Genomic DNA, 57671 nt, shown 5'->3' on the forward strand with positions numbered 1-57671 from the left:
CCCGGCCAGCAGGGCGCGGGCGGTCCAGGCCGCGAGCTCCTCCGCCTCGGGCGGCGTGCCCGCGCGGGCATAGCCGGCCAGCAGCGCAGCTCCCAGCTCCGGGGTGTCCGCGCTCAGGCACGCCGCCAGCCAGCTTCCGAGGTCGGCGCCGAGCGGCCCGTGGCCGGAGCGGTCCAGGTCGATGACGCGGATCTGCGGGAGGGAACCCGTGTCCTGGAGGTCCAGGAGCACCTGGTCGGGGCTGAGGTCGCCGTGGATCAGCCCGGTGCGGGGGTGTTCGGGCAGCCGGTCCCGCAGCAGCCGCCCGAGACGGTGCACGGCAGGCGCCTGCTCGGGGAGCAGGGCCGCGATCTCCGGCAGGGTCGCGGGGATCCGCTCGCCGAGGCGTGCCTCAGGCAGCTCGTCGGCCGCGACCGCGGCGTCATGCAGCTGCGACAGCGCCGCACCGGCAGCCTCGGCGGCGCGAAGAGCCCGCCGATGCTGGGCATGGTGCGCCAGATCGCCCGTCCCCCAGTGCTCACTGACCAGCACGGATGAGCGTCGACGCCATGGCCGCTGCGCGATGGTGGGCACGCCCAGCGCGGTCCAGCAGCGGGTGACGTACAGCAGGTCGTCCAGAGGGCGGGTGGCGATGCGCACGACCTGCCCCGTCTGCGGGAGATGCAGCACCAGGTGGCGGGCGGGGTTGTAGCTGAGGACCCGCGGCGTCTGCCGGAGCGAGCGCAGCACGCGGTGCACCAGCCGTCCCAGCCGAGGGTCCGCCTCGAGACCGCCGCTGAGCAGGAACGGTCCCTCGGCGGGGCCGGTGTGCTCGTGCACCTCGGCCCCGGAGCGGGCGGCGCGACGCAGCACGCCGTCCCGCTTGTGCGGGGAGGCGATCAGGAGAGTCCAGCCGATGCCCTCGGGCGACGGCCCGCGCGCGGCGTCGGCCTCGTCAGCGGCGTCGGCCCCGCCAGCGGCTCCGGCTCTGGCATCGGCATCAGCGGCGGCGGCGGCGACCTGACAGTGTGCGACCAGCGCGCTCGCGCCGGGCTTGAGGCGGCCCCTGAGGAGCGAGAGGTCCTCCCCGTGCAGCGCGGAGAGCGCACCGGGCTCCAGGATCTGCTCGACACCGGGCAGATCGGCGTGCGCGGCGAGACGGGCGGTGCTCATGAGCGTGCCTCCTTCGGAAAGGCCGGGGCCTCCAAATGCCAGGCGTCCAGTTCCGCGTCGGACCAGGCGTCCGCCGCTGTGTCGTGCCCGATGTCGCCCGCATCGTCGTGCCGGGTGTCCGCCGCCGCGTCGTCGGGGGCATCCTCGTCGGCCCGCTGCTCGAGCATCCAGCGCGCGTACCGTGAGTTCGGATCGGCGGCGAGGGCACGGGGGCTGCCGTCCTCGAGGATGGCGCCGTCCTCGAGCCACAGCACGCGATCCAGGCCCTCGACCGCCGCGACGTCGTGAGTGATCGAGATGGTGGTGCGATCCCGGGAGAGCTCCCGGAGCGACTCGCCCACCTGTGCCTTCGAAGCAGGGTCGAGGCCGGTGGTGGGCTCGTCGAGCACCACGACGGGCGAATGGCGGATCAGCGCGCGGGCGATCGCGATGCGCTGGCGCTGCCCGCCGGAGAGGGTGTCCCCGCGGTTGCCGAGCACGGTGTCGTACCCGTCGGGCAGACCGCTCACGAAGTCGTGAGCGCCCGCCCGGCGGGCCGCCTCCTCGATCTCGGCGTCGCTCGCGTCCTCACGGCCGTAGCGGATGTTCTCCCTCACCGAGACGGAGAACAGCACGGATTCCTGCGGGAGCACCGAGAGGTGCCGGCGCAGGTCCTCGAGCGCCACCGACCGCACGTCGTGACCGCCCACGCGGAGCACGCCGTCCTCGGGTTCGGCGAGCCGGATCAGGTAGGAGACCAGCGTGGACTTGCCGCCGCCGGACGGGCCCAGGATGCCCAGATGCTGGCCCTCGGGAATGGTGAGGTCGAGCCCGTCGAACAGCGGGCGGCCGTGGCCGTCCCGGGAGCGCAGGCCCCGGATCTCGACCGTGCCGGGGGCGCCGGCCAGGGATTCCGGGTGCGGCGGATCGGTGATCTCGATCTGCTCGTCCAGCAGGTCCGCGATGCGCTCCCCGGAGGCGGTGGCGCGGGCGATACGGCCGGTGTACTTGGCCATGTCCCGCAGGGGCTTCATCGCGATCTTCAGGTACATCATGAACAGCACCAGGTCGCCCGGGGTCATGGACCCGCGCAGCACCTGCAGCGAGCCGGCGATCAGCACCGCGGCCTGCGCGATGCCCACCAGCACGTCCGTGGAGCGCTCGAGCCCGGCGGCCAGGCGCTTGGCCCGCACGCCGGCCTTCATGGCCTTCTCGTTGCCGCCGGCGAACTCGTGGGCAACGGTCTTCTCCAGCCCGTAGGACTGCACCACGCGGATCGCGCCGAGCGCCTCGGCGGCGGCGCCCACCAGGGAGCCCTCGCCCTTGCGGGTGCTGCGGGAGGCGGTGACGATCTCCGGCGAGGAGGTGCGCGAGAGCAGCAGGTACCCGATCGCGGCGACCACCACGATCAGGGCCAGCCGCGGCTCGAGAAGGGTCATCACCACCAGCAGCACGCCGAGGGTGATCACGTTGCCCACCAGCGGCAGGCCGGCGGTGACCGCGACGTCCTGCAGGCGCCCCATGTCCCCCACCAGGCGCTGGGAGGTGTCCCCGATCGACGCCTTCTGGTGGTAGCGCAGCGAGAGGGCCTGCACATGGTCGAACACGCGGGTGCGCAGCTCGGTGGCGATCCGCGCCCCGACCTTCGCGAAGGAGACGGTGGCGAGGTAGTTGGCGGCGGCGCGGCCGCCGACGATGATCACGAGACCGATCGCGGCGGCCACCACCGTCCCGGTGAGATCCAGGCCGAACGGCGTGGAATCCGGCATCGAGGCGCCGAGCGACGAGGTCACCGCGTCGACCGCGTACTTCAGCGGCCAGGGCTCGAGCACCCGGAACACGACGTCGGCGAGCAGGGCGAGCATGCCCAGGCCGCACAGCAGCAGGTGGCGCGGGAGGTGGGGGCGGATGATCCGCAGAGTGCGGCGCAGGGCCGACGGGTCGATCCGGTCCTTCTTCGAACGAGCGGAGCTGCTCATCGGACGGTCACCTCCATCCGCGCCAGCAGGCCCCGGCAACGGCTGCGCCAGTCGTGCTCGGCGAGCGCGGCCTCGCGGGCGGCGCGCCCCAGCCGGTCCCGACGCGCCGGATCCGCGGCCAGGGTGTCGAGGGCGGCGGCGAGGGCGTCGATGTCCCCGGGCTCGACGAGCATGCCCAGCTCGCCGTCGCGCAGCACCTCGGGGATGGTGCCGATCGCGGAGGCGACCACGGGCAGGCCCGCGGCGAGGTACTCGTAGACCTTCAGCGGCGAGAAGTAGTGCTCGCCGGCCGGGTAGGGCGCCACGGCGATGTCGAGGCCGTGCAGCACCGCGGGCACCAGCTCGGGGGCCACGGCGCCGCGCAGCAGCACCCGGTCGGCGATGCCCAGCTCGGCGGCGAGCTGCTCGAGCTCCTCCTGCTGGGGGCCGGTGCCGCAGATGTCCAGGCGCAGGTCGCCGTGGGTGCGGGCGAGGGCCCGCAGCAGCAGGTCGGTGCCGTGCCAGGGCTTGAGGGTGCCCACGAAGCCGACGGTCACGGGTGCGTCGCCCTCATCGGCAGTTCCGGCAATATCGGCAGTGCGGGCAGTGCCGGCGGTGCCGAGGTCAGCCCCGCGGTGCGGACGCGGGGTGATGCGGGCGGTGTTCACCCCATTGGGGGTGACGACCACGCGATCAGGCTCCGCGCCCTGGCCGCGGCTCCAAGCGGCGACGGCCGGGGAGACGCAGGAGACCACCTGGGCGGCCTGCAGCTGGGCGCGGGTGGCGCCGAGCGCGGCGGATTCGTCGTGCAGGTGACGGTGGCGGCGCTGCTCCTCGATCAGCGGGGCGTTGACCTCGAGGATCCCGGGCACCGGCGGGCCGGCGGCGGGATCCGCGAGACGGGCGAGGGCGTCGGAGAACAGGGAGTAGCGCTCGTAGGCGAGGTCGAAGCCGCCTGCGGTGATCGCCGCGGCGATCTCGCCGGCAGCGGTGGCGACGGCCTGTTCGCGCTCGGCGCCGGTGCCCTTGGGCAGGCGGTGGCGGCGCACCTCGAGATCGGCGAGGTCGGCGGGCACGTGCTCATCGACGCGCGTGCAGAACACGGTGACCTCGTGGCCGTCGGCGCGCAGGGCTCGGATCACCTCCTGGACGTGCACGGAGGCGCCCTTGGTGCCGAACACCCCGATACCGGGGTCGAGCAGGATGTAGGCGATGCGCATGGTCAGCTCCTCGGGGTGGTGACGGCGGCGTCGGCGGCGAGCACCGGCGCGGGCGTCGGATCAGTGGAGGACGGGGCAGTGGACGCGACGGCCCGGGCATCGTCCGACCCGTCGGCCGCGTCTCCGGACGGGGCGTCCGTCGGGGCGTCCGTCGGGGCGTCGACCAGGGTGCGCAGGCGAGCGGCCTGCCCGGCGGAGGCGTACTCGGCCTCGATGAGCGCGCGGGCCGCGTCGGTCAGGCGCCGCAGATCGGGGCCGGCGCCGACCGCACTGCGGAGCGCGGCGACGAGCTCGTCGATGTCCCCGCTGCGGATCAGCCAGCCGGTCTCCCCCGTGCGCACCACCTCGCCCACGGCGGTGACGTCCGCCGCGATGCAGGGGATGCCGCTGGCCATCGCCTCGAGCAGCACGGTGGGCAGGCCGTCGGCGTTGCCGTCCTCGGCGATCACGAAGGGGGCGGCGAAGAGGTCCGCCTCCTGCAGCAGAAGGCGCACCTCCTCCTGGGTGCGGGGGCCCAGCAGGTGCACGGCCTCTCCCAGACCGTGGCGCGCGATCTGGTCCGCGAGCTCCTCGTGCAGCGGACCGTCGCCCACGATCTCGGCGGTCACGGAGACTCCCTGCTCACGCAGCGCGGCGACCGCCTCGATCAGGTGGGCGAAGCCCTTCTTCTCGACCAGCCGGCCGACGGCGAGGATCCGCGGCACCTGCCGCAGCGCGGGCCGCGGGAGATACGGGAAGCGCTCGAGCTCGAGGCCGTTGCGCACCAGGTGCAGGCGCTGCACGTCCCGGTGGTCGAAGCGCTCGCGCAGGTGGTCGAGGTTGTACCGGCTGATGGTGACCGCGTGGTGGGCGTCGCGCAGCTTGCGGGCGAGGTCCGCGTCCTCCACATCGCGATGGAAGATGTCCTTGGCGTGAGCGGTGAAGGAGTACGGCAGGCCCGAGAGGCGGCCGGCGAGGCGTGCGACGGTGGTCGCCATCGAGGCGAAGTGGGCATGCAGGTGGGTGACGCCGTGCTCGCGCGCCAGATGCGCCACGGCGATCGCCTGCTCGGCCTCGTCGGCCTCCGCCGCGACCAGGTCCTCGAGGCTCCTCGCGAGCCCGGAGGCGATCGCAGGATCCGCCATCCCCTCGCGCCAGGTCTCCCAGAGCCGACGGGGGCTCGAGGAGCGGCCGACGGGGATCACGGGGGCCTGGACCCGCGCCAGCTCGGGATGGAAGCGGGCGTCCGTGGGCGGGCGCAGCGAGAAGATGATGATCTCCTCCCCCGCCGCCTCGCGCGCCAGGATCTCGGAGACGATGAAGGTCTCGGAGAAGCGGGGGTACATCTTCAGCACGTAGCCGATGCGTCGGGGCTGGTCAGACTGCATGGATGCTCACCTCTGCAGGGGTCGATGCGGTGGCCGCGAGCAGCTCTGCGGCCAGTGGGGGAACGACGGACAGGCCGTCGAGGTCGACGCCGTCGCGCGGGGCGCGGGTGGTGACGGCGCGGTCCCACCAGGCGGTGAGGTCGGCGACGGCGAGGTCGGTGATCTCGGTGGTCTCGAGGGCTCCGACGGCGGCGAGGGCGTGTGCGCGGCGGCGCTGCTCCTGGCGGCGGCGGCTGCGCGGGACCACGAGGGCGGGGGTGTCGGTGACCAGCAGCTCGGCGATCGTGTTGTACCCGCCCATGCACAGCACGGCGGCGGCCTCGGCGGTCAGCTCGGGTGCGTCAGGTGCGGTGCGCACCACGGTGGTCCGTTCCCCGGCGAGCGCCTGCAGCTCCGTGACCTCGGCGGGCGCCATCTGGGGGCCGGTGATCAGCAGGTGCCGGTGGGCGGCGGGCGGCTCGGCGCGCACGGCGAGGCGGGCGAGCTCGGTGCCGTCGGAGCCGCCGCCGAGGACGGTCAGGACGAACGGATCGGGCGCAGCGGTGCTCGGGCGGGGGCGGCGCACGGCGGGGCGGCCGTGGCCCAGGTAGCCGGTGGTGGTGGCGAGACGGGCGAGCGCTAGTGGGAGCTCTCCGGTGCGACGGGGATCGTAGACCCGCCCGTCTCCGTACACCCAGACCGCGTCGAGGTGCCGGGCCACGTGGCCGGCGCCGCCCAGCCGCTCCCATTCGGCGGCGGCGACGCGCGGGGTGTCGAGCACCTCGCGCAGGCCCAGCACGGTGGCCCCGCCACGAGCGCGCTGGCTGCGCAGCACCGGCAGCAGCTCGCCGTCGATGCCGAAGGGGTGGCGGTCGACGATCAGGAGGTCGGGACGGAGCACGGCGAGCGCGGCGTCGATGGTGGCGCTGCGCAGGTCACGAAGGGCGTCGGCGTCCGTCCCGAGCCGTCGCGGCACATAGTCGTCGCCGCTGCGGGTGAGGCCCGGCAGCACGAGCCAGTCCCAGCCGTCCGGGAGCGGGTCGCGGCCCGCGTCGGGATGCCCGGCGATCAGCAGTCCGCGCACGGCGGTGCCGGTCAGTGCCGGGAGCTGCTCGGCCAGCGCGTAGGCGAGCGCGCGGTTGCGTCGCGCATGGCCGAGTCCCACGGAGTCGTGGGAGTACAGCGCGATCGTGGTCTCCACCATGGGGTCCGGGCCTCCTGCAGCGTCTCGAGTGAACGCCAGGAGAATCGCAAAGGGCCATGAGGTGGGGATGAGGCGCGGATGAGGACTCTCTCAGGAAGTGACCGGACCGGAGGCCACCCGTCGGATCAGACGCTCTCGTCCTGACTGCGCAGCCAGCGCGCCAGGCGGGAGTCCTCCTGGGCCGCGAGCACCGACGGAGCGCCGTCCTCGCGCACCTCGCCGCCCTCGAACCACAGCACGCGGTCGGTGGCGGCGACCGTCTCCGGATCGCGGCTGGAGACGATCGCGGTGCGTCCCTCGAGGAGGGTGACGAGCGCCGCCATCACCGGGCGTCGCTCCGCCCCGGACAGACCGGAGTCCGCCGCATCGAGCACCACGATCGGGGCGTCGCGGAGCAGCGCGCGAGCGATCGCTATCCGGCGCCGCTGGCCGTCGCTGAGCACGTTCCCGCGCCCCACCAGGACCGTGTCGAAGCCCTGGGCGAGCTGCGCGATGACGTCGTCGATCCCCGCCCTGCGGGCGGCGTCGGCCACCTCGGCGTCGGTGGCGTCGGGACGGCCGATGCGGATGTTCTCGCGCACCGTGTCGGTGAACAGCACGGGCTCCCGCTGCACCACGGCGATCTGCCGGCGCAGATCCGTCAGGGAGACCGCACGGGTGTCGAAGCGATCCAGCAGCACCCGGCCGGTGTCCGGCTGGTCGAAGCGCAGCAGGTACGAGATGAGCGCGGCGGCCTCGCGACCCTCATGGTCCAGCAGGGCGACGTGCTGACCTGCGGGGACCACCAGCGAGACGGTGTCGAACAGCTGCGCCCCGGAGTGCTCGGGGCTGCTGGGCGCGGTGCTCGAGGACGTGTCGGCGGTGCCGTCGAGGGAGCCGTCGGCCCTGGTCTCGGCCGCTGCCCCGACGGGCCTGCCGGTGCCGTCGGCCGCGCCGTCGCCGACGCCCGCCACGGCGCTGCCCTGGGTGTTGATGGCCGAGAACACGATCTCGCCGCCCACCCGGTCCACGGGCTGGGTGCGCTGGGGTTCGGTGATCCCGACCTTCCGGGCGAGCAGCGCGGCGATGCGGTCGCCCGCGGCGGTCGCGCGCTTCAGCGCTCCGCCGTGCTGGAGCAGCTCGCGCAGCACGACGACCACGATGAGCAGATCGGCCAGCAGCATCACCAGGTCGCCCGGGGTCATGGTGCCCGCTTCGACCCGCGGACCGCCCAGCAGCAGGGTGCCGGTCACGCCGACCCCGGCGACGAGCACGGTGAGCAGCTGCAGCATCGCCTGGGCGCGACGGGCCCGGGTCAGGGCACGCCCGGCCCGCCCGCCGGCCTCGGTGAGCCCGCGCTCGGAGCGGGATTCCAGGCCGTAGGACTGGATGGTGCCGGTGGCCGCGACCAGCTCGTCGGCGGTGTCGGCGAGCATCTGCGCCTCGACCGCGGCCCGGGCCTCGGCGGCGCGGCTGCGGCGCACCCCGACACCCACGGCGAGCGCGAACAGCGCCCCGGTCACCGCGAGCACGAGCGCCGTGAGCGGGTCGAGGATCACCGTGACGACCAGCAGCGAGAGCAGGGTGAGGGCGCTCGCGGCGGCCCGCGGGCCGGAGTGGGAGAGCAGGTCCCGCAGGGCGGCGATGTCGTCGATCAGCGGCCGCACCGGGTCCGCGTCCGGCCTCCCGCCGCGGCGGGAGGCACGGGCGGCCGACGCCGGATGGTCGGCGGATCCCGGGGTCAGCCGGTGCAGGTGCGCGAGCAGCCGGGAGCGCAGGGAGGTCGCGATCCGGACTCCGGCCCGGCCGAGCGCAGAGATGGCCACGAACCGGGTGATGACCTGCAGGATCAGCAGTCCGCCGAGGACGATCACGCTGGTGACGAGCGCTCGCGCGGGGTCATCGTCGAGGGCCGACAGCGCCGGGAGGTCGGCTCCGGTCGAGGCGATCGCCGCGTCGACCGCGTACTTCAGCGGGAAGGGCAGCGCGACCAGCAGCCACACGCTCAGCAGCAGCGAGATCGAGCCGGTGATGAGGACCGCGCGATGGCGGCGCAGGTACGGGCTGAGCACCTGGACGACGTTCCGGTAGGGTCCCTCGCCCTGGGGAGCCTCGGCTTCCGGCCCGCTGGTCGCAGCATTGTCGGCCGCGGAGGGCACCGACGCGGCGGTCGCGCCCCGGGGCATGGTGGCGGTCGCGCCGCGGGGTGCATTCGCGGTGGCGTTGGCGGTAGCGGTGGCGGTGACGGCCGCGGTCGGCGCTGCGGTGGCGTCGGCGCGGACGAAGCGACCGGTGCGGCGGCGGTGTCCGTTGGCGGCCGTGGTGGCGGCTTCGGGGGCACCGGACCTCGGCGTGGGGTGCTGTCGCGGACCAGCCGCGGCGGGCTCGGGCCACGTGCCGCGCGCTGGCGTCGTCGGGCTGGACGTGGAGGCCGGCTCGTGCGCCGACCGGGGCTCGTCGTGAGCCTGCTTGCGCAGACGAGGCGCCTTCCTGCCGCGGCCGGGCTTCGCGCCGGCAGGTCGCCGGGGCGCACGCTCGACGGGATCGACGGTCACCACAGGCTCCACGGGCTCCACGGACTCCACGGGCTCCACGGGCTCCACGTGCTCGTCCGACGCACCGTCCTCGGCCGAGGGTCGTGGCAGCAGCGAGTCCCGGGACCACCCGAACTTCTTGGCCTTCGGGGACATCGTGACCGGGACCGGGAAGGCGGGCGTGAAGTCCCGCCCGGCCTCGGCCCGGGGAGGGGCTCCGCTGTCGGCGCCGGAGTCAGCAGCGGAATCGGAACCAGCATGGGCGTCCACATCCGCTGGTGAAGCATCGCGGTCGGGTGCGCCGTACTCGCGGGGGCCGGGCTCAGCGGTCTCTGCCTCGGCGCCGCGGGAGTCCTCGGAAGGAGACGTCTCGGTCGGGTTCCCAGCGACCTCGCCCTGCCGCCCCTCATTGCTCGTGCGCTCGGCCTCGAGGTCGTGGTCGTGGTCGTCGGCGCTCTGCTCGACGACGGTCCAGCGATCCCCCGATTCCGCGTCCCTCATGGCCGCTGCCCTGATCGCGGCCTTCGAGGCGGGCTCGACGGCCGGCTCCGGTTCACGCTCGGGCTCGGGCTCGGGCTCGGGCTCGGGCTCGGGCTCGAGGAAAGCCTCCTGCAGCCAGGCGTCTTCCACCGATGCCGCGGCCGGAGATGGTGCCGAGAACAGCGTCGGCCCCGACGCCGGGGACGCAGCCGGCGTCGAGGTCTCCGCCGAGCGCGCGGGGGCGACGCCGCCGTGAGCGTCCGCATCGGTGTCGACGCCGCGGACGGTGGCGCCGGAGGTAGCCGTGTCGGGGTGGGCCCCGAGGTCGAGGTCGGCTTCGGCGTCGGGGGCGTCCACGCTGTGGAGCGCCGCGGCGGAGTCCGGTGCTCCGGCAGAGTCCGGGTCGTCGGTGAGGTCGGCGGACTCGACCGGCTCGTCGCCGCCCGCGCCCTCCGGCACCGCCTCCAGATCCTCGTCGGCTGCGGGGCTCACGGTGTCGGCCGACGAAGCATCCGCCGACTCGGCGGAGACCTGCGCGTTCGAGACGCCTCGCGTGTTCTTGGCGTTCCTGCCGCGATTGCGGTTCCTGCGCGAGCTCATGCGGCAGACACCTCCGGGCAGCATGCAGCCGGCTCCGCCATCACGGCATAGGCCGCAGCGGGTGCGCAGGGGAGGAACAGCGAAGACATGGCACTCCTGATCGTCATCGGAAGGCGACCTGTCTGGGCGAGGACAGGCACCCCTCAGTGTGTCACCGTCAGGGCGCTTTCTCCCAGCGCGACCGCCGCCGATGAGTGCGCTCCGACGCCGAGTGGGATCCCGTCGTCCCCTAGGGCGTGTCTCCTATTTGCGTAGCCAGGCCCTGCGTGTCAGGGTGAGTTGAGACCAGTGGTTCATAGCAAGTCCGCCTTCGCAGGGCGAGATCAGGAACGACCCCGATGAGCATCTCGACTCTCTCCACGCTGCCGTCGTCGACCCGCGATGATGGGTCCATGAGCAGTTCGCATCCCCGCGCCGATGGTCCGCGCCGTCGCCGGTTCACGCCCGAGCAGAAGCTCGCCCACCTGGCCGCCTACGAGGAGGCCTGCGAGCAGCAGCAAGGCGGTGCCTACCTGCGCCGCGAGGGCCTGTATTCCTCGTTGATCACCGAGTGGCGGCGGCTGCGCGATGCCGGCGTGCTGCAGGGCAAACAGCCCGGGCAGGCGATCGGCCGGCCCAGCAAGGAGCAGGCCGAGATCGCCCGGTTGCGGCGCGAGCTGGAGACGACCCAGCAGCGCCTGGATCGCACCGAGACCGCGCTGGAGATCATGGGAAAAGCACGCGCGCTCTTGGAGGACATCTCCGAGAGCGCGGATACCGAGACCAAGCGCAACAAGCGCTGATGAACGCCTACACCGACCTCACCGTCCAGGGGACACCCACCCGGGCCGCGTCGGTCTTGACCGGCATCTCGCGGGCGACAGCCAGTCGCCGGCAGCAGCGCCCGGGGCCACCCGTGCCGCGGGAGGTGGTGCCGGCCAACCGGCTCTCGCGCACCGAACGGGCGAGGGTGCTTGCGGTGCTGACCAGCGACGAGTTCGTCGATGCCACCCCGATACAGATCTTCGCCGAGTTGCTGGACCGTGGGATCTACCTGTGCTCGGTCTCCACGATGTATCGGGTACTGCGGGAGAACACCCTGGTCACAGAGCGTCGCAGGCAGGCCAGGCATCCGGCGAGGGCGATCCCCGAGCTGGTCGCCACGGCACCTGGGCAGGTCTATTCCTGGGACATCACCAAGCTGCCTGGCCCGGTCCGGGGCGTCTACTACGACGCCTACGTGATGATCGATATCTACTCCCGCTACCTCGTCGGCGTCCACGTCCACGCCCGCGAGTCCGGGCCCCTGGCCGAGGAGATGATGCGCGAGGTGTTCGCCATCCACGGCATCCCCGAGGTGGTCCACGCCGACCGCGGCACCTCGATGACCTCGAAGACCGTCGCGACGCTGCTCGCCGATCTGGAGGTCACCCGCTCGCACTCGCGCCCGAAGGTCTCCAACGACAACCCCTACTCCGAGGCCTGGTTCAAGACGCTGAAGTACGCCCCGGTCTTCCCCGACCGATTCGGCTCTCTCAGCGATGCCAGGGCGTTCATGGACGCGTTCCGCGACCGCTACAACCACGAGCACCACCACGGCGGTCTGGGCCTGCACACGCCGGCGGAGGTTCACTACGGCCTCGCCGCCGCGAAGGCCGCCGACCGCGCCGACGTCCTCAACACCGCCCGGAACGCCCACCCCGAACGGTTCAGCACCCCAACTGCCGTCCCGAAGATCCTCACGCTGCCCGACGCAGCCTGGATCAACAAGCCCGCCAACCACGACGACCAGCAGGCCTACCAGACCGCCGCCTGACTCCCACTGGCCTCATTCACCTTGACAAATTCCGAGGCGATGACGGCGCAGAGGACGACGCCGGCTCGGTAGGCGATGGCGTGCTTGTCATAGCGGGTGGCGATCCCGCGCCATTGCTTGGCCAGTCCGAACTGTCGTTCGACGACATTGCGGCCGGCATAGGCGACCTGGTCGAGCGCAGGCGGGCGTCCGCCGCGAGTGCCCTTCTTCTTGCGTGAGGCGATCTCGTCGGATTTCTGGGGAATCACCGTTTTGATGCCCCTGGCGGCGAGCATCCGGCGGGTCTTGCCCGAGGAGTAGGCCTTATCCGCAACGACGGCGTCGGGCCGGATCCGGGGGCGGCCAGGCCCTAGACGGGGAACGCGGATGTCGTCGAGGACCTCGAGGAGCATCGCGCCGTCGTGACGCTGTCCGCCGGTGAGCACGATCGCCAACGGCATTCCGTTGCCGTCGACGGCGGCGTGGATCTTGCTGCCCAGCCCGCCGCGCGAGCGCCCGATAGCGTGCCCATCAGGCTCTTCAGGAGACGGATTGTTGTGGTTCGCCGTCGCCCCCTGTGGGCTGGTCAGGACGCGTCGTGTTGGTGCCGTGCTGATGAGCTCGGTTGATCGTCGAGTCCACCGAGACCATCCACTCGATATCGCCCGCGGCATCGGCCTGCGCCATCAGCGCGGCATGGATCCGGTCCCAAACACCGAGGCGGGCGTAGAGGTAATGGCGCTTCCACACCGTCTGCCAGGGACCGAACTGCTCACGGGGAAGATCCCGCCACGGGATCCCGGTCCTGGCGCGGTAGATGATGCCCTCGACGATCTTGCGGTTGTCGTGGAAGGGACGCCCTTTGCGACCCGTGTTCGAGGGCAGCATCGGCTCGATTCGCTCCCACTGCTTGTCAGTGAGGACCTGGTGCCGAGGAGTCGTCGCGGTAGCCATCCCTCGACGTTCTCGCACGAAACAGCTCACACATAGGAGACACGCCCTAGGTGTACTGACCGGGGACGTTGGTCAATCGGGAGATGGGCGGCTGGTAGTCGCAGGCCGTGTGCGGCCGGTGGTGGTTGTAGTGGTGGAGCCAGTCAGCGAGTGCGTCGCGACGCTCCTGCTCGCTGGTGTAGCAGCGAGCGTAAGCCCATCCGTCGGCCATTGTGCGATGGAAGCGTTCGACCTTGCCGTTGGTTTGCGGCCGGTAGGGGCGGGTCCGCTTCGGGGTGATGGACAGCTCCTCGCAGGTGCCGCGCCACAGGTGCGAGCGGTAGGCACCGCCATTGTCTGATAAGACTCGTTCGACAGTGACGCCACGATCGGTGAACCACTCGACCGCACGGTGCAGCACAGCGACCGCAGTGGTGGCGGTCTCGTCGTCGTGGGCCTCGGAGTACGCCACTCGTGAGTGATCGTCGATCACGGTGTGGATGAAGGCGTACCCGAGCTTGGGATCGCGCCACTTGTTCTTCGGCTTGTCGGGGGTGGCGGAACGGTTCTTCTCTCCTTGGCGGCGGCCCACGTAGCGCCAGCCACCGCCATCGGGGATGTTCCCGAACTTCTTCACGTCTACATGGACGAGGGAGCCAGGGTAGCGGTGTTCGTACCGGCGAACTAGCTCGCCAGTGGCGCGGTCGAGGTAAGCAAGTCGGTTCAATCGAGCCGAGCGCAGGATGCGGTGCACGGTCGATGGAGCGACACCGACGCGCACGGCGAGCTGAACCGGTCCTTCTCGCAGCCTCATTCGCAGGCTGATACAGCGCTTCGTGACCGCGAGCGATGTCTTGGTCGGTGAGTTCTTCGGGCGCGAGGACCTGTCCTGCATGGACTCGCCGGACAGATAGCGGTCAACCCAACGCTTCACGGTGGGCCACGACACCTGGAACCGGGCTGCGATCTCGCTGATCGGCCATCCTTCGTCGACGACGAGGCGGGCGACCTTGAGTCGGTGGCGAGGTGTGAGAGCGGCGTTCGCGTGCGTCGTCATCGGACCGGCTCCCACTGGAAGCGCCACCGGCCAACGAGAGCAGCGACAGCGAGTACAACGCACAGAAGAAACACCGGCATGATCATGGCGGCTAGTGGGTCGCCGTCCCACGCGTGTTGAGCGGCTTCGACGAACCAACGGACGGGTGAATACTTAACGATCTGCTGAATCGCCGACGGCATCGCCGCCAATGGCGTAAAGGCTCCGGATGTGAGCATGAGCAGGATCATGAGCACGTTCCCTATGCCCGTAGCGGCAGTGGCGGACGGATAGAGCGCCGCAAGCGCGCAACCCACTGCGAGGAAGGTGCTGAGCCCGATGAGGCACACGGCCAGGACACCTGGGACGTGGCTAGGCATGGGCACCCCGAAAACCCCGATTCCAATCGCCAAAGCGGTGAGCATGCCCGCAATACCTACGACGAAGTGCACGGTGAGGCTCGCTGCGATGAAGGTGGAACGACGCAGCGGCGTAAGACTCAGGCGTCGGAGTGCGCCCGTGTCACGAAGGGTCAGCATCGCCACGGGCACCTGGAGGACCCCGGTCATGGCGAGAACAAGAGAGGCGAAGGCGGGCAGGGTCGCATCGAGGAATCCCCGTCCACCGAACTCCGGTCGCGGATCGTTACCGAAGATCACACCCAAGGCCAGCACCAAAACCGGCGCGAAACCGAAAGAGAAGAACAGGCCTACAGGGTCGCGGCGCTGGGAGCGCCATAGGGCTTTGAGAAGGGCTCGATATGCGTTCATGCCGCCTGCTCCTCGGTGGTGATGTGTCGACCGGTGAGGGCCAGGAAGACGTCTTCAAGGCCGGGGGTCGTCGTGCTCATGCTCGTTACGGTGATGCGGTGTGCCGCCAGTGCAGCAAGGACGCCCTGCAGCCCGTCCGCAGCGCCGCGGATGGTCAGTTCCCGTCCCTCTGTTCGAGCGCTGGTCACGCCAGGAACTCCGTTGAGGTCGAACTCTGCGCTAGGCGACGCCGACAGGATGAGCTTCGCCGTGGTTTCGCCGGCGTGTTGCTGGATGAGGGAAGCCACTGTGTCCAAAGCAACCAACCGGCCGTGGTCGATGATGGCTACACGGTCGCATAGCCGTTCGGCCTCCTCCATGTAGTGGGTTGTGAGAACGACCGTTGCACCGCTATCGCGGACGTGCTCGACGGTGTCCCACATGTTTCGACGTGACTGAGGATCGAGAGCGGTGGTGAGCTCGTCCAAGAAGGCGAGCTGGGGACGGTTGATCAAGGCGAGGGCGACGAACACTCGTTGACGCTCCCCACCCGAGAGCCTGTCAACGCGGGCGTTGGCCTTGTCCTTGATCCCCAGATCCTTCAGCAGTTCGCGCCAAGGCCGCGGACGCTCGTAGAGGGCGGAGTAGAGCTCGAGGGCGTCCTGCACAGTGAGGCGAGGTGGCAGGGCCGCGCTTTGCAGCTGGACCCCAATTTGCTGAGCCAACGAGTGCTGGTCCTTGATGGGGTCGCAGCCGAGCACCTCGACGCGCCCAGACGAGGGGCGGTCCAGTCCTTCCAGGCAGTTCAACAGGGTCGTCTTACCAGCACCATTCGGGCCCACGACCCCGAAGATCTCTCCTTCGCGGACCTTGAAGGAGACGTCTTCGAGGGCAGTGAAGCTGCCGAAGTTGCGGCTGACAGCCGCACAGCTCACGACATTCTTCATCCCTCATCACCCTCGGAGTCCACGGGGGCCTGATGGCTAGGCATCGCCTGCATGACGATCTGATCGAGCGTCTCCTGGCGCATCAAAGCGATCCCTTGGTTCGCGTCAGCGAGCAGGAGCAGGGTGTCGCCCGGGTGAATATCGAAGAGCTCCCGCGCGCCCTTGGGGATGACGACCTGTCCCTTGGGGCCGACCTTGACCGTCGCGGCGTACTTGCCCGGTGGGGGCGTTTGATCCATGTCCATGCTGACCTCCTGGTTGGTGCCACAAGTATAACAAGTGGCACCAACCAGGAGGTGACCTCACGGCATGTAGTCGATCAACGTGTCCGGTCAGTACACCTAGGGCCGCACTGCGCCGCGAGCGAACCGCTGCCCATGCCTCTCGCGCCTGCTCACTCCACGTAGTACCGTTTTCAAGCACCTGCACCTGCACCTGCACCTGCACCTGCACCTGCACCTGCACCACGATGGAGGCCGGCATGACCGACGACGACCAGACCTCGAGCATCCCGGCCCCCGCCGAGCCGCTGATCACCGTGGACGTGTGGACCGACGTGGTCTGCCCGTGGTGCTACCTCGGAGAGTCCCGCCTGCACGACGCGATCGCCGCCGAGGGCCTCGAGGACCAGGTGCAAGTGCGCGCCCACTCCTTCGAGCTCGACCCCACGGCGCCGACCGATATCGCGGGAGACAACATCGCCCATCTCGTCACGGCCAAGGCCATGCCGGAGGAGAAGGTGCGCGAGATGGAGGGGCAGGTCCAGGCGATGGCACAGGAGCTTGGTCGCGAGTACGTCATCAACCGCCCGATCGCCAACACCCGCGGCGTGCATCGCGTGATGCAGGCGATCGGCGAGGCGCAGGGCATCGACGCTGCGACCGATTTCTTCATGGACGTGCAGCGCGGTTACTTCACCGCCACCTCGAATCCGTTCGACGCCGACGCCGTGGTGGCGCGCGCGGTCGAGGCCGGTCTTCCCGAGGCTGCGGCGCGGGCCGCCCATGCCGGGGAGACGCATGACGCGCAGGTCGAGGCCGACGTGCGCGAGGCGACACAGATGGGTGCGCGCGGCGTCCCGTTCTTCCTGTTCAACGACAAATACACCGCCCCCGGCGCGCTGCCGCTGGACGCCTTTCGCCAGGCTCTGCGACAGATCATCGACGACGCTCGGGCCGAGCGGACACAGTCATGACCGATATGGCGAGCCCCGGCTCGAGCAGGCGCGACGCGAGTCCGTTCGGCGAGAGTGAGCGCGACGTCGCCGCGGACAGTACGGAGTCGCAGACCTCCCCTCCCTTGGTCTCGCTCACGTCGCTGCTCGGTGGCGACGTCGAGGGCGGCGCGTCCTGCGCGCCTGACGGCACCTGCGACTGAGGAGTCGCCGTGTCGGCCGCGCGGGCGGTGACAATAGACAGACAGGCAGGCGGACGGAAGTGGGCCGCCAGCTCCGTTCGCCCTCCGCCCACCCACCACATATGCAGAACGCGGGACTCTATGAAGCGGCCAACCCGCATATGGGTTCGGCGGGTCCATAGAGTCCCGCGTTTCCGCTCCACCCCAACCGCACGGCCGCCCAGCCGGCCACGGGGGCGCCACCCATCCGGCCAGCGGCCACAGGGGGCGCGACAGGCCAGCCGGCCGGCCCCGCGGCACGGTCAGCGAGCCAGCAGCTCCTCGGTGTCGGTGCCGGGCAGGCTGATGGTGACCGGGGTGCTCCACGGGTCCTTGACCTTCACCGAGCGGCCTTCGTCGGCGAAGGAGAGGCCGGCGGACTTCAGCCGGCCGGTCAGGGCGTCGAGGTCGTCGCGGCCGGGAACCGTGATGGCCACGTCAGCCAGGCCCAGCGAGGTGGCGCGAGGGCCGGCGCCGCGACTGTTCCAGGTGTTCATCGCGACGTGGTGGTGGTAGCCGCCGGCCGCCGCGAACAGGGCACCGGGGTGGGATCCCACGGTGGTCTCGAAGCCGAGCGAGTCGACGTAGAACGCGCGGGCCGCGTCGACGTCGCCGACCTGGAGGTGCACGTGGCCGACGATGCCGGGACGGATCCCGGGAGCGGCGGCGACGTCGTCGGTGAGGTGCCTGCTGAGGTAGGCGTTGGGGTCGAGGTACAGGGAGTCCATCGCGACCTGGCCGTTGCTCCAGGTCCACTGGTCGCGGGGACGGTCCCAGTACAGCTCGATGCCGTTGCCCTCAGGATCGGTGAAGTAGAACGCCTCGGAGACGAGGTGGTCGCTCGAGCCGACGAAGCGCGAACGAGGATCCTGGGCGGCGCGCAGCACGGTCCCGGCGAGCGCGGATTGGTCCTCGAAGAGGAAGGCGGTGTGGAAGAGGCCGGCCTGTCGGGGGTCGACGGCGGGCAGGCCAGGGGTGGCGACGAGGCGCACGAAGGGGATGCCGCCGCGGCCGAGGACGCGGTGGACCTCGCCGTTCACGCGCGCCTTCTCCTCGAGCGAGGTCAGTGCGAGGGCGTTCTCGTAGTAGGAGCTCATCAGCTCGAGGTCGCCGACGCGCAGGGTCACGGCATCCATGGCGAGATCGGCGGAGAGGTGGCGCTCGTCAACCACCCCCGTCACGGGGGCGGACGTGGCCTGGGGCGAGGTGGTCATGAGCGATGGTCCTTCCGACGGTGATCGACAGGCCCAGCATGACTCGTTTTAGCTGAAAGTTCAACGACTGGGTGACGCACACCCTTCGCGCTCCCTCACCCCCGTCCGCGCTCAGTCCCCGTAGGCCCTCAGGGCCACGATGCGCGCCGCTGTCGCGCCGTTCATGTCCTCGATCACGACGCGCAGGGCATCGGCGCGCAGCGGATGCTCGAGCGGGAAGGACCGGTGGCGTTCGCGGTTCTCCCGGATCCGGGCGACCTCCTGCCACTGCGCGTCGATGAGCACTTCGAGGCGAGCGGTACGCACCAGGGTCGGCATCGTGTCGTTCGGGGTGCGGTGATGGTGGAGGTTGATGAGGTCCTCGTTGAGGTCGTCGTCGAGCACCAGGTCGATGGCCGTGATCTCCTGGGGCGCCGACCAGCGCAGCTGCAGCCAGGGCTGCGGGTCCTCGGCCGTATCGGCGGAGACCCACAGAGCCGGACCGCCGTAGGGCCGTGCGTAGCCGCCGACCGCCTGCTCGGGGACGAAGGCACGGGTGGGCGACCCTGCACGGAAGCAGATGCCGCGCCCGTGCAGCGTCTCCTTCCAGTACCGCCACTGCTCAGGGCTCGCCTCGTCCGGCGGCAGATCACGGTGCCTCATCGTGACCGTGCCGGGCTCCACCCGATCGCCCTGATGGACCTCGACCAGCGGGTTCCGGCGCAGCACGACCACGGCGTTCTGCGCCGCCTCCGGCTCCCAGTCCAGGTCGGCCCGCACCCAGGACCGGCCCTGCCGCACCGGCACCTCGACGCTGCGCACGCGCGACGCGGGCAGGTAGTTCTGAGGCCGGCCCACGCTGTGCAGCTCGACGACGAGCTCGGTGTCCTCGATCGCGTCGACCAGGACCTCGACCGACCCCAGCATCGGGTCGACCGGCAGCACGAGGGCGAGGTCGTGATCGAGCACGACCTGTCCCGTGCTCCGCGTCGAGGCGAGCGTCCGCTTGTGGGAGGACGCCGTCACCTCGGCTCCACGTGCCAGGTTCGCCGGATCGTCGTCGGCGACGCCGAGCAGGGAGGCATCCGCGCGCACCATCGCCCGGTGCAGCGCGGGCACGTGGTCGGAGGCGAGGGAGCGCGGGCTCACCTCGAGGCGGCCGGCGACCGCGGCGCCGATTCCGGCGGCCTCACCGAGGATGCCGCAGGTGGCCATCACACGGGTGCTCCCGAAGGCGACGTGGCTGGCGCTGATGTCCCGACCTGCCATCCACAGGTTCGAGACGTTGCGCGAGTACAACGCGCGCACCGGGATGTGATAGTTCCCGTCGGGGTGCCAGTGCCGCGACCCCTTCTCGCTCGCGTACACACCGCCCACCGGATGGAGGTCGATCGACCAGCCGCCGAAGCCGATCCGGTCGTCGAACTCGGTCTGGCCGAGCACGTCGTGCTGGGTGAGGATGTGATCGCCGACGAACCGTCGGTACTCGCGCTTGCCGGGCACGGCGCCCACCCATTCGAGGCTGAGGGTGTCCGCATCGAATCGCCCGGAATTCTTGATGTGGTCCCAGAGTCCGTAGCAGACGGCCTGCAGCTCATCACGGATCCGCTCGTTGTCGCGGACGACGTCGAGGTGGCCGCCCCATTCGATCCACCAGAAGTCGCAGCCGTTCATCGTCTGCCGGATCACGCGGTTCTGCGGGATGGCGGTCGCTGCGATGTCGACCGCGAACGGCGGGGCGACGAACTTCTGCGGATGCCCGACGTCCTTGGTGTAGAAGAGGATCGTGGAGCCGAGCATGTCCTCCCCCGCGTGCTCGGGCGCCCAGGACTCCCCGAACCTCTCGCGCGGCTCGCTCCCCCGCATGGTCTCCGCGCCGGCCAGGTGGCCGACCAGGCCGTCGCCGCTGCAGTCGATGAAGGACTCACCGCTGAACCTGATCCGACGCTCGGAGCCGCTCATCCACCCGGTGACGGAGCGGATCGCCCGGGCATCGTCGGGCCCGTCGGCCTCGACCTCGGTCACATCGGTGTTGAGGAAGAGCTCGATGTTCGGCTCGGCACGCACCTTCTCCAGCAGCAGCAGGTCCCAGTAGTACGGATTCCCGTCGGGGTTGCGGAACTGGTTCTCGACATACAGCTCGCCCATGATGCCGGTCTCGCGGGCAAACAGGTGGATCCCGTGCGCGGTGGCGCCGCAGACCCAGACCCGCACCTCGCTCGACGAGTTCCCGCCGAGGACGGGCCGGTTCTGGACGAGGGCGACACGGCTGCCCTGACGGGCGGCTCCGATCGCTGCGCAGACGCCGGCGAGGCCTCCTCCCACCACGACGATGTCGGTGGTGACGGATTCGGTGAGCATGGGGATCCTTCCTGCGGGGGTGGTGATGCGTGAGGTCAGAGGTCGGTGTCGTGCCGCGAGGCGGGCGAGTTCGTCTCCAGAGTCCCGTCGTCCACGAAGCGCATGGTGGGGTCGGCGGAGCGGCGCTGGGCGACGAGCAGCCAGAGCATGCTGGTGAGCAGGGTGTCGCTCGCGCGGCCGGCGAAATGCTGGGTCCACACCGCACCGTTCCGGATGCCGGTGAACAGCGGGATGTCGGCCGCCCGATCGAGCTCGGCACCGGGCGCTCCGTGCACGGCGATCGTGGTGGCGCCGGCCCGCGCTGCGCTCCGCAGCAGCTGCAGGGCGGTCTCGTCCTTCCCGGAGCGGTTCAGCACCAGGACCACATCCCGCTCGGTGAAGGTGCGGGAGACGAGCTCGAGGGTGCGTGACCCCGCCTCGTGGCACCAGACGGCGACGCCGATCCGCTGGAGCCGCAGGTACAGCTCCCGCACGGCGATGGAGTCGCCCCACTCCCCGTGCAGGTGCACGCGCTCGGCCGCGGTGATCGCCTCGGCCGCGCGCTCGACCTGCGCCTGGTCGATCAGCGCGGCGGCGTCGCGCAGGGCACGGGCGGCGGTCCCCGCCAGGATGTCGAGGACCTCCCCGGGGGCGTCGGCGGGCGTGATGGCCGTTCCGATGTCCCGCTCCCATCCGGACTGCGCCGCTCTGCCGTTGTCGAGGGCGATCGCCGCCCGCAGGGCCGGGAACCCGGCGTATCCGAGCTTCCGCGCGAAACGGGAGACCGCGCCGGGGAAGGTCTCCGCCGAGGCCGCGAGGGCGGTGATCGAGGAGTCCCCGGCAGCAAGGGGGTCGGCGAGGATCGCCTCGGCGATCCGGCGATGCCCCGGGTTCAGCCGGGGCAGCTCCTCGTGGAGCCGGCCCAGGGCCGACGGGGACGCGGCGGGGTCGGGAGTGGTGCTCATGGATGTTCGTCCTTGTACGTTCGCGTGGGCGGGAGACGTCGGCCGTGGGCCGTGGAGGCCGCTGCGAGCGACCGCGACCAGTGTGCTCGGAGCAGACGGGCATGCGCCTACTTCAGAGCGCTCTCGGTCATCGCACGCACGAATCGGCGTTGGAAGATCAGGAACACCAGCAGGATCGGGACGATCGAGATGACCGATGCGGCCATCGACAGTCCTGCCGCCATCGCCCCGTTCTCGTCGGTGAAGCTGGTCAGCCCCATGGGGAGCGTGTAGTTCTCCGGGGTGGAGAGGAAGACCAGCGGGGTCTCGTAATCGTTCCAGGACCAGACGAACGTGAGGATCGCCAGCGCGCTGATCATCGACAGCGCGTTCGGCAGATAGATCCGGAAGAAGATCTGGAGCTCGTTCGCGCCGTCGAGCCGCGCGGCCTCCGCGAACTCGTCCGGCTGGGAGACGAAGTACTGGCGCATGAGGAAGGTCCCCAGCACGGTGAACATGCCCGGAAGGATCAGTGCCCACAGGGTGTCGTACAGGCCGAGCTTCTCGAAGTACACGAAGCGCGGGACCAGCAGCAGCTGGGCCGGGATCAGGGAGGTGGCGAGGTAAGCGATGAACACCTTGCCGCGCCCGGGGAAGCGGAGCTTGGCGAAGGCGTACCCGGCCAGGGTCGCCGTGGTCAGCTCGCCGAGCACCCGGAGCGCGGCCACGAACACCGAGTTCCCGAAGGGGATGAGGATCGAGCTCTCCCCGAACAGCACCTCCGTGTAGTTCTCCCAGCGGGGCTCGTCCGGGACCCACTGCATGGGGATCCGGAAGGCCTCCACATCCGGTTTGAGGGAGGTGGAGATCATCCAGGCGAAGGGCAGCAGGAACACCAGTGCGAGGAGCCACATCGGGATCCCCCAGGCCCAGCGGCGCACGCGCTCGCGGCGCTTGCGCAGCGCCTGCCGCGCGGCCATGCCGGTGCCGGGGCTCGGCCCTGCGCCGGCCTGCGCGCCCGTCCTCGTGCCGGGATGCGCGCCCCCGCGCGCTGCCTGTCCGCCTGGATCGGCGGTGGTCGTGTCAGTCATGGAGCGCCCTTCCTCGCTGGGCTCGCCACATCAGGAGCATGATGGCGAAGATGCCGATGAAGGTCACCAGGCCCACGGCGGAGGCGTACCCGAACCGGTAGAACTGGAAGCTGGTCTGGTACATGTAGAACGACAGCGTGGTCGTGGAGTCCCCGGGGCCGCCGTTGGTGATCAGGGCGATCATGCCGAAGGTCTGCGAGATCCCGACGAAGAGCGTGACCAGCAGGAACACGGTGGTGGGCAGCAGGGACGGCCAGGTGATGGCGCGGAACGACGCCCAGCGCCCGGCTCCGTCGATGCGGGCCGCCTCGTACAGCTGCGTGGGAGCGTCCTGCAGCGCAGAGAGGTAGATGAGGTTCGCGTAGCCGGCCTGGGACCAGATCGTCACCAGGATCAGCGCTGGCAGTGCCCAGTTCGAGGAGGCGAACCACTGCGGCAGGTCCTCCGCCCCGAAGGCTCCGAGGGCCTGGTTCACCAGTCCGGCCTCCGGGTCCAGCAGCATCTGCCAGGTCATGCCGATGGCCACGATGTTCACGATGTAGGGGACGAAGAAGGCGGCGCGCAGCAGGCCGCGGGCCGGGATGTCCCGGTTCAGCGCCAGGGCCAGCGCCAGTCCCACCACCAGGGTGAGCGGCACGGCGACCCCCGCGTACACGATCGTGATCACGAGGCTGCGCCAGAAGGTGGGGTCCTGGAACACGGCGAGGAAGTTGTCCAGGGCGACGAATTCGATGCCCGCGAAGCCCGAGACCAGGTTCCATTGGGTGAACGAGAGCAGCACCACCGAGATCAGCGGGATGAAGGTGAAGGCCAGCACCCCGAGGAGGTTCGGCGCGACGAAGAGCCATCCCACGTACGGTCTCGGCTCCGACGGCGCCCTTCCCGTGCGCCGCGGCCGTCGGGCGCCCGCAGCGCCGATTCCGGCCGACGCGCCTGCCGGGTCGTTCCTGGTGTCCACGATCGCCATCTCAGTCCTCCTCGAACCGGTCGATGAGTGCCTGGGCGTTCTTGTCGACCGTGTCGATCGCCTTCTCCGGCGAGCGCTCCAGCAGCCAGCACACGTCGCGCTGCTGCTCGTACTTCTGCGTGATCTCGGTGTAGGCGGTCAGCTCGGTGTCCAGGTGCATGCGCGGTTGGTCCTCGAACAGAGTCCGACGGAACGAGTCGACGTCGAAGAACTGCTCCGCGTCCTCGCCGAGGACACCGTCCAGCAGCTCATCGTCATCCACGTCGCCCAGCAGGGAGATGTAGCCGGCTCGGGCCATGTCCTGGGCGCTCTCCAGCAGCCAGAACCTGCAGAACTCCCAGGCCAGCTCCTGCTTGGGGCTCTTGGAATTGATCTGGATGAACGCGCCGTACTCGCCGGTGTTCCAGTCGTTGCCGTCGACGGTCGGCACCGGGGCGGCGGAAACCCTGAAGTCGTGGGGGTACTCCTCCTGATCGGTGAGGAATCTCAGGGAGTACGGGGCCGTGGTCCACAGCCCGAAGTCCTCGGCGATGAAGTTGTTCTGCTGATATGCCTCCAGCTGGCGCGCCAGGGCCTGCGACCAGGGGTACAGCACTCCGTCACGGATCAGCTGCGCCGCCAGGTCGAAGTGCTGCAGGAACGCCGGGTGGGAGAAGTTCGAGTCGCCCTGCGCGGTGAGCCGGTAGTTCGGTCCGAGCTCGATGCGGGCGAGATCGGGGAGCACATAGGTGCCGTACTTCCCGTCGTCGGCGAGCGCGCGAATGGCCTCGAGGTACTCCTCGAGTGCCCACTGCGTGGGGAGCTCGATCCCCGCGCGCTCCCGGAGGTCCTCGTTGAACAGCACCATCTGCGGAATGCGCGTCGTCGCGAGCGCCGTGATCTCGTCGCCGTCGATCATGGCCTTGGGATCCTCGGTGTCCAGGAACATCTCCAGCTCGGGAGCAGCCCGTACGAGGTCGCCGACGTCCGCCGCCAGGCCGGAGTCCACGCGCATCGCGAGGTTCGGGACGCCGTAGGTGAAGAAGACGTCGATGTCGACGCCTCCCTGCAGGGCCGTGTTCACCTTGAGATTCCCCCGGTCGTCGTTGACGTACGGGGTGTAGGTGACGTGTGTGCCCGGGTGCTCCTCCTGGAAGCGGTCGATCACGGCCTGCGGGCCGTTCTCGGCGGGGACGCCGCCCCAGACCTGCAGAGTGTCCATGTCCTTCGGCGAGGAGGCGGAGCACCCGGGGAGGGCGGTGGCGCCCGCTGCGGCGCCCAGCGTGCCGAACTGCCGACGGCTCAGGGAGCGTCCAGATGCACGGAGCATGCGACAACCTTCCAACGCGACGGTGCGTGGGTGATACGTAGGTGAGGTGCGGGCCAGAGCCCCGGAACGGTGCACAACTTTTGCACTCTGAACCAAACGCGTCAACCCTTGATGCACATTGTGTGCCCGCCTATCGTGGGGAGACCGCGGCGTTCCCGGCCCGTGAAGGCCGCGTCCCGCAGACCCCGGCCCGGGCAGGCCGGACCCTCAGACGCTGGAGGACGCCGGATGGCGACACCGATCGAGCAGACGCAGGACGACCCGGAACCTCCGGAGCGCCACCCAGGCACCGGTCGCCGCGACACCGGTGCGGGCCAGACCGGCCCTGACGACTTCGACGAGTTCTGGCGCGCGACGCTCGCCGAGCACGCCGGCCGCGGCTCCGCCGCCTACGAGGAGGTGCGCTCCCCGCTGCGCAGCATCGTCGTCCAGGACGTGCGCTTCCCCGGATTCGGCGGACATCCCGTGCGGGGATGGATGCTGGACCCCGCGCACGGCGGATCGCGCGGGACCGTGGTGCAGTTCCTCGGCAACAACACCGGCCGCGGTCTGCCCGAGCAGTGGACGTTGCTGCCGAGCGCCGGCTGGTCGACGTTCGTGATGGACAACCGCGGGCAGTCCGGTCCCGCTTCGGTGGGAGACACCGCGGATCCCGTGGGCAGCGGCCCGCAGATCGTCGGCCGCATGACCTCGGGCATCCAGCATCCGGAGACGTACTACTACCGGCGACTGTTCACCGATGCCGTGTGCGCGGTCGACGCCGTCGCCGCCCGCGGAGAGTCAGGGACCGCGCCTCTGGTGGTGTCGGGAGGGAGCCAGGGCGGCGCGACCGCGCTGGCCGCCGCGGCCCTGTGCAATGGCGTGACGGGAGCCCTCGTGGAGGTGCCGTTGCTGTGCGACATCCCCCGCTCGGTCGAGACGGCCGCCGACGGACCGTTCACTCAGGTCCGCGATTACCTGCGGACCCGGCGCGGGGACGAGGCCGCCGTGCTCAGAACGCTGTCGTACTTCGACGGGGTGCACTTCGCCTCCCGCGCACGGGCTCCCGCCCTGTTCGCAGTCGGTATGCGGGATCCCGTCTGCCCACCGGCCGGCGTCCTGGCCGCCCATGAGGCCTACGGCGGCCCCGAGAAGACCCTGTGCACCTACCGGTTCGACGGTCATGAGCACGGGCAGTGGCAGCATCGGCGCCGTCAGCTGGAGTTCCTCGAGCGGCACGCCGTCACGACGTGAGGGCAGCCGGGACGGGGATCAGGCCGACGCCGCCGAGCGCTCTCGGGGCTCGTTCGCGAGCTGGGCCGACTGCTCGAGCACGAGGGCCCGCCGAGCGGGGTCGGCGGCAACGTCCCGGACCACCCACGCCAGCGCGAGCGCGCAGTCGTCCATGAGCCGGTAGCCCTCGTCGCTCGCGGCATGCTCGGCGAACTCGCGCGTGTGCAGCGCGCCGCCGGCGCCCGTGATCCCCACGAACGGGTGCAGGCCTGGGACCCGCCGGGACACGTTGCCCATGTCGGTGGACGCGGCCATCACACCGAGGGACCCAGCGAGCGGACGCCCCAGCGTCGCCATCGCCTCGTTCCAGGCCGCGCCGAGCACCTCGTCCTGCAGCAGCGGCTCGTAGACGGGCTCGGAGGTCGCGATCTCCAGGGTGCAGCCGGTGGCGACGGCCCCGGCCTCGAAGCAGGCGACGAGCTGGGCGCGCAGCTGCTCGAACTCGGGCATCGTCAGAGCCCGGCACTCGAAGTCCACGACGGCGGTCTCGGGGACGATGTTGGTGACGCCGGTCTGCTGGGGCACGAGCGCAAGGCGCTGACCGTCCCGCATCCGCTGGCGCAGCAGTCCGGCCGCGACCTGGGCGATCACGGCGGCGTCGTTGGCGTTGATCCCGTCGGTCGGGTTCGCGGCAGCGTGGGCGCCGCGCCCGGTGTATGTCGCGCGCCAACGGCCGACGGCCTGGCTGGTCGAGCCCAGCACGTCGTAGGTGTCGGTATGCGGGGTGGGGTGAGCCATGAGCGAGAGGTGCACGCCGTCGAACACCCCGCGATCCAGGAGCAGCTGCTTGCCGCTGCCGTGCTCCTCGGCCGGCGTGCCGATGACCAGCAGCGTCAGGTCCAGCTCGTCGACCAGATCGGCGAGGGCCAGAGCGGCGCCGAGCGAGGCCCCGGCGATGAGGTTGTGCCCGCAGCCGTGACCGATCTCGGGCAGCGCGTCGTACTCCACGCACAGCGCCGCCACCAGCGAGCCGGTCCCGATCCGTGCTCGGAAGGCCGTGGGGAGCTCGGCGAGGCCGCGTTCGACGGCGAAGCCGGACCTCTCCAGCAGGTCGGCGCAGCGGTCGTGGGCCCGATGCTCCTCGAAGGCGATCTCCGGCTCGGCGTGGATCGCGCGGGCGACGGCATGGACGGCCTCCCGGCCGGCGGCAAAGGCAGCGGAGATCGAGTCTCGGCGCGGATCGGGGATCGGGGCAGGGGCGACGGAGTTCACGTGGCGATCCTGCCACGGCACGCATCGTCGGCCGGCCCCGTCGACCCCGCCGGTCCCGTCTGTCCTGAAACCGGGCCGGTCGATCAGCCGGTCGGCCCCGTCAGTCCCCGGAGCGCAGCAGCGGCGGCACCAGCGAGGTCCCGGGCCCCGCGGCGTACAGGCGGGCCGGGCGACCGCCGGTGGGTGCGGCGTGCTTCTCCAGGTCGAGCAGGAAGCCCTCGGTGCGGGTGGCCTTGCGGTGGAAGTTCCCGGCGTCCAGGGTCGTGCCCCAGACGCTCTCGTAGACACCGCGGAGCTGGGAGATCGTGAACTCCTGGGGCAGGAAGGTGACCGCGAGCGTCGTGTACTCGAGCTTGGCGCGGGCGCGCTCGATGGAGCAGGCGAGCACGTCGGCGTGGTCGAAGGCCAGATCGATGGCGGCCAGCTCGTCGATGGCCCACCAGCGGGCGTCGGCGACATCGTCCCCTCGTCGAGGGTCCGGGAGGTCCGCACCGAGGGCCATGAAGGCCACCGAGATCACGCGGCCGCGCGGGTCGCGGTGCGGGGCGCCGAAGGTGCGCACCTGCTCGAGATGGACGGCTCCGCTCCCGAGCGACGCCTCGTCGGCGAGGACGCGGTAGGCGGCCTCGTCGAGGTCTTCCTGGAGCTCCACGAATCCGCCGGGGAGCGCCCAGGCGCCACGGTGCGGCTCGTCGTCGCGCTGCACGAGCAGCACGCTCAGGGCATCCTCGCGGAGGGTCAGGACGATGAGGTCGACGGCGACGCGGATGTCTTCGGCTGGGGAGACCATGGGGTCACCCTAGGCCCCGTTCTGGTCACTTCGACTGCTACTGCAGTGCGGCTCACATGTTCTGGACATGCGTCGCCTCAGCAGGCACCAGCGGGGACGCCGCTCGTCCCCGCCCCACCAGGCGCATCACGCATACGGCCCGCCCGGCGCGGGATCGAGCGCCGGGTCTGGATCCACGACGTCTGCGTTCATCGACGAGCCCGAAGACTGACGAAGACTGACATGGTTCGCCCACCCGTGGACTGGCGAGCGACCGCTCGGCAACGGGTGGGCACCCCGGTCAGGGGCCGGGCGCCAGCCGTCAGGCCGACGTCCAGCGATCCCACTTCTCGGCGCGATGCTCGGCCTCGACGAGGCGCACGGTGCCGGACGCGGAACGCATGACGATCGACTCGGTGACGATCCGCTCCCCCGCGTAGCGCACACCCCGCAGCAGGTCGCCGTCGGTGATGCCGGTGGCCGCGAAGTAGCAGTTGTCCGAGGTGACCAGGTCATCCGTGGTCAGCACGCGCTCGAGATCGTGTCCGGCGTCGAGCGCCTTCTGCCTCTCGGCGTCGTCGATCGGGGCGAGGCGGCCCTGCAGCATGCCGCCGGTGGCCTTCACGGCGCAGGCGGCGATGATCCCCTCGGGAGTGCCACCGGTGCCCAGCAGCATGTCCACGCCGGCGCCACGGGCGGCGGCGATCGCCCCGGCCACGTCACCGTCCATGATGAACTTGACCCGTGCTCCGGCCTCACGGATCTCCTGCACCAGCGGCTCGTGCCGGGCGCGCTCCAGGACGCAGACGGTCACCTGGCTCACCGGCTTGCCGAGCGCCTTCGCCACCAGGGCGATGTTCTGCTTCACCGGCAGGCGCAGGTCCACGAAGTCGGCGGCCTCGGGGCCCACGACCATCTTCTCCATGTAGAACACGGCCGAGGGGTCGTACATACTCCCCTTCTCGGCGACCGCGAACACGGACAGGGCGTTGTTGTAGCCGAGCGCGGTGAGGCGGGTGCCGTCGATCGGATCCACCGCGACGTCCACGTCGGGACCGGAGCCGTCGCCCACGCTCTCGCCGTTGAACAGCATCGGGGCCTCGTCCTTCTCCCCCTCGCCGATCACCACGGTGCCGTTCATCCGTACGGTGTCCATGAAGGAGCGCATCGCGTCGACCGCGGCGCCGTCGGCGGTGTTCTTGTCGCCCGCGCCCACCCAGCGGGCGCCGGCGATGGCCGCAGCCTCGGTGACGCGCACCAGTTCGAGTGCGAGGTTGCGGTCCGGGGCGGTCGAGGTGTCGGCAGGCGTGGAACTCGTGGGAGTGGTCATGGGTGTCCTCCGTCGTCGTTGTCGAAGCCATCACGCATCGCCTGCTGACGCTTCAGGACTCGACGGGCTCAGCAGGGCCGGACGCGCAGTTCGGACTCTACCCTGCAGGTCAAGATGCACTCGGGCACGACGAAGCCGCCCACCCCGTGCGGGATGGGCGGCCGGGCCTCCGATGTGCGACCGCGAGGATCGCTCTCAGACCGCGAGGGCGGCCTGCTCGGTGCGCGCGGTGCGGTCCTTGATGCCGGCGCGCAGGGCGACGAACAGGGCCACGAGGCCGACGGTGAGGAGCATGTGTCCCAGGCCCGCGATGCCGGGGATCGCAGCGCTGGTGGTGGCGGGATCCTGGCCGTCCAGCGTGAGGAAGCCGCGCACGGCCTGCATCGCCACGGTCACCACGAGGCCCACGTTGTAGGTCCAGTAGAAGACCGAGAAGGAGCGTCGGCCGCTGAGGGAGAAGACCGCGTCCAGGGCGAGGACCACGAGGAACACGACCATGCCCAGGACGAGCAGGTGGGTGTGCAGGGTGTTGAGCTGGGAGTGGGTGCCGAGGTTGTCGGTGGCCTTGGTGAACTCGCGGTAGAAGAGTCCGGAGCCGAGGCCGAGGATGATGTACGCGAAGGCGGTGTTGAGGAGCTTGTTCATGTCTTCGACTCTAGGAATCGGCCGTGACCTGGGGATCAACCGAAAGATTGAGCGTCGAGGTGGCCCGCATCTCAGGCCCGTCGCGGTGCTCAGGTCCTCGGAGCCCGGACCGCCAGCAGGTGCCAGATCCACAGGGTGGCTCCGAGCACGGCGAAGGCGATCGAGGTGACCGCCAGCGCTGTCAGGCTGACGGCGATCAGCGGTGCGATCAGCCCGGCGAGCAGCGCGTTGAGCACCAGGCCGAAGAAGGTGCCCAGTGAGGCGGCGGCGCCGCGCTCGTGCGGGAACAGGTCGAGCACCTCGAGCTGGATGGGCGCGAACAGCAGCGCCACGGTGAAGGCGATCAGCATCGGCCCGATCGCGGCGAGCAGCAGGGACCAGCTCAGCCCGCCTGTGAAGTCCGGCGCGATGGAGACCAGCACGAGGTTCACGACGGTCGAGGCCAGGGTGCCGAGGAATCCGAGGGTGATCAGCCGGCTGCGGTCCATGAGGTCGGCGACGCGCCCCACGATGAACGATCCGGAGATCATGCCGATGATCAGCGGCACGAACAGCACCCAGAAGTCCTGCTCGCCGAGCCCCAGCAGGTTCACCACGAACAGGGAGGCGCTGGCGATGAACAGGAACTGCGAGGCGAAGCCGAAGGCGCTGGCCGCCGCGATCCGCAGCATCACCGGGGAGCGGCCCACGTGCCACAGCGATCCCAGCAGCGCCCCGACGCGCAGCGGGGTGCGGCCCTCGCGCGGCAGCGTCTCCGGCAGGCGGGTGGTCGCGATCAGCACCACCAGCGCATACAGGCCCACGCCGCCGAACACCCAGCGCCAGTCCCCGAGCAGCAGCAGCCAGCCGCCGAGGATCGGTGCGATCGCCGGGGCCACCGAGAAGATCATCATCACCTGCGCCATCAGCCGCTGCGCCTCGGAGCCGGAGAACATGTCGCGGATGACCACGCGCGAGACGATCGTGGCCGCGCCCGCGCTCATGCCCTGCAGCACCCGCAGCAGGATCAGCGTGCCCATGCTCGGGGCCAGAACGCAGCCGAACATGCCGATCAGGTAGATGGTCAGCCCACCGATCATGACCTTCTTGCGCCCCAGCGCGTCGGACAGCGGCCCGTGGAAGATCGACATGATCGCGAAGGCGGCGAGGTACGCGGCGACCAGCTGCTGGAGCGCGACAGCGTCGCTGCCGAACTCCTCGCCGATACGGGTGAAGGCCGGGAAGACGGTATCGATCGTGAACGGACCGATCATCGCCAGCGATGCGAGGGTCAGCGTGATCCGGGCGCCCGCCTTCCGGCGACGCGGAGGTACGGGTGGGACGTGAGAGGTGGGGAAGGGCGTGGTCACCAGGTCGATCCTAAGCAGGATCGGGGTGCCGCCGCCTCCTCGTCCCACCGCATGGAAAGCGCTCGCGCCCCTCTGTCGCCGCCTCCCGCCGCATGCGGCGCACGTGCGCGGCAGCACGTGACGGGCATAGGCTCGCCCTGGCACCGTCGCCCCGATGACGCGGCCGCCCCACACCCCTGCGACCAGAGGTCACTCCATGAAGCACGTCGCCATGCCGCACACCGACATCTCCGCACCCAACGTGGTGCTCGGGCTGATGCGCATCGCCGAGAAGTCCGACGACGAGATCCGCACCCTGGTGCGCACCGCGCGCGAGGCTGGCATCGATTTCCTCGACCACGCCGACATCTACGGCGATGAGCTGCACCGGTGCGAGGAGCGCTTCGCGCAGGCGCTGCAGCTCAGCCCCTCCGAGCGCGAGCAGGTCACGATCCAGACCAAGGCCGGGATCGTGCCCGACGGCCCGTACTTCGACTACTCCTACGAGCACCTCATCGAGTCGGTCGAGGGCTCCTTGAAGGCGCTGCAGACCGACCACATCGACATCCTCCTGCTGCACCGCCCGGACGCCCTCGTGGAGCCCGAAGAGGTGGCCCGTGCCTTCGACGAGCTCCACGCGAGCGGCAAGGTGCGCCATTTCGGCGTCTCCAACCACACTCCGCGGCAGATCGACCTGCTGGCGAAGCATCTGAACCAGCCGATCGTCGCCAATCAGCTGCAGCTGTCGATCACCCACTCGACGTTCATCGCCCAGGGCATCGCGGCGAACATGCAGGGCACCGACCAGGCGATCGTGCGCGACGGCGGCGGCATCCTGGACTACTGCCGTCTGCACGACATCACCGTGCAGGCCTGGTCGCCCTTCCAGGCGAAGTTCTTCGACGGCGTGTTCCTCGGCCATCCGGACTACGCGGAGCTCAACCAGGTCATCGACCGTCTCGCCGCGAAGTACGAGGTCGCGCCCGAGGCGATCGCGACCGCCTGGATCACCCGTCATCCGGCGCAGATGCAGGTCGTCCTCGGCACGACCACCCCGCAGCGGGTGAGCGATGCGGCCGCTGGCTCCGAGATCCCCCTGACCCGCCCCGAGTGGTACGAGCTCTTCCGTGCGGCCGGGTGGATCGTGCCCTGATCCGCACCGCATTCCGTGACCTGATCCGCACCAGGATCCTGACCGGCTCGGCGGGACTGCCGGGCCCGACCGGGGCACGTCAGCGCAGCCGGCATCAGCAGGCACCGCGTGGCAACACTCCCCGGGAGCCGGCGGAGCCGGGCACGATGGGGCCGACGTTTTCACAGATCAGCCGCAGCGAAGCGGCGAGGAGGCACAGCACATGGCCCAGCGACGTATCGGACTGATCGGATACGGCGACGTGTCCGTCGTCCATGTCGGAGCGATCGAGGCGATCGACGGCCTCGAGCTGATCGGCATCGCCGATACCGATCCTGCCGGCCGTGCGCGCGCCGAGGCCGCGACCGGCCTGCCGACGTTCGCCTCCGCCGAGGAGCTGATCGATGCCCTCGGCCCCGACGCCGTGCACGTCACCACTCCGCACGACCAGCACGTCGGCCCGTCGCTCGCCGCGCTGGAGCGGGGTGTGCACGTGCTGCAGGAGAAGCCGCTCGCCCATACCCTCGAGGAGGCGACGCGCCTGGTGGAGTCCCTCGGCTCCGCGTCCGCGCCGCGGGCCGACGGCGGCAGCGGCGCCCCGAAGATCGCGATCTGCTTCCAGAACCGCTACAACCGCGCCAGCCAGGAGCTGTTCCGACTGCTCGAGGGCGGCGAGCTCGGTGAGGTGCGGGGCGCCTGGGCATCGGTCGTCTGGTCACGATCGGCGGAGTACTACGCCGCCAAGCCCTGGCGCGGGCGCTGGGAGAACGCGGGCGGCGGCCTGCTGATCAACCAGGCGATCCACACCCTGGACCTCGTGCAGTGGCTGCTGGGACCCGTCGAGCGCACCGAGGGCCTGGTCTCGCAGAAGAAGTTCGCCGGCGTCGTCGAGGTGGAGGACACCGCTGATCTCCTGCTGCACCATGCCTCCGGCGCCACCACCACGTTCTACGCGACCCTCACCGCGCCCGTCGCACGCCCCGTGGAGCTCGAGGTCGAGACCGAGCACGCCTATCTCGAGGTGCGCTCGGGGCGCGGGGGCGGTCTCACCGTGCGGTGGAAGGACGGCCGGGTCGACACCTTCTCCGACCGGGTCGCCACGGCCGGTGGGCGCGCCTACTGGGGTGTCTCCCACGAGGAGCTGATCCGCGACTTCTACGCGCGCCTCGATGCCCCCGAGCCGTTCTGGATCGGCCCGGCGGAGGCGATGGGCTCGCTGCGGATCCTCAAGGACGCCTACGCCAACAGCGCCGTCGGGAACTGAACAGGCGCGTCGGCCGGGGCGCCTACTGCCGCCTCACCGCCGACGACTTAGGCGCCACCGGCTTCCCCGGGATCCGCGGCATCCGACCCCCGGTCTCCCGGCTTCCCCAGCCTCCCCGGCTTCCCCGGCTTCCCCGGCGCCAGCATCTGGGCCACCCGCCGGACAGCACAGTGCCCGCCCTCCCCGTTCGGGGTGGGCGGGCACTGTCGCTCGGTTGCGCAGTCGCGCAGTCGCGGGTCAGATGACCTGACGGCCCTCCTTGCGGGCCTCCTTGACGTCCTTGGCGAAGCCGCGGGCGATGGTGATCAGGATTCCGAGCACGAGCACGGGCCAGACCAGCACGTAGGCAGTGAGCATGGCAGTCATGGGGCTGCCTCCTTCCTCAGGGGGTGCGCGGGGCGATCAGCCCCGTCGCGCAGATGATCGATCAGTGGCCGGGGGCGGCGGGAACATCGCCGCGCGGAGGGTTCTCCCCCGCAGCGGTGTCCTCGACGGCGGGGGCGTCCTCCTCGTCGAAGTCACCGGTGATCCGCTTGATCACCGAGAAGTCGAAGTTCTGGGACGACTTGACGCTCATCAGGTAGCAGACCAGGAACGAGACCGAGTAGGCGACCAGCGAGCCGGTCAGCGTCTCGTAGTCACGCAGGTACCCGAAGCCGAACGGGAGCACTGCGATCGTGGCCACGGCACCGATGATCACGGCCGGGCGCAGGCCGAAGAAGCCGAACGCCATGATGCCCAGCACTACGCCGACACCGAGGATCGCGAGCGCCTCGACGAAGAAGGCCCAGGCACCGGTGAGCGGGATCAGGGTGAAGCGCACCGGCAGGAACACCGCGAGCGCGACGATCACCGACACGGTGAAGGCCTTGTTGGTGACCTTCTTCCAGTAGAAGGACGCGATCACCGGGAACACCAGGCAACCCCACAGGGCGCCGACGAACACCAGCAGGTCCAGGATGTTGAACCGTGCGGTGGCGAAGAACAGCGCCGCGGCGGTCGCCACGATCATGGTGATGCGCCCGATCAGCAGCATGAACTTCGGGTTCACGTTCTTGCGGCCCACGGACTGGCCGTAGATGTCCGTCATGACGATCGAGCTGAGCGCCGACAGGTCGGAGTCCGCGGTGGAGGACAGCGAGCCGATGATCATGATGAACGCGAGGGCGACCAGGGCCACCGGCAGGTAGGTCCCGACCATCTGGGGCAGCAGGTTGTTGACGTCCCCACCAGCGGGCTCGATGCCCAGGTAGAGCGCCATCACGCCGATCATGCCGATGCCGATCACCGTCGCGCCGTAGCCGACGGTCGCGGTGACGAAGGTGGGCTTGATGAGGTCCTCGCGCACGGCGAAGAGCCGCTGCGCGATGGTCTGGTTGCCGATCGCGTAGGCGAGGACTGCTGCGATGTACGGGGCGCCCTGGTTCATGAAGGCTTCCGAGGAGAAGAAGCTCTCCTGCTGCGGGGTGACGTGGCCGGCGGCGACTCCGTCGGCGAACATCTGCGGGCCGCCGACGACGAAGAAGACCGCCGGGATGATGACGACGGCCGCCCCGAGCATCGCGATGACCTGTGCGAAGTCCGTCAGCACGGACGCACGGAAGCCGGACCACAGGGTGTAGAGCAGCACGCCGCCGGCGATGATGACGATCCCGGAGCCGAAGCTCAGCGGGGAGAGCATCGCGATGATCGCGCCACCGGCGATGAAGTTCGAGGTCAGCGAGATGACGGAGCCGAGCACGTTGGAGCCGGCCAGCATCAGCTGCGAGGAGCGCCCGTGACGGGCGTACATGACCTCGGCGAGCGTGTGGGCCTTGGGCGCGACCTTCCGGATCCGCTTGCCGAAGGGGTAGATGAACAGGATCATCAGTGCCCCCCACAGCCCGTAGTGGATCGGGCCGGAGACGCCGTAGGTGTAGCCGGCGGTCACCGAGGCGTACATCGAGGACGCCCAGATCCAGGTGGCGGTCATCGAGGCGGCGGAGACGCCGAAGCCGATGCGGTTGCCCGCGGTCATGTAATCGTCGGCGTTCTCCTTCTTGCGGGAGATCACGACGGACATCCACATCGTGCCGCCGTAGAACAGCAGCAGGAGCAGGATCACGCCGATAATGCCGAGCTGGTGGATTTCTCCCATAGGCGCGGGTGGCACGTTACTTCCTTTCGTCGCAGACAGATCGGTCCCTCGTTCGCCCGGTCGTCCGCGGCACTCTCCAAGCGTCCCGGGCTCGCAGTGGTCCCAGGGGCCGACCGGCAATCGACCCCCTGAGCGAGTGCCGCCCGGCATCGACCCGGGCGATGCGACGCATCTGCTCCGGGGATGGGGCCGCGGCGGCAGCAGTGGGTACGGCTCCTCCCGGAGACCGACACCGCACGATTCACCTCGCTTGGGGCCGCATAGATACTCGCACAGTAGGGACCCCCTGGCCAGTTCGTGGATAACTATCAGATAACCCGTGCAGGTCAGAGCGCTAATAATGATTGTCAGACAAACAGAAACGGCGACGTGTCACCTCGGTGGCGCATGAAGATGCAGCGGTCTTCAGTGGCACCGCACTGCGCACCCGACGGGCCGCCGCCCCACGGCGTCGCCAGAGCATCGCCAGCGCACCCCGAGAGCATCGCGAGAGCATCCCGAGAGCAGCGTGGCAGCGCACCGGAGCACGACGGGTCCGCCGGCCCCCGGACGCACCGCGCAGCACTCCGGCCAGGCACGATGCACTCGTACGTGCAGTGCGGTCGCTGCGCACGGCCGCTGTTATCGTCGCGCTCATGACTCGCATCAGCATCGTCGTCGCCCTCCCCCAGCCCGCCGCCATCGAGGCCGACACGACGCTCGACGCCGCCCCTCTCGTCGAGGCACTGGTCCGACGGGGAGTCCATGCCGAGATGACCCCGTGGCGCGGGGCCGACGTCGACTGGGCCGCGTACGACCTGCTGGTGATCCGCAGCCCGTGGGACTACGCCCTGCACGCGGCCGAGTTCGAGGACTGGCTGGACCGCGTCGACGCGTGCACCCGCGTGCTCAACGAGCCGGACCTCGTGCGCTGGAACATGGACAAGCGCTACCTCGCCCAGCTCGAGGAGGCGGGGGTGCGGGTCGTCCCGACGTCGTACCACCGGGAGGTCGGCTCGTTCGCGCAGGCCCTGCAGGAATTCCAGGACTCCTCGGCGCACGTCGTCATCAAGCCCACCGTCGGGGCCGGCTCGCAACTCGTCGGCCTCTTCGCGCCCGAGGACCCGGCGGCTCTCGCCCTCGCGGAGCAGATCCTGGACGCGGGCGGGGTCGCGATGCTCCAACCGGAGGTGCCGGAGCTGTCCGACGGGCGGGAGAAGGCGCTCTATGCGCTCGACGGGCATCTCAGTCATGCGATCTCGAAGGGCGCACTGCTCGCCCGGGGCGGCGGGCTGCGCGGCGGCGTCTATCAGGAACGGCCCGTCCTGGTCGAGGCGACTGCCCAGGAGAAGGCGTTCGCCGAGCAGGCCCTCTCCACGATCGCGCGGGTCACGGGCCTGCCCACGCCGCTGTACGGCCGCATCGACACCGTCGACTCCGCCGAGCACGGGCTGGTGCTGCTGGAGGCCGAGCTGTTCGAGCCGCTGTTCAACCTGCACCTCACCCCGGACGTCACGGAGCTCTTCGCGGACGCAATCCTCGCGAGGGTCTGACGAGCGCCAGCGGCGTCGGCCTGACAGGAGGCGCCGTAGCTCCCAGGGTCCTAGGGCTGCCGCCCCTTCCCCTCCGCAACCAGGGTCTCGAGCCACGCCGGCTCTTCGTCGTGCAGAAACCTGTCGGTTCCGTTCCGGGCACGCGAGAATGAAGCGCTGCCCGGAAATCCGGCAGCCGATCACGGACACCCCACGCAACGTGCCGACCGCGGCAGCGAGACGGAGACACTCACACGATGGCCACGATGCCCCACACACCCACTCCTGGCGTCGGTACACCGGCCGCCCCGTCGGCCCCGTTCGCCCCGTCGGCCTTCCTGTTCGGGGGCGATTGGAGCCCGGAGCAGTGGGACCGTGAGACCTGGCGCGAGGACATCGAACTGATGCGTCGCGCGAAGGTGAACACTGTCTCGCTGGGCATCTTCTCGTGGGCGATGCTCGAGCCCGCCGAGGGCGTGTTCGAGACGGACTGGCTGGACGAGGTGATCGAGCTGATCACGGAGGCCGGGATCGGGTTCTTCCTGGCCACACCCACGGCGTCCCCGCCGCCGTGGTTCACTCTCGCCCATCCCGAGGCGATGCCGGTGCGGGAGGACGGGGTGCGCCTGACGCACGGCTCGCGCGACACCTACGCGATCAGCGCCCCCGCCTATCGCGAGGCGTCGCGGCGCATCGCGCGGATGCTCGCCGAGCGCTACGGCGCCCACCCGGGCCTGCGGGGCTGGCACCTGCACAACGAGTACGGGACCCTCGATCACGGACCGGAGGCCGCACGCTCCTTCCGCGCCTGGCTGCAGCGCCGCTACGGCTCCCTCGAGGCGCTGAACCGGGAGTGGTCCACCGCGTTCTGGTCCCAGCGCTACGGCGCCTGGGAGGAGATCACCCCGCCGCGCACCACCCAGTACCTGCACAATCCCGCGCAGCTGATCGACTTCCGCCGCTACAGCTCCGACGAGATGCTCGCGGCGATGGGCGAGCAGCGCGACGAGATCCGCGCCACGGGCTCGCGCGCCCCGATGACCACGAACTTCATGCTGCCCACCTGGAACCATCTGGAGCAGTGGAGCTGGGCCGACCAGCTCGACGTGGTCTCCCTGGATCACTACCTCGACACCACCGGGCCGGACGCGGAGACGCACGTCGCCTACGGCTCGGACCTCTCCCGCTCCTGGTCGGGCGGGCCCTGGGTGCTGATGGAGCAGAACGCGGCCGGGATCTCCCTGGGGGATCGCACGGTCGCCAAGAGCCCGCAGCGCATGATCCGTCATTCGCTCGGCTACATCGCGCGCGGCTCCCAGTCCTCGCTGTTCTTCCAATGGCGCGCATCCCTCGGCGGCTCCGAGCAGTGGCACAGCGGGCTGGTCCCCCACACCGGTGGGTCCACACGGCGCTTCGAGGCCGTCTGCGAGCTGGGCGGGATCCTCGAGCGGATCGCCCCGGCGGTGCGGCTCCCGGCCGACGGGCCCCTGGTCGCCGCGGAGGTCGGGATCCTGTGGCACGCCGACGGGTGGTGGGCGCTGGAGACCCCGCACGTGCCCAGCGATGCCCTGCGGTACTCGGACGAGGTTCGTGCGACCCATCGCTCGTTCTGGCGCGCCGGCATCCCGGTGGACTTCGTGCGCCCGGGGGCCGACGCGAGCCGGTACCGGCTGCTGGTGGTGCCGTGCCTGTACCCGCTCTCGGACGAGCAGGTCAACTGGCTGACCCGGTACGTCGAGGCTGGCGGTGAGCTCGTCGTCACCTACCTCTCCGGCATCTCGGATCCGTCGCTGCGCATCGCGCCGGGCGGCTATCCGGGCCGCCTGCGCGAGCTGCTGGGGGTGCGGGTCCAGGAGCTGCTCCCGCTCGAGAACGGTGCGCAGGTCGCGCTGGACGACGGCGGGATCGTCGAGGAGTGGACGGAGCTGCTGGAGGCCACGGATGCCGAACCGACCGCCCGCTACGCGGACGGGGACCTGCGCGGGCTGCCGGCGATCACGCGCGTCCGGCGCGGGGAGGGCCACGCGGTCTATCTCTCCGCCCGCCTGCGCCAGGACTCCCGCGACGTGTTCTTCGCGGCGGTTGCCGAGCGCCTGGGAGTCCGTCCCACGCTCGAGGGCGCTGCGCAGGCCGGGCTCGAGGTCGTGCGCCGCCGGGGCGACGGGGCTGATCACGTGTTCCTGCTGCACCACAGGAGCGAGCCGGTGACCGTGCGCGGGGAGGGGCGTGAGCTGATCTCCGGACAGGACGGGTCCGCCGGGGTGAGAATCGAACCCGGCGGGGTCGGCGTGCTGGCAGTGGCCGCTGATGGACCGCTCGAGCTCCTCCGCGTCCCCTCCTGAAAGGCGTCCAGATGCCATTGTTCGACCTCCCGCTCGCCGCTCTGCGCGAGTACCTCCCCACGCTCGACGAGCCGGCGGATCTCGACGAGTTCTGGGCCGGCACACTGGATCGCGCGCGCACCGCGGAGGTGCTGGTCGAGGTCTTGCCGGTGGAGACCGGGCTGTCCCTGGTGGACACCTGGGACGTCACCTTCGCCGGCCACGACGGGGCGCCGATCCGTGCGTGGTACCTGCGGCCAGCCGGCATCGAGGGCGACCTCCCGGTGGTCGTGGAGTTCATCGGCTACGGCGGCGGGCGCTCCGAGGCGATCGAGCATCTGCTGTGGCCGACGGCCGGCTACGGCCACCTCGTGATGGACACCCGTGGCCAAGGCGGACGCTGGGGATCACGCGGCGACACCCCGGACCCCGTCGGCTCCGGCCCGGCCGCGCCCGGTTCGATGACCCGCGGCATCGACTCCCCCGAGACCTCGTACCTCACCCGCCTCATGACCGACGCCGCCCGCGCCGTCGATGCCGCCCGCGCCCTTCCGGGGGCCGACGGGCGGGTCGCGGTGACCGGCAACAGCCAGGGCGGCGGTCTCGCGATCGCCGCTGGTGGCCTGGTGCCCGACGTCGACGCGGTGATGGCCAACGTGCCGTTCCTGTGCCAGATCCGTCGCGCGATGGACCTCACCGACGCCGATCCGTACCAGGAGATCGTCCGCTATCTCGCCGTGAACCGTGGGCGGGAGGCGGCGGTGGAGAACACCCTGCGGTACGTCGACGCCGTGCACCTCGCGCGCCGTGCCCGGGCCGATGCCCTCTTCTCGGCAGCCCTGCGCGACATGACCTGCCCGCCCTCGACGGTGTTCGCCGCGTTCAACCACTGGGCCGGCCTCAGCGGAGCGACGCCGCGCAAGGACATCGAGATCTACCCGTTCAACAACCACGAGGGCGGCGCGGCCACCCAGAACATGGTGCAGCTGGCGTGGCTGCGCGAGCGGATGCCGGTGGCAGGGCTCAGGAACCCTGGGTCGGCGCCGACGCCGTCGACTCCCGCTGGACGAGGTGCGTCTCGAGCTTGAACGGATGGGCGAAGAGCCCCGGATCCGACGAGAGGGCGAGCAGCCTCTCGACGGCCACCTGTCCCATCGAGAACAGGGGCTGGCGCACGGCGGTGAGCTGGGGGTGGGTCCAGCTGGCGATCATCGTGTCGTCGAAGCTGACCACGCTGAGCTCCTCGGGGACGCTCACCCCGAGCTGTCGGGCCGCTCGCAGCGCCCCGACGCCGAGGGTGTCCGCGACGGCGAAGATCGCCGTGGGCGGCTCGGGCAGGCGCAGCAGCTTCTCCGCGCTGCGCTGACCGTCCTCGTACCCGAAGGTGCCGTGCTCGATGAGGTCGGGGTCCACGGGGAGGCCCGCCTGGGCGAGGGCGCTGTGATAGCCCTGGACGCGCTGCCTGGCCGGGACGGAGTCCTCGGGGCCGCCGATGATGCCGATCCTCCGATGCCCGAGGTCCAGGAGGTGCTGGACGGCCAGGGAGCCGCCCTCCCAGTTGGTCGCCGAGATCGTGACGACGCCCTTGGTGTCCTGGCCGATGGTCACGGGGTCCACGGCGATGAGCGGCAGCTTGAGATCCTTGCTCCATCGCGCATGCTGGCTCCCGATCGGCGAGGTGACCGCGATCAGCCCCTCGATACCGCGCCCGGCGATGTCGGCCATCTGGGCCCGCGTGGGCCCGGCGTAGCCCTCGCCGCGCTCGTCGACGCTGATGACCAGGAGGTCCACATCGGCCCGGCGAGCGGCGCGTTCCGCGCCTTCGAGCACCTGCAGCGCGTACGGGCTGGTGAGGGTGTCAAAGTGGATCATGACCGAACGGCGGCGCTCGGTATCGCGCCGCTTGGGCTGGTACCCGAGCCCGCGGGCCACCTCGGCGACCTCCTGGCGCGTCGAGTCCCGCACATCTGCGCGACCGTTCATCACCTTCGATGCGGTGGCCAGCGAGACCCCCGCCTTCTCGGCGACGTCCTTCAGGGTGACCCGGCCCTGCCGCGCAACGTCCTCTGGCATGTCCACACCCTCACCTCTCGACACGGCACCTGCGTCAGCGCCGACTCCCAGGAGGATAGTCGCGCCCAGCCCCTCGACCGCAGGGCACACCACCCCAGTCTAAACACTGACAGAAGTTTCGGCTTCCTTTTCGGAGGGTTTCCGCGCCTCGACGACGGCTGATCCGCGCCGCCCCGCACACCGGAGCAGACGGTCGACCCACGGCCGATCGCCCGCTCCGCGACCGCCGGCCCGCCCTGCGCGCCGCGGCCCGCCGTCAGCCCTTCACGGAGCCGAGCATGATGCCGGAGACGAAGTACCGCTGCACGAACGGGTACACGCACAGGATCGGGATGAGGATCAGGATCATCGTCACCGACTGGATGTTGGCGTTGAGGTCGCTGACGCTCGCCCCGGAGGCCGCCGCCCCCTCGGAGGCAGCCGTGGAGGCCCCCGCGATCAGGTTCCGCAGGAACAGGGTCACCGGGAACAGATCAGTCCTGTCCAGGTACAGGAACGCGGCGAACCAGTCGTTCCAGTACTGCACCGAGTAGAACAGCACCATCGTGGCGATGACCGCCTTGGACAGCGGCAGCACGATGCGGAAGAAGATCCCGAACCAGGTGAGGCCGTCGATGTGCGCGGCCTCCTCGAGCTCGCTGGGCAGATTCTCGAAGAACGCCTTCATGACCAGGAGGTTGAAGACGGACAGCGCGGGCGGAAGGATCACCGCCCACATCGTGTTCTTCATCCCCAGCGAGGAGATGAGGACGTAGTTCGGGACGATGCCGCCGTTGAAGAACATCGTGAACACGGCGATCCCGATGAGCAGCCCGCGGCCCCTGAGATGCTTCTTCGAGAGCACGAAGGCGTACGTCGTGGTCAGCACCATCGCGATGGTCGTCCCGATCACGGTGTAGACCACGGTGTTGCCGTAGCTGCGCCAGAAGGCGCCGTTGTCCGCGACCGCTTTGTAGGTGTCCAGGTTGAAGTCGACCGGGACGATGCTCACCTTGCCCGCATTGATCGCCCCCGCCGAGCTGAACGACTGCGCCAGCAGCATCACGAACGGATACAGCATCATCGCGCACATGAGCAGGAGGGCCGTCGTGTTGACGACGGTGAAGACCTTGTACGAGGTGGAGTCCTTGATACGGGACGTCCGGGCCTGGACGGGCGCCTTGCGGGGCGCGTCAGGGGCCATTGCTTCGATCACCACAGGCTCGTCCCCACCAATCGTCTGGAGATGAAGTTCGCGGACATGACCATGGCGAATCCGATGATCGCCTGGAACAGGCCGATGGCCGCCGCATAGCTGAGATTGTTCGACACCAGACCGACGCGGTACAGGTATGTCGAGATGACATCGCCGGTGGAATAGGTCATGGGGTTGTAGAGCAGCAGGACCTTCTCGAACCCGACGTTGAGGAAGTTGCCGATGTTGAGGATCAGCAGGGTGACCATCGTCGGCCGGATGCCCGGGAGGGTGACGTGCCAGGTCTGCTGCCAGCGGTTGGCACCGTCGATGCGCGACGCCTCGTAGAGGCCGTCATCCACGGCGGTGAGCGCGGCGAGGTACAGGATCGTGCCCCAGCCGACGGTCTGCCAGGCCTCGGAGGCCACGTAGATGAAGCGGAACCACTCGGGCTTCTGGAGGAAGGAGACCGCGTCGCCGCCGAGGGCCTCGGTGATCTGATTGACCGTGCCCTGCAGGGACAGCAGCTGGTAGACCATGCCCACCACGATCACGACCGAGAGGAAGTGCGGAAGATAGCTGATGGACTGCACGATCTTCTTGAAATGCGTGCGTCGCACCTCGTTGAGCATGAGCGCCAGGATGATCGGCAGCGGGAAGCAGACCACGAGGGTCATGCCACCGATGATCACGGTGTTCGTGAAGACGTTCCAGAAGGCGGGATCGTGGATGAACATGTCCACGTAGAGCGTCCCCACCCACTCGTCGCCGAAGATGTTCCCGCCCGGCCGGAACCGCCGGAAGGCGATCACGTTGCCGAGCATCGGCAGGTACCGGAAGATCGCGAGGAAGATCAGGGGCGCGATCGCGAAGGTGTAGAGCGGCCAGTCGCGCCGCAGCGCCCGCTTCCATCCTCCCGGCCTGCGGGTCGGGACCGAGGGTCGCGGCGCAGGCTCCTGCGCCGCGACCTCCCGTGCCTCTGCCAGAGTCATATGACCACCTGCTCCGTCTGCTGACCGGGCCGGCTCAGCCGTTGGCCTCGACGAAGCGCTCGCGCGCCGTGTTGAGCAGCTCGAGGTACCGGTCCACGCCGGCGGCCTCGAGCTCGGCGACGAAGGCGTCCCACTCGCTCATGTCCCGCTCGCCCATGATGAACTGGAGGGTGGCGGTATCCACGGCATCCTTGATCGGCGTCGCCAGGAGCGAAGCCTGCTCGAGCTCGGTCTCGTCCATCGGCGTGGGCGGGAACGGATCGCGCGGAGTGCGCGTGGCCAGGACGTCGTCGATGTACTGCACGAACTCGGGCGTGCTGTAGGACTCCTTCAGCGCACGGGACTCGGTGGACTCGGCCGGGAAGGTCGAGAAGCCGAGGTCAGTCTTGATGTCGGTCTCGCCGTCGGCGTTCAGCGCGTAATCGTCCAGCGAGTATTCGTCGTCGAGCTCGATCGTGCCGTCGTCCGACTTCGTGTAGGTCACGTCCTTCTCGCCCCAGCGCAGCATGTCGCGCGCGTCCGGGTTGAAGTAGAGCCAGTCGACGAACTGCAGTGTGGCCAGGAAGTTCTCGGACTTCGTGATCTCGGAGCTGAGCATGAAGCCGTGCCAGAAATTGCGCGGCTCGACCATGTCGCCGGCCGGCCCGGCGGGCGGCGGGATGAGGGCCACCGAGAAGTTCCCCTCACCCACCGTCTCCTCCAGCGCCGTGGCGAACTCGATCGCCGTGCCGGAGGAGCCGGACGCCGCGAAGCACGTCTCCTTGGCGAACTTCTCGTCGACGCCCGCGGCGCCGCTGCCGTCGTTCGAGTCCGTGAGCGACTCCTTGTCCAGCAGACCGTCCTCGACCAGACCGCGGAAGAACTCCACCAGCTGCTTGTACTCGTCGGTGGTGGCGGCGTAGACGAGCGTGCCGTCGGCGCCCTCGACCGCACCGTCGCCGAAGCCCCAGCCGGCCTTGGTGCCGAAGCCGTGGGCGGCGTAGTTGAGCATCGACTGGGCCTCGAAGCCGTCCGCCAGCGGGACGGAATCGGGGTACTTCTCCTTGATGAGCGTGAGCCCCTCGTGCACCTCCTCCCAGGTGTTCGGCACCGCGCCGGTGACCTCCTCGAAGACGTCCTTGCGGATGACCAGGCTGAACACCGGGACGGAGACCTCCTGCAGGCCCGGCATCATGTAGTACTTGCCGTCGGCCTGCTTGAGATTGTTGATCATCTCGCCGAGCTCCCACTCCTCCACGTACTTCTGGAAGTTGGGCATCTTGTCGGCATAGTCGCTCAGCGGCACCACCGCCCCGGAGGAGACGAACGGGGAATCCTCACCGGTGTAGACCAGCGGGATCAGCGTCGGGGCGTCGCCGGCGCTGATGAGCAGGCTGCGCTTCTCGGTGGCGTCGCTGAACGGGATGTGCGTGAGCGTGATGTCGACGTTCGTGAGCTCCTTGATGAGGTCGAAGATCCGCCACGAGTCCTCGACGGGGACCTCCGGCCAATCGGTCCACAGCATGCTGACCTCGAACGGCTCCGCGGCTGTGAACTGCGTGTCCGCGGCGTAGTCCTCCATCGCGCCGACGCTCTGGGCCTCGGCGTCGATCTCTTCTCCGGCACCGGATCCGCAGGAGGACAGGGCCAGGGCCCCGAAGGCCGCCGCGGAGAGACCCACGAAGCTGCGCCGGGTCTGCGAGAGATGGAAGGGGTGTGACGTCGTCATGGCCGTCTCCTCGTCGAGATCATGGCCGTGCCGCGGAGAGCGGCCGGCTGAACGGGTGATGCATGAACTGCGGGTGGTGCATGAACTGCAGACACTGCTGAATCCGATGGAGCGATGCTGCGCCCGTCCTGGGCGGAGTCCGGATCGGACCGTCAGGAAGCCGGGCGGCGATGATCGACCGCGCCCTGCTCCCCAGGCCTGACCGCCACGCGTCATCGCGGGACGGCAAAGCTAGTCAATACTTTCGCTTAAGTTTCGACGTGATCCACAACCTAGCGGGCGCGATCGCGCGGGTCAAGAGGTTGAGCATCACCTGAGAATCGTGTCCACGGCCGCGCGGAAATGCTCCTCACCAGCCCGATTGCGCACACAGCGGCCGAAGTGCGCTCCTCGATCAGCAGGATGGCAGGTCACATTTCCGCATCACCTGCCCATTATTAAGCGAAACTTTTAGGTTTGGTGCGATATTTGGTGAGCACCCAGCCCACCGGAGCTCTCCGGCTCCCGGCAAGCACCCGAAGGAGGGCGATGACGTCCCCATCGCAGAATCGCAGCGTCCTCACCAGTGTCACGGAGGGCATCTACTGGATCGTCACGATCGACGCGCTCCTGGTGCTCGCGTGTTCCCCCACCATCCTCGCCTGGACCCTGCTGCCCGCGGGACCGAGCAATGTGCTGGTCCTGGTGCTGGCCGGTGCGCCGCTGGTCCCGGCGGTCTCGGCCGCGCTCTATGCCTGGCGTCGATGGTCCGAGGACCCCGACCTGGTCCCCGCGTCCCGCTTCCTGCACGGCTACCGGGTGAACCTCCTGGACAGCCTCAAGGTCGGGATGCCGGCGGTGATCGTGCTCGGGATCCTCACGGCGAACGTCACCTTCGGCGCCCAGCTCGGCACCGCGGGCTTCAACGTCGCGTTCCTGATCCTCGGCGCGCTGGTGCTGCTGCTCCTGGTGCGCGCGCTGACGATCGTGTCGAACTTCAGCTTCCGCCTCGTAGACACGCTGCGACTCTCGGTGTTCACCCTGTTCGCCAAGCCGCTCTCGACGCTCGCCCTGGTCTCGCTCGGGGTGCTCACGCTCGGACTCGTGCAGGTCGTCGGCGGCTTCGCCCTGCTGCTGACCGGCTCTCTGCTCACGGCGGCGCTGTGGCACTCGGAGAAGCCGGTCGCCCGGCTCCTCCGAGAGCGCTTCGTCAGTCCCGACGAGGAGCCGACGACGGCACCAGCCGGCTGACGAGCCCGCCGCGCGGCACGGTGATCTCCTGGCTCTGCCCGTCGAGCTGCACCCTGTAGTCACCGGCGAAGCCCTCCAGGCGCACCACGCCGTGCTCGTCGGCCCGGTGCTCATCGCGAGGGACCCACCACTGCTCGCGCACGAGCTCCTGCAGGGCGTGATAGCTCGGCTTCGGGGTGCCGTCACGTCGCACCAGACCCGCCGGGGCGCCGAGCCAGGCGGAGGCGTCGTCCAGCCCCCAGTAGGTCAGCGATTCCACGGCGGGGTGGGCGAGCACGGTGCGGTAGTGGCGCACCAGTTCGTCCGCCTGGCGCTCCTCGCCGTCCGGCGTCGAGGGCCAGGAGGCGACGACGTAGTCGTTGAGGTCGTCGATGTGCGAGGGCATGAGATCGCCGGAGACGAGCGTCGTCTCGGTCATCTGCAGCGGGAGCCCGAAGCGGGAGAAGCGCTCGAGCACCTCGGCGATCTGCTCCTCACCCCGGTACCCCTGGTGCATGTGGGTCTGCAGACCGATCGCATCGATCCGCACACCCGCCTCGAGGCATTCCTCCAGGACGTGCTCGTACGCCGGGGTGAGGTCGAAGTCGTTGAGCACGAGTTGCGCCGTCGGGTCCGCCGCGCGCGCTGTCTCGACGGCGAGGCGGATGACGTGCATCCGGCCGCGGGCCTGCGCCAGGCGCGTCACCGCGTTCTCCTCGGCTGCGAAGACCGGCAGGATGACCGTCTCGTTGAGCGCGTCCCACTGATCGACGAGTCCGGCGAACTCTCTCGCCTCACGGGTGATGCGCGCCCGGATCGCCTCCTCAACGCCCTGGTCGTCCTTCTCCAGCAACCAGGTCGGGGCCAGGGTGTGCCACAGGAGCGGGTGCCCCTTGATCCTCACGCCTCGGTCGCGGAGGTGCAGCGCGAGGGCTCGCAGCCGGTCCGCGTCGGTCGTCCCGGGGGTCTGCTCGTACCAGCGCCAATAGAAGGGCAGGGTGGCCGTGTCGAAGAGGCCCAGCCACAGCCTCTCGAGTTCGGCGGCCTCGGGGTCGCCGGACTGCGCCAGCGTGAAGGCCGTGCAGCCGAAGCCGAAGGCGTGCCGCGTCTGCTCCACCGTGACGAGTGCACCCGGGCGCGGGGCCCCGGCGGCGTCCACGACGTGCAGCTCGAGGGGTTCGAGCCGGCCTGCAGGGGCCGAAGCCCTCCGTGCCGCCGAGGATGCCGCCGCCATCAGTTCCCCTCGGGGACGCTCGCCGTGACGTCGCCCGCTGCGGCGCCGACCGCTTCCGGCACCGGACCATCCAGCACCGGCGCCACCTCGATGGGGGTGTCGAGCACCCTGTCGCCATCGCCGACCACGCGCACCGCACCGGAGACCCGGAACGAGCCCTCGAGCCGCATGTCCTCGCTCGAGGAGCCCACACGCACGCGGAACTCGCCCGGCTCGACGATCCGCTGATGGTCCTCGCCCAGGAAGGAGGTGCGGTCGGCGTGCAGGCGGAAGGTCACTCGCTTGCTCTCCCCCGCCTCCAGCACGATCTTCGTGAAGCCGACCAGCCGCTTGAGCGGGCGCACCACGGAGGCGACGGGGTCGCTGAGATAGAGCTGGGCGACCTCCTTGCCGTCGCGATCGCCGACGTTGGTGACGGTCGCCGCGATCTCGACGGTGCCGTCGGCAGGGATCTCGTCGGCCGAGAACTGCAGGTCGGAGTACTCGAAGCGGGTGTAGCCGATCCCGAATCCGAAGGGGAACAGCGGCTTGGGGTCGATGTTCGAGATCCCGTCGCTGACCCAGGCGAGCACGGGAGCGAGGTAGGTGCCGGGCTGGCCGCCCATGCCGCCGGGGATGCCGATCGGCAGGCGCCCGGAGGGGTTCACGCGGCCCGAGAGCACTCCGGCGATCGCGCTGCCGCCCTCCTCGCCGGGCATGAACGCCTGCACGATGGCGGCGCAGCGGTCGACGTACGCGCCGAGCGCGTAGGGGCGTCCGGTGACCAGCACCAGCACCACCGGGGTGCCGGTGGCGAGCACCGCCTCGACGAGCTCGTGCTGAGCGCCGGGCAGCTGCAGGTCGGCCACATCGCAGCCCTCCCCGGAGGTGCCCGCCCCGAACAGGCCGGCGATGTCGCCGACGGCGAGCACGGCGACGTCCGCCGCCTCTGCGGCGGTGACGGCCTCAGCGATGCCGTCGGTCGAGGTGCCGGTGAAATCGGTCCCCGCGACGGTCGTGACCATCGAGTCCGTGAACTCGGCGGTCAGGCTCTCGCGGAGCGAGGGCACGGCGACCGACGTGCCGTTGTCCTCCAGGCGGGAGAGCACGTGGTTGGTGAAGCTGTAGCAGCCCAGGAAGCTGCGCGGCTCGACGGCGCTGGGGCCGACGAGGGCGATGCGGCCGGGAGCGGCCAACGGGAGGACCTCGGCCTCGTTGCGCAGCAGCACGATCGACTCCTCGGCCAGGCGCCGGGCGAGCTCACGGTTCTCCACCGGGTCCAGATCGATCGCGTCGCCGGTGGTGGCGGCATCGAACTCGGGATCCAGCAGGCCCAGCTCGACCTTCTGGCGCAGCACGCGCCGCACCGCGGTGTCGAGCACCTCGACCTCGAGCTCACCGGCGTCGATGGCGTCCAGCAGCTCGGGGAAGGTGTTGGTCTCGGGCAGCTCGACGTCCATGCCCGCGCGCAGCGTCGTCACGGCGGCGTCGCGAGTGGTCTCCACGACGCGATGCATGGACTGCAGGAAGTTCACGGCCCAGTAGTCGGAGACCACGGTCCCCTCGAAGCCCCAGGTGTCGCGCAGGAGCTCGGTCATCAGCCAGCGGCTGGCCGCCGGGGCGATGCCGTCGATGTCGGCGTAGGAGTTCATCACCGCGTCGACCTTCCCGTGCCGCACGGCCATCTCGAAGGGGACCAGGTCGATCTCGTGCAGCTCGCGGAGGCCGATGGAGACGGGGGCGTGGTTGCGGCCCGCCCGCGAGGCGGCGTGGCCGGCGAAGTGCTTGAGGGTCGCGATGACCCCGGCCCCCTGCAGGCCCTTCACGTACTCGGTGGCCAGGATGCCCGTGAGGTACGGATCCTCGCCCATGGTCTCCTCGATGCGCCCCCACCGGTAGTCGCGCACGATGTCGAGCACGGGCGAGAGGCCGACGTGGGTGCCCAGCGCGCGCATGTCCGCCCCGATCCGGCCGGCCATCTCGCCGATCAGCTCGGGAGCGAAAGACGCCCCCCAGGCGATCGCGGCCGGGTAGGTGGTGGCCTCGTGAGCCATGATCCCCGTCAGGCACTCCTCGTGCGCAATGGCCGGGATGCCGTGCGGGGAGCCGGCGACGACGGCACTCTGCAGGCGACGCAGATTCTCCACCCCCTCCTCGGAGGTCAGCGGCGCGCTGCCGTAGGCGCGGGTGATGTGCCCCAGGCCGTTGCGGACCGCCTCCTCGAAGGGATCGCGCCCCTCGTCGAAGGTGGACTGCATGGGCGCGAAGCCCTCGGCGTCCCCGATCTCGGGCCGCTTCCAGTAGCTGCCGAGCTGGGCGATCTTCTCCTCAGGGCTGAGATCCGCCAACAGCGACTCCACGCGCTGCTCGACGCTCACAGAGGGGTCTCTCCACGGGGCAACGGTCATGAGGTGCTCCTTCGCACGGCCCTCGAGGTGGCGGCGGCGCCGCACACCCCGACTGTTTCAGGCACTTTTTGAAAGCTTTCTGTCGACTTTCGGTCGTGGTCAGGCTAGAGCAGTCGACGGGCCGTGGTCAATGCCGGGTCACCAGCGACGCCTGGACGCAAGACGGAGCGCCTCCCCTGAAACTTTCTGGGGAGGCGCTCCGTCTGAGGGGGCTGCATCGGGGAGTCGTGGGGCGATCATGGGGCACCACGGGCGTCGTGCGGCGATCGTGCGGCACCACGGACGTCGTGCGGCGAACGTGCGGCACCACGGACGTCACGGGGCATCGGGAGATGACGCGCGGCATCGCAGGGCATCACGGGGCAGCGCCCTGCTGCGGCGCTGCCGTGCTGCCCTGCTGCCGTGCTGCCCTTCTGCCGTGCTGCCGTGCTGCCGTGCTGCGGTGCTGCGGTGCTGCGGTGCTGCGGTGCTGCGGTGCTGCGGAGTCAGGGTCAGCCCTTCGAGGCCCACTCCGCAGTGCGGTCCTTGAGCTCGCGATAGGCACCGAGCACCTCGGGGGTGGCCTCGGCCTCGACGGTCCGGCTGTCGGTGAGCGTCCAGGCCGGCGGCTCCTGATCGCCCGAGAGGGCCCAGGCCGCCTGGCGAGCAGCTCCGAGCGCGACGTACTCGGCGGCCGGGGCGATGGTCACCGCGCGCCCGAAGATGGCGGGTGCCAGCTGCTGCACGGCCTCGCTGCGCGCGGCGCCGCCGATCAGCGTGATGGTGGCGGCCGACGTGCCCGTGCGGTCCTCGAGCGCCGTGATGCCGTCGGCCAGGGAGCACAGCAGGCCCTCGACATAGGCCCGAGCGATGTCCTCCCGGGTGGTCGCGGTGCTCATCCCCGTGAGGGTGGCGCGGGCATCAGGGCGGTTCGGGGTGCGCTCCCCGTCGAAGTAGGGCAACAGGGTGACGCCGTGCGCGCCGGGCACGCTGGCCAGGGCCAGCTGGGCCATCTCCTCATGGGAGACGCCCAGCAGGGCGCGACCGGCCTCGAGGATCCGGGCGGCGTTGATCGTGGTGGCCATGGGCAGGAAGCGGCCGGTGGCGTCGGCGAAGCCGGTGACCGCGCCGGAGGCGTCGTTCGGTCGGGTGGGGCTGACCATCGCACACACCCCGGACGTGCCGATCGAGACGGACACGTCGCCTTCGCCCTGGGACAGGCCGAGGGCCGCACCCATGTTGTCCCCGGTGCCGGCGGCGATCGCGGCGCCGGAGGAGGTGCGGGCCATGATCTCCTGCGGCGATCCGGGCAGACGGGGCAGCTCGAGGCCCTTGCCCAGCGCCAGCTCGACCAGCTCGGGCTTCCACTCCTCGGTGCGGGTGGAGTAGTAGGCGGTGCCCGAGGCGTCCCCGCGATCCGTGAACGCCTCTCCCCCGCCGGCCAGGTGGCGGGAGACGTAGTCGTGGGGCAGCAGCACGCTCGCCGCGCGGCGCGCGCTGTCCGGCTCCTCGTCGCGCACCCAGCGCAGCTTGGACGCGGTGAAGGAGGCGACCATCAGACTGCCGATCTCCTCGACGGACGCCTCGGCGCCGCCCATCTCCTCGATGAGCGCCTCGGCCTGCGGGGCTGAGCGGGTGTCGTTCCACAGCAGCGCATCGCGCACCACCTCGCCCTGCTCGTCCAGCAGCACCATGCCGTGCTGCTGACCGCCCACGGAGATCGCCTCGGCCCGCTCGAGCAGGGGGCCGGCGGCCTCGTCGACCGCGTCGAGCCAGGCACGAGGGTCCACCTCGGTGCCCTCGGGATTCGCCGCTCGACGCTCCTCGAGCACGGCACCGGTCTCGGCGTCGACGAGGAGAGCCTTCGTGGCCTGGGTGGACGAGTCGATTCCGAGAACCGTGGGGGCCATCAGGAGGTCCTTTCCGAGGAACGGGGCGCGGAGGTTGCCGCAAGTCCCCAGAGTACGGGGCAGTATCGGCGTCGGCACCGAGCTGGAAGTGGTCGAGCACGGCATGGCCGGGCCAGGCCAGGCCAGGCCAGGCCAGGCCACGCAATTGTGAGCTGGGGACCTATGTGGATGCTTCACATGGGTCCCCAGCTCACATTTGTTGGCAAACCCGACGAGGCCGACGAGGCCTGGCGAGCTCGACGAGGCCGACGACGCTGGCGAGCTCGACAATCCTGGCGAGCCCGACGACCCTGGCCCGGTCCGACACCGCCCGGCCCGACACCGCCCGACCCGGCGCCGGGCGGGTCAGCGCCGGGCTGGTCAGCGTCGGATCAGGCGCGGAAGCCGAGCAGGTGCTGCATGGCCAGCTGCTGCAGGCGCACGAAGCCGAAGTTGCGCTCGCCGGCCTTGTCCGCGTCGAACTCCTCGAAGGTGGAGCGATCCGCGAGCAGGTCAGCGAGGGACTCGCCCTCGGCGAGGGTCGGCTGGGCGAGCTCGTCGATGCCGGAGTAGGACAGCGCCTCCTGGACCTCGGAGTCCTGGCGGAACGCGAGGGCGCGCTCCTTGAGCATCAGGTACATCTCCATGTTGGCCGCGGCGGACTCGTACTGGCCCTGCTCGTGCTCGGTGCGCGAGGGCTTGAAGTCGAAGTGACGGGCACCCTCGTAAGCGCCGGGCTTGGACGGGAAGCCGTTCTCGAGCAGGTCCACGGTGAAGAACGCGCTGATGAGGTCGCCGTGACCGAACACGAGGTCCTGGTCGTACATCGGGCCGTGCTGGCCGTTGAGGTCGATGTGGAACAGCTTCTCGGACCACAGCGCCTGGGCGAGGCCGTGCGTGTAGTTCAGGGTCGCCATCTGCTCGTGGCCGGTCTCGGGGTTGATGCCCACGATGTCGCCGTGCTCGAGCTGCTCGATGAAGGCCAGGGCATGGCCGACCGTGGGCAGGAAGATGTTGCCGCGCGGCTCGTTGGGCTTCGGCTCGAGGCCGATGCGCATGTCGTAGCCCTTGTCCTTGATGTAGCCGGCCACCGTGTCCAGACCCTCGCGGTAGCGCTCGAGCGCGGCGAAGAGGTCCTTGGAGCCGTCGTACTCCGAGCCCTCGCGGCCGCCCCACATGACGAAGGTGGTCGCGCCGAGCTCGGCGGCGAGATCCACGTTCGCGAGCACCTTGCGCAGGCCGAAGCGGCGCACGTCGCGGTCGTTGGAGGTGAACGCGCCGTCCTTGAAGACCGGGTGGGCGAAGGTGTCGGTGGTGACCATCTCGATCACGAGGCCGGTCTCGTCGGTGACGGACTTGAGCTGGTCGATGATCTTCTGACGCTCGGCCGGGGTCGCATCGAAGGGCACCACGTCGTTGTCGTGGAACGTGAAGCCCCAGGCGCCGAGCTCGGAGAGCTTGCGGATGTGGGCGCTCAGCTCGAGCGGCGGGCGGGTGGCGAGACCGAACTGGTCGCGCGCCTCCCAGCCGGTGGTCCACAGGCCGAAGGAGAACTTGTCGTCACGGGTGGGGGTGGGTGCAGTCATGGTCGAACTCCTCTGTACGAACAGCAGTCTCTGGTCCCTCGCGGCCCGAAGCGTCGCACTACGATGCTCTGAACCGATCCAGACGACGCTCCTGGAACCGATCCAGCAGTTCCCAGGACCAGTTCCCAGGACGGGCATCGCCGGGCCGCTTAGTATGTTTGAGTTACTAACATACGACGAATGGTCGCCCGACCACAAGACGGCACCACGAAATCGCACGACGGAAGGGTCAGTCCCATGCAATCGACGCACCTGCGCGAGCACAACCTCTCGCTCGTCATGCGCGCCGTCGTGAACGCGACCGTCCCGGTCTCACGGGCCACGCTCGCCCGCTCCACCCAGCTCACCAAGCCCACCGTCTCCAAGCTCGTCGAGGAGCTGATCACCGCCGGGCTGGTGGAGGAGCACGCCCCGGTCTCCCAGGGCAGCGGCCGACCGATGGTGCCCCTGCATCCTGCTCAGCACACAGTGCTCGGCATCGGCCTCGAGATCGCCGCCGAGCACATCTCGTGCCTCGGCATCGACTTGGCCGGTGGCATGCTCAGCACCCGCACCGAGTACCTCGAGGTCACGGCGGACAACGTCCCCGAGGCGGTCCAGGCGTGCGCCCGACTGCTGGATCAGGTCCGCGCCGAGGCGGGGCCCGCGACGCTGGTGGGGGTCTGCGTCGCCGTCCCCGGGCGCATCTCGCCCGACGGCGAGAGCGTGCTGTCGGCCCCCAACCTCGACTGGGCCGACGTCCCCCTCATGCGTGAGCTCCAGAGGATCCCCGCTCTGGCCGCCGTCCCGGTCCTGGTGCAGAACGACATCCGGCTGTCGGTGCTCACGGAGATCGCCCGTCGGCCGGACGAATCGTTCATGTACGTGCGGGGCAGCACCGGCGTCGGTGGGGCGATCGTGCTCGAGGGCAAGGTGCTCGAGGGGGTTCACGGCTGGGCCGGCGAGTTCGGGCACACCGTGGTCGAGCCGGACGGCGCGCTCTGTCGCTGCGGCCGACGCGGCTGCCTCGAGGCCTACGTGTCGTACCACGCGCTGCGGGAGCGGGCCGGCCTGCGGCGGGACGTGCTCATCGACGAGCTGGTCGAGGAGCTCTCCCGCAGCAGCGATCGGGCGGAGGTGATCGGCACGATCGGCCGCTCGCTGGGCCTGGCGATCGCCAACGCGCTGAACATCCTGGACCTGTCCACCGTGGTGCTCTCGGGATACCTGGGGCCGATCGCCGAAGAGATCGCGCCCTTCATCCGCGAGACGGTGGACCGCCACGCCCTGGCCGCCGAGGTCGACGAGATCGTCATCGAGCGCTCGGACGACCTCGCGGCTCCGGCCCTGTGGGGCGCGGCGCGCGCGGCGATCTCACCGCTCCTGGACCACCCCGGCGACTGGATCGCGCGGTCGGTCCGTGCTTGACCCGCCCGCTCCCACTTCGTAAGTTGAAGACACTAAAGGCAGGTTCCGCCCCTGGTTCCGCCCGGCACGTCTGCGGCCCCTCTCTCCTGGGCGTCCGGGCCCGACCGTCCGCTTCTCCGGGTCCGACCGACCGCTCCGCAGCATCGTCTGCACCGTCAGAACTGTCAGGACCGTCGCCGGGCACAGCATGCGAGGACGAGCACCCCGGTACGTGATCGGCGAGCGACGGTGCACCCTCCCGGCCCACGCCCGTCGGCCGATCCACGACCCCCGATCCCCAATCCCCCGACCGCAGGGCCGAACGACCGCACGACCGCAACACCGCCCGACCCCATCACCGCATCACCGCCCGACCGCATCACCGCATCACCGCATCACCGCATCACCGCATCACCGCATCACCGCACCATCCACTCACCGAGGAGTCGTGACACCCGCAGTGACCACCCCATCCCCCACCGCCCGCCCGCTGAACATCGGCATGGTCGGCTACGGCTTCATGGGAGCCGCCCATTCCCATGCCTGGCGCACCGCCCACCGCTTCTTCGACCTGCCGGCGACGCCCGTGCTGCACACACTCGCCGGGCGCACCGAGAGCTCGCTGGTCGCGGCCGCCGAGCGGTACGGCTTCGCGCGCACCACCACCCGGTGGCAGGACCTCCTCGAGGATCCCGAGATCGACGTCATCGACATCTGCACGCCCGGTGACACCCACGTCGAGATCGCGCTGGCCGCTCTCGCGTCGGGCAAGCACGTGCTGTGCGAGAAGCCGCTCGCGAACTCCGTGGAGGAGTCCGAGCGGATGACCGCGGCCGCGGCGGACGCGCGCGCCCAGGGCGTGCGCAGCCTCTGCGGCTTCTCCTACCGCCGCACGCCCGCGCTCGCCTATGCGCGCCAGCTGGTGGCCGAGGGCGCCGTGGGCGAGATCCGTCAGGTGCGTGCGCAGTACCTGCAGGACTGGCTCTCCGACACCGACGCCCCGATGACCTGGCGCCTGGACAAGGACAAGGCCGGATCCGGCGCGCTCGGGGACATCGGTGCGCACATCATCGACCTCGCCCAGTGGATCACCGGGCAGGACATCTCCGCCGTCTCGGGCACCCTCGAGACCGTCGTGCCCACGCGCCCCGCGGCCGGGGACATGCAGGGACTCGGCGGGACCGGCGATCTCTCCGGCGAGCGCCAGCAGGTCACGGTCGATGACCTCGCCCTGTTCACCGCGCGCTTCGCCGATGGCGTGCTGGGCTCCTTCGAGGCCACGCGCATGGCGCAGGGCCGCAAGAACGCGATGCGCGTGGAGATCAACGGCTCGAAGGGCTCGATCGCCTTCGACTTCGAGCGGATGAACGAGCTGGAGGTCTACGACGCCACGGCGCCCGCCGGCCGACAGGGATTCACCAGGGTGCTGACCACCGAGCCCGAGCACCCCTACGCCGCCGCCTGGTGGCCCACCGGCCACGGCCTGGGCTACGAGCACACCTTCACGCATCAGATCGCCGACCTGGTGCGTGCCATCGGGGAGGGCACCGACCCCTCCCCCTCCTTCGAGGAGGCCCTGCAGGTGCAGCGCGTCCTCGCCGCCGTCGAGGCCAGCTCGGCCGACGGCTCCAGCTGGCAGGGCGTCGCGCCGTCGGCCGCCGCCAAGAACTCCATCTCCACCTCCACCTCCACCTCCACCTCGCAGGAGCGCACCCGATGACCGACCCCCAGACCACCCCGCAGGCCGCCCCGCAGGCAGGTGCCTCCGACCAGGGCTCCCCGACCACCCGCACGGCGCTCGTCGTGCGGGGCGGCTGGGACGGGCACCAGCCGATCGAGGCGACCGACCTCTTCATCCCGTTCCTCGAGGAGAACGGCTTCTCGGTGCGGATCGAGGAGTCCCCCGCGGTCTACGCCGATGCCGAGTACATGGCCACGGTGGATCTCATCGTCCAGTGCAACACCATGTCCACGATCGAGAAGGAGGAGTTCGAGGGGCTGCG

The 57671-nt window shown here is 70.1% G+C and carries 44 protein-coding genes (1 of these 44 running past the window's edge); 12 read left to right on the top strand and 32 right to left on the bottom strand.

Translation table 11 applies throughout. The annotated features are described in order from the left end of the window. The 6 genes from CIK81_RS12730 to CIK81_RS12755 all read right to left on the bottom strand — a co-directional run. Positions 1-1152: phosphotransferase (locus CIK81_RS12730; protein ID WP_114355770.1), on the bottom strand; the 1152-nt coding region annotated here is incomplete at its 3' end. Beyond that, the gene (locus tag CIK81_RS12735) at positions 1149-3110 is read right to left on the bottom strand and encodes an ABC transporter ATP-binding protein (protein WP_114355771.1); all 1962 of its coding nucleotides are present in this window, start codon (positions 3108-3110) and stop codon (positions 1149-1151) included. The genes CIK81_RS12730 and CIK81_RS12735, both read right to left, overlap by 4 nt. After that, positions 3107-4309, bottom strand: a complete 1203-nt coding sequence (locus tag CIK81_RS12740; RefSeq protein WP_114355772.1) for a glycosyltransferase family 4 protein — start codon at positions 4307-4309, stop codon at positions 3107-3109. Before CIK81_RS12740 ends, CIK81_RS12735 begins: the two co-directional genes overlap by 4 nt. 2 nt (positions 4310-4311) lie before the next feature. Next, on the bottom strand, positions 4312-5676 hold the full coding sequence (locus CIK81_RS12745; protein ID WP_096196195.1) for a glycosyltransferase: 1365 nt from the start codon (positions 5674-5676) through the stop codon (positions 4312-4314). After that, on the bottom strand, positions 5666-6859 hold the full coding sequence (locus tag CIK81_RS12750; protein ID WP_241964153.1) for a glycosyltransferase family protein: 1194 nt from the start codon (positions 6857-6859) through the stop codon (positions 5666-5668). Before CIK81_RS12750 ends, CIK81_RS12745 begins: the two co-directional genes overlap by 11 nt. A gap of 125 nt (positions 6860-6984) precedes the next feature. Next, a complete protein-coding gene (locus tag CIK81_RS12755) occupies positions 6985-10452 on the bottom strand; it encodes an ABC transporter transmembrane domain-containing protein (protein ID WP_114355773.1) in 3468 nt (1155 codons plus the stop codon). A 338-nt stretch (positions 10453-10790) separates the two neighbouring features. Here CIK81_RS12755 and CIK81_RS12760 point away from each other — a divergent pair. Beyond that, positions 10791-12247, top strand: a protein-coding gene (locus CIK81_RS12760; RefSeq protein ID WP_241964154.1) for an IS3 family transposase whose coding sequence is annotated in 2 segments (ribosomal slippage) — positions 10791-11169 and positions 11169-12247 — 1458 coding nt in all. Because the reading frame shifts where the segments join, the coding sequence is not laid out codon by codon here. On the opposite strand, the gene CIK81_RS12765 is transcribed toward CIK81_RS12760, so the two are convergent. From CIK81_RS12765 to CIK81_RS12785, 5 genes are all read right to left on the bottom strand, one after another. Further along, positions 12229-13180 (bottom strand): IS5 family transposase gene (locus tag CIK81_RS12765; RefSeq protein ID WP_114355774.1). Its coding sequence is split into 2 segments (ribosomal slippage): positions 12229-12801 and positions 12803-13180, totalling 951 coding nucleotides; the frame shifts between segments, so codons are not numbered across the junction. The genes CIK81_RS12760 and CIK81_RS12765 overlap by 19 nt on opposite strands. 46 nt (positions 13181-13226) lie before the next feature. Continuing rightward, the gene (locus CIK81_RS12770) at positions 13227-14216 is read right to left on the bottom strand and encodes an IS481 family transposase (RefSeq protein WP_114355775.1); all 990 of its coding nucleotides are present in this window, start codon (positions 14214-14216) and stop codon (positions 13227-13229) included. Beyond that, positions 14213-14965, bottom strand: a complete 753-nt coding sequence (locus CIK81_RS12775) for an ABC transporter permease (RefSeq protein ID WP_018021351.1) — start codon at positions 14963-14965, stop codon at positions 14213-14215. The genes CIK81_RS12770 and CIK81_RS12775 overlap by 4 nt, the downstream gene beginning before the upstream one ends. After that, positions 14962-15891, bottom strand: a complete 930-nt coding sequence (locus CIK81_RS12780; RefSeq protein ID WP_114355776.1) for an ABC transporter ATP-binding protein — start codon at positions 15889-15891, stop codon at positions 14962-14964. The genes CIK81_RS12775 and CIK81_RS12780 overlap by 4 nt, the downstream gene beginning before the upstream one ends. Then, entirely contained in the window at positions 15888-16136 is a 249-nt protein-coding gene (locus tag CIK81_RS12785) for an AbrB/MazE/SpoVT family DNA-binding domain-containing protein (protein ID WP_018021349.1), read from the bottom strand. The genes CIK81_RS12780 and CIK81_RS12785 overlap by 4 nt, the downstream gene beginning before the upstream one ends. Before the next feature lie 236 nt (positions 16137-16372). Between CIK81_RS12785 and CIK81_RS12790 the strand changes: the two genes are divergently transcribed. Further along, positions 16373-17086: a DsbA family protein gene (locus CIK81_RS12790; RefSeq protein ID WP_114355777.1), complete on the top strand. Its 714-nt coding sequence runs from the start codon at positions 16373-16375 to the stop codon at positions 17084-17086. A 463-nt stretch (positions 17087-17549) separates the two neighbouring features. Here CIK81_RS12790 and CIK81_RS12800 read toward each other — a convergent pair whose 3' ends face one another. From CIK81_RS12800 to CIK81_RS12825, 6 genes are all read right to left on the bottom strand, one after another. Then, positions 17550-18500: a VOC family protein gene (locus tag CIK81_RS12800; protein ID WP_114355779.1), complete on the bottom strand. Its 951-nt coding sequence runs from the start codon at positions 18498-18500 to the stop codon at positions 17550-17552. Positions 18501-18611: 111 nt separating this feature from the next. Continuing rightward, the gene (locus CIK81_RS12805) at positions 18612-20840 is read right to left on the bottom strand and encodes an FAD-dependent oxidoreductase (protein ID WP_114355780.1); all 2229 of its coding nucleotides are present in this window, start codon (positions 20838-20840) and stop codon (positions 18612-18614) included. A gap of 35 nt (positions 20841-20875) precedes the next feature. Then, positions 20876-21784 (bottom strand): MurR/RpiR family transcriptional regulator, encoded by a 909-nt coding sequence (locus CIK81_RS12810; protein WP_114355781.1) that lies wholly within the window; start codon positions 21782-21784, stop codon positions 20876-20878. Between the two features lie 107 nt (positions 21785-21891). Next, positions 21892-22854 carry a carbohydrate ABC transporter permease gene (locus CIK81_RS12815; protein ID WP_241964155.1) on the bottom strand — a complete coding sequence of 321 codons (963 nt, stop codon included), beginning with the start codon at positions 22852-22854 and terminating at the stop codon, positions 21892-21894. Further along, entirely contained in the window at positions 22847-23821 is a 975-nt protein-coding gene (locus CIK81_RS12820; RefSeq protein WP_096196199.1) for a carbohydrate ABC transporter permease, read from the bottom strand. The genes CIK81_RS12815 and CIK81_RS12820 overlap by 8 nt, the downstream gene beginning before the upstream one ends. A 1-nt stretch (position 23822) precedes the next feature. Then, a complete protein-coding gene (locus CIK81_RS12825) occupies positions 23823-25130 on the bottom strand; it encodes an ABC transporter substrate-binding protein (protein ID WP_096196200.1) in 1308 nt (435 codons plus the stop codon). A 228-nt stretch (positions 25131-25358) separates the two neighbouring features. On the opposite strand from CIK81_RS12825, the gene CIK81_RS12830 reads away from it, so the two are divergent. Then, on the top strand, positions 25359-26363 hold the full coding sequence (locus CIK81_RS12830; RefSeq protein WP_096196201.1) for an acetylxylan esterase: 1005 nt from the start codon (positions 25359-25361) through the stop codon (positions 26361-26363). 18 nt (positions 26364-26381) lie between these two features. Here CIK81_RS12830 and CIK81_RS12835 read toward each other — a convergent pair whose 3' ends face one another. From CIK81_RS12835 to CIK81_RS12855, 5 genes are all read right to left on the bottom strand, one after another. Further along, positions 26382-27614 carry a M20 family metallopeptidase gene (locus tag CIK81_RS12835; protein WP_241964156.1) on the bottom strand — a complete coding sequence of 411 codons (1233 nt, stop codon included), beginning with the start codon at positions 27612-27614 and terminating at the stop codon, positions 26382-26384. Between the two features lie 100 nt (positions 27615-27714). Next, positions 27715-28404 carry an NUDIX domain-containing protein gene (locus CIK81_RS12840; RefSeq protein ID WP_096163673.1) on the bottom strand — a complete coding sequence of 230 codons (690 nt, stop codon included), beginning with the start codon at positions 28402-28404 and terminating at the stop codon, positions 27715-27717. A 301-nt stretch (positions 28405-28705) separates the two neighbouring features. Further along, positions 28706-29713 carry a class II fructose-bisphosphatase gene (gene glpX, locus CIK81_RS12845; RefSeq protein WP_114355782.1) on the bottom strand — a complete coding sequence of 336 codons (1008 nt, stop codon included), beginning with the start codon at positions 29711-29713 and terminating at the stop codon, positions 28706-28708. A 195-nt stretch (positions 29714-29908) separates the two neighbouring features. Beyond that, positions 29909-30358: a DUF2871 domain-containing protein gene (locus CIK81_RS12850; RefSeq protein WP_096196202.1), complete on the bottom strand. Its 450-nt coding sequence runs from the start codon at positions 30356-30358 to the stop codon at positions 29909-29911. 89 nt (positions 30359-30447) lie between these two features. Then, positions 30448-31707 carry an MFS transporter gene (locus CIK81_RS12855; protein ID WP_241964157.1) on the bottom strand — a complete coding sequence of 420 codons (1260 nt, stop codon included), beginning with the start codon at positions 31705-31707 and terminating at the stop codon, positions 30448-30450. Between the two features lie 196 nt (positions 31708-31903). On the opposite strand from CIK81_RS12855, the gene CIK81_RS12860 reads away from it, so the two are divergent. Further along, positions 31904-32839 (top strand): aldo/keto reductase family oxidoreductase, encoded by a 936-nt coding sequence (locus tag CIK81_RS12860; RefSeq protein ID WP_096163676.1) that lies wholly within the window; start codon positions 31904-31906, stop codon positions 32837-32839. 202 nt (positions 32840-33041) lie between these two features. Next, positions 33042-34082 carry a Gfo/Idh/MocA family protein gene (locus CIK81_RS12865; protein WP_096163677.1) on the top strand — a complete coding sequence of 347 codons (1041 nt, stop codon included), beginning with the start codon at positions 33042-33044 and terminating at the stop codon, positions 34080-34082. A gap of 237 nt (positions 34083-34319) precedes the next feature. Here CIK81_RS12865 and CIK81_RS18580 read toward each other — a convergent pair whose 3' ends face one another. Then, complete coding sequence (locus tag CIK81_RS18580) at positions 34320-34448, bottom strand: putative transporter small subunit (RefSeq protein WP_096163678.1); 129 nt, start codon at positions 34446-34448, stop codon at positions 34320-34322. Between the two features lie 61 nt (positions 34449-34509). After that, positions 34510-36219 (bottom strand): sodium:solute symporter family protein, encoded by a 1710-nt coding sequence (locus CIK81_RS12875; RefSeq protein ID WP_114355783.1) that lies wholly within the window; start codon positions 36217-36219, stop codon positions 34510-34512. A 635-nt stretch (positions 36220-36854) separates the two neighbouring features. Between CIK81_RS12875 and CIK81_RS12880 the strand changes: the two genes are divergently transcribed. The 3 genes from CIK81_RS12880 (at position 36855) to CIK81_RS12890 (ending at position 41139) form a co-directional block, all read left to right on the top strand. Then, positions 36855-37751 (top strand): RimK family alpha-L-glutamate ligase, encoded by an 897-nt coding sequence (locus CIK81_RS12880; RefSeq protein ID WP_114355797.1) that lies wholly within the window; start codon positions 36855-36857, stop codon positions 37749-37751. A gap of 245 nt (positions 37752-37996) precedes the next feature. Beyond that, positions 37997-40072 carry a beta-galactosidase gene (locus CIK81_RS12885; RefSeq protein WP_114355798.1) on the top strand — a complete coding sequence of 692 codons (2076 nt, stop codon included), beginning with the start codon at positions 37997-37999 and terminating at the stop codon, positions 40070-40072. 11 nt (positions 40073-40083) lie between these two features. Next, positions 40084-41139 carry an acetylxylan esterase gene (locus CIK81_RS12890; RefSeq protein WP_114355784.1) on the top strand — a complete coding sequence of 352 codons (1056 nt, stop codon included), beginning with the start codon at positions 40084-40086 and terminating at the stop codon, positions 41137-41139. Here CIK81_RS12890 and CIK81_RS12895 read toward each other — a convergent pair. The 4 genes from CIK81_RS12895 to CIK81_RS12910 form a co-directional block, all read right to left on the bottom strand. Further along, positions 41075-42124, bottom strand: a complete 1050-nt coding sequence (locus CIK81_RS12895; protein WP_114355799.1) for a LacI family DNA-binding transcriptional regulator — start codon at positions 42122-42124, stop codon at positions 41075-41077. The two genes, CIK81_RS12890 and CIK81_RS12895, sit on opposite strands and share 65 nt — an antisense overlap. Positions 42125-42380: 256 nt before the next feature. Continuing rightward, positions 42381-43307 (bottom strand): carbohydrate ABC transporter permease, encoded by a 927-nt coding sequence (locus CIK81_RS12900; protein ID WP_114355785.1) that lies wholly within the window; start codon positions 43305-43307, stop codon positions 42381-42383. An 8-nt stretch (positions 43308-43315) separates the two neighbouring features. Then, a complete protein-coding gene (locus CIK81_RS12905) occupies positions 43316-44290 on the bottom strand; it encodes a sugar ABC transporter permease (protein WP_096163686.1) in 975 nt (324 codons plus the stop codon). Positions 44291-44324: 34 nt separating this feature from the next. After that, positions 44325-45998 carry an extracellular solute-binding protein gene (locus CIK81_RS12910; protein WP_096163687.1) on the bottom strand — a complete coding sequence of 558 codons (1674 nt, stop codon included), beginning with the start codon at positions 45996-45998 and terminating at the stop codon, positions 44325-44327. Positions 45999-46526: 528 nt separating this feature from the next. Between CIK81_RS12910 and CIK81_RS12915 the strand changes: the two genes are divergently transcribed. Further along, positions 46527-47228, top strand: a complete 702-nt coding sequence (locus CIK81_RS12915; protein ID WP_114355786.1) for a DUF624 domain-containing protein — start codon at positions 46527-46529, stop codon at positions 47226-47228. Here the strand turns inward: CIK81_RS12915 and CIK81_RS12920 are convergent. The 4 genes from CIK81_RS12920 to xylA form a co-directional block, all read right to left on the bottom strand. Continuing rightward, complete coding sequence (locus CIK81_RS12920) at positions 47188-48324, bottom strand: endo-1,4-beta-xylanase (RefSeq protein WP_343874437.1); 1137 nt, start codon at positions 48322-48324, stop codon at positions 47188-47190. The two genes, CIK81_RS12915 and CIK81_RS12920, sit on opposite strands and share 41 nt — an antisense overlap. Positions 48325-48440: 116 nt before the next feature. After that, the gene (locus CIK81_RS12925; RefSeq protein ID WP_114355788.1) at positions 48441-50828 is read right to left on the bottom strand and encodes a beta-glucosidase; all 2388 of its coding nucleotides are present in this window, start codon (positions 50826-50828) and stop codon (positions 48441-48443) included. A 491-nt stretch (positions 50829-51319) separates the two neighbouring features. Then, a complete protein-coding gene (gene xylB / locus CIK81_RS12935) occupies positions 51320-52717 on the bottom strand; it encodes a xylulokinase (RefSeq protein WP_114355790.1) in 1398 nt (465 codons plus the stop codon). 371 nt (positions 52718-53088) lie between these two features. Next, positions 53089-54282: a xylose isomerase gene (gene xylA, locus CIK81_RS12940; protein ID WP_096163692.1), complete on the bottom strand. Its 1194-nt coding sequence runs from the start codon at positions 54280-54282 to the stop codon at positions 53089-53091. A 237-nt stretch (positions 54283-54519) separates the two neighbouring features. On the opposite strand from xylA, the gene CIK81_RS12945 reads away from it, so the two are divergent. From CIK81_RS12945 to CIK81_RS12955, 3 genes are all read left to right on the top strand, one after another. Further along, on the top strand, positions 54520-55689 hold the full coding sequence (locus CIK81_RS12945; RefSeq protein ID WP_096163693.1) for an ROK family transcriptional regulator: 1170 nt from the start codon (positions 54520-54522) through the stop codon (positions 55687-55689). A gap of 481 nt (positions 55690-56170) precedes the next feature. Beyond that, on the top strand, positions 56171-57388 hold the full coding sequence (locus CIK81_RS12950; protein ID WP_114355800.1) for a Gfo/Idh/MocA family protein: 1218 nt from the start codon (positions 56171-56173) through the stop codon (positions 57386-57388). Then, positions 57385-57671 carry the beginning of a ThuA domain-containing protein gene (locus CIK81_RS12955; protein WP_241964158.1) on the top strand. The gene runs 529 nt beyond the window's last position, so 287 of the gene's 816 nt are visible here — the first part of the coding sequence; the start codon lies at positions 57385-57387; its stop codon lies beyond the right edge, outside the window. Before CIK81_RS12950 ends, CIK81_RS12955 begins: the two co-directional genes overlap by 4 nt.

This window comes from Brachybacterium sp. JB7 (assembly GCF_003335205.1).
Classification (GTDB): domain Bacteria; phylum Actinomycetota; class Actinomycetes; order Actinomycetales; family Dermabacteraceae; genus Brachybacterium; species Brachybacterium alimentarium.

What these genes read in the sequence shown, in the direction of transcription:
- CIK81_RS12735 (WP_114355771.1), bottom strand. Translation starts at nt 3,110, where the DNA reads ATGAGCAGCTCCGCTCGTTCGAAGAAGGACCGGATCGACCCGTCGGCC.
- CIK81_RS12740 (WP_114355772.1), bottom strand. Translation starts at nt 4,309, where the DNA reads ATGCGCATCGCCTACATCCTGCTCGACCCCGGTATCGGGGTGTTCGGC.
- CIK81_RS12745 (WP_096196195.1), bottom strand. Translation starts at nt 5,676, where the DNA reads ATGCAGTCTGACCAGCCCCGACGCATCGGCTACGTGCTGAAGATGTAC.
- CIK81_RS12750 (WP_241964153.1), bottom strand. Translation starts at nt 6,859, where the DNA reads ATGGTGGAGACCACGATCGCGCTGTACTCCCACGACTCCGTGGGACTC.
- CIK81_RS12755 (WP_114355773.1), bottom strand. Translation starts at nt 10,452, where the DNA reads ATGAGCTCGCGCAGGAACCGCAATCGCGGCAGGAACGCCAAGAACACG.
- CIK81_RS12770 (WP_114355775.1), bottom strand. Translation starts at nt 14,216, where the DNA reads ATGACGACGCACGCGAACGCCGCTCTCACACCTCGCCACCGACTCAAG.
- CIK81_RS12775 (WP_018021351.1), bottom strand. Translation starts at nt 14,965, where the DNA reads ATGAACGCATATCGAGCCCTTCTCAAAGCCCTATGGCGCTCCCAGCGC.
- CIK81_RS12780 (WP_114355776.1), bottom strand. Translation starts at nt 15,891, where the DNA reads ATGAAGAATGTCGTGAGCTGTGCGGCTGTCAGCCGCAACTTCGGCAGC.
- CIK81_RS12785 (WP_018021349.1), bottom strand. Translation starts at nt 16,136, where the DNA reads ATGGACATGGATCAAACGCCCCCACCGGGCAAGTACGCCGCGACGGTC.
- CIK81_RS12790 (WP_114355777.1), top strand. Translation starts at nt 16,373, where the DNA reads ATGACCGACGACGACCAGACCTCGAGCATCCCGGCCCCCGCCGAGCCG.
- CIK81_RS12800 (WP_114355779.1), bottom strand. Translation starts at nt 18,500, where the DNA reads ATGACCACCTCGCCCCAGGCCACGTCCGCCCCCGTGACGGGGGTGGTT.
- CIK81_RS12805 (WP_114355780.1), bottom strand. Translation starts at nt 20,840, where the DNA reads ATGCTCACCGAATCCGTCACCACCGACATCGTCGTGGTGGGAGGAGGC.
- CIK81_RS12810 (WP_114355781.1), bottom strand. Translation starts at nt 21,784, where the DNA reads ATGAGCACCACTCCCGACCCCGCCGCGTCCCCGTCGGCCCTGGGCCGG.
- CIK81_RS12815 (WP_241964155.1), bottom strand. Translation starts at nt 22,854, where the DNA reads ATGACTGACACGACCACCGCCGATCCAGGCGGACAGGCAGCGCGCGGG.
- CIK81_RS12820 (WP_096196199.1), bottom strand. Translation starts at nt 23,821, where the DNA reads ATGGCGATCGTGGACACCAGGAACGACCCGGCAGGCGCGTCGGCCGGA.
- CIK81_RS12825 (WP_096196200.1), bottom strand. Translation starts at nt 25,130, where the DNA reads ATGCTCCGTGCATCTGGACGCTCCCTGAGCCGTCGGCAGTTCGGCACG.
- CIK81_RS12830 (WP_096196201.1), top strand. Translation starts at nt 25,359, where the DNA reads ATGGCGACACCGATCGAGCAGACGCAGGACGACCCGGAACCTCCGGAG.
- CIK81_RS12840 (WP_096163673.1), bottom strand. Translation starts at nt 28,404, where the DNA reads ATGGTCTCCCCAGCCGAAGACATCCGCGTCGCCGTCGACCTCATCGTC.
- glpX (WP_114355782.1), bottom strand. Translation starts at nt 29,713, where the DNA reads ATGACCACTCCCACGAGTTCCACGCCTGCCGACACCTCGACCGCCCCG.
- CIK81_RS12850 (WP_096196202.1), bottom strand. Translation starts at nt 30,358, where the DNA reads ATGAACAAGCTCCTCAACACCGCCTTCGCGTACATCATCCTCGGCCTC.
- CIK81_RS12860 (WP_096163676.1), top strand. Translation starts at nt 31,904, where the DNA reads ATGAAGCACGTCGCCATGCCGCACACCGACATCTCCGCACCCAACGTG.
- CIK81_RS12865 (WP_096163677.1), top strand. Translation starts at nt 33,042, where the DNA reads ATGGCCCAGCGACGTATCGGACTGATCGGATACGGCGACGTGTCCGTC.
- CIK81_RS18580 (WP_096163678.1), bottom strand. Translation starts at nt 34,448, where the DNA reads ATGACTGCCATGCTCACTGCCTACGTGCTGGTCTGGCCCGTGCTCGTG.
- CIK81_RS12875 (WP_114355783.1), bottom strand. Translation starts at nt 36,219, where the DNA reads ATGGGAGAAATCCACCAGCTCGGCATTATCGGCGTGATCCTGCTCCTG.
- CIK81_RS12880 (WP_114355797.1), top strand. Translation starts at nt 36,855, where the DNA reads ATGACTCGCATCAGCATCGTCGTCGCCCTCCCCCAGCCCGCCGCCATC.
- CIK81_RS12885 (WP_114355798.1), top strand. Translation starts at nt 37,997, where the DNA reads ATGCCCCACACACCCACTCCTGGCGTCGGTACACCGGCCGCCCCGTCG.
- CIK81_RS12890 (WP_114355784.1), top strand. Translation starts at nt 40,084, where the DNA reads ATGCCATTGTTCGACCTCCCGCTCGCCGCTCTGCGCGAGTACCTCCCC.
- CIK81_RS12895 (WP_114355799.1), bottom strand. Translation starts at nt 42,124, where the DNA reads ATGCCAGAGGACGTTGCGCGGCAGGGCCGGGTCACCCTGAAGGACGTC.
- CIK81_RS12900 (WP_114355785.1), bottom strand. Translation starts at nt 43,307, where the DNA reads ATGGCCCCTGACGCGCCCCGCAAGGCGCCCGTCCAGGCCCGGACGTCC.
- CIK81_RS12905 (WP_096163686.1), bottom strand. Translation starts at nt 44,290, where the DNA reads ATGACTCTGGCAGAGGCACGGGAGGTCGCGGCGCAGGAGCCTGCGCCG.
- CIK81_RS12910 (WP_096163687.1), bottom strand. Translation starts at nt 45,998, where the DNA reads ATGACGACGTCACACCCCTTCCATCTCTCGCAGACCCGGCGCAGCTTC.
- CIK81_RS12915 (WP_114355786.1), top strand. Translation starts at nt 46,527, where the DNA reads ATGACGTCCCCATCGCAGAATCGCAGCGTCCTCACCAGTGTCACGGAG.
- CIK81_RS12925 (WP_114355788.1), bottom strand. Translation starts at nt 50,828, where the DNA reads ATGACCGTTGCCCCGTGGAGAGACCCCTCTGTGAGCGTCGAGCAGCGC.
- xylB (WP_114355790.1), bottom strand. Translation starts at nt 52,717, where the DNA reads ATGGCCCCCACGGTTCTCGGAATCGACTCGTCCACCCAGGCCACGAAG.
- xylA (WP_096163692.1), bottom strand. Translation starts at nt 54,282, where the DNA reads ATGACTGCACCCACCCCCACCCGTGACGACAAGTTCTCCTTCGGCCTG.
- CIK81_RS12945 (WP_096163693.1), top strand. Translation starts at nt 54,520, where the DNA reads ATGCAATCGACGCACCTGCGCGAGCACAACCTCTCGCTCGTCATGCGC.
- CIK81_RS12950 (WP_114355800.1), top strand. Translation starts at nt 56,171, where the DNA reads ATGGTCGGCTACGGCTTCATGGGAGCCGCCCATTCCCATGCCTGGCGC.